The following is a 57,671-nucleotide window of genomic DNA, read 5'->3' on the forward strand; positions in this document are numbered from 1 at the left end:
CTGCACCACTTCCGACGGCTGCGCATCCGCTGGGAGATCCGCGAGGACATCCACCGAGCCTTCCTCAGCCTCGGCTGCGCCCTCATCTGCTGGCGACGCCTCACCTCATTGCGTTAGGAGCTCTTAGAGATCGAGGGCGGAAGGAGGAAACGTGGAGGTGACCATCGCATTGCGTTTGCCGCGCGATGCCGCGAGCGTCTCCGTCACCAGGCAGATCCTGGCGGCGGAACTCGACGTGCTCGGTGTCGAGCGGCAGATAAGGGACGACATCCAGCTCATGCTGACCGAGGCGTGCTCCAACGTCATCAGGCACGCCACCGAGACCGACGAGTACACCGTGAGCGCCGAACTGGTCAGGGACCGGTGCGTGATCACGGTGGTGGACACCGGGAGCGGGTTCGACCCCGACAAGGTCGGCAACGGCAACGGCGCGGTGATGACCGAGCACGGGAGGGGGCTTCAGATCATGCGCGCCCTCGCGGACGACATCCGGTTCTTCACCCGGCCGCGGCACGGCGCCATCGTCTGCCTGGAGAAGGCCCTGCGCTTCGACCATGGCGCCGCCGGTCAGATGCTCGGCACACGCTGATCACCCGGGTCCCCCGGTAAACCGTTGGCGAAGCCCCCGCAGGAGTTGCTTATCCTTGCCGGGGGCGGTCGTCCGACGAAGGCGGCCGGGAAAGCGACCATGGGAACCTCTTCGACGACATCACCCCTCAACGGCCTGCGTGAACGCCTGCCCGCGCTGATGCTGCGCGACGAGATCAGGCTGCGCCGCCGCATCGACGGCGCCCGCCGGGTGCGCGACGACGCGGCGCTGCGGTCCATCGCCGACAAGGTCACCGCCGAGATCGAGGCGGCCGAGGCCAGGGTGGCGGCCCGCCGGGCGCTGACGCCGCGCATCACCTACCCGCCGGCCCTCCCGGTGAGCACCCGCAAGGACGAGATCCTGGAGGCCATCAGGGACCACCAGGTCGTCATCGTCGCGGGGGAGACGGGGTCCGGCAAGACCACGCAGATCCCGAAGATCTGCCTGGAGCTCGGCCGCGGCGTGCGCGGCCAGATCGGCCACACCCAGCCCCGCCGGATCGCCGCCCGCACGGTCGCCGAGCGGGTCGCCGAGGAGCTGGAGACCCCGCTCGGCGAGGCGGTCGGGTACAAGGTCCGCTTCACCGACCACTCCGGGGACGAGACCCTGGTGAAGCTGATGACCGACGGCATCCTGCTGGCCGAGATGCAGCGCGACCGCTCGCTGTCGCGGTACGACACCCTCATCATCGACGAGGCACACGAACGCAGCCTCAACATCGACTTCATCCTCGGGTACCTCAAGCAGCTCCTGCCGAAGCGGCCCGACCTGAAGGTGATCATCACCTCCGCGACCATCGACCCCGAGCGGTTCTCCCGCCACTTCGGCGGCGCCCCCATCGTCGAGGTCTCCGGCCGCACCTACCCCGTCGAGGTGCGGTACCGGCCGATCAGCGAGGAGCAGGAGGACCAGGCGCAGGCCATCGTGGACGCGGTGGACGAGCTGTGCGCCGAGGGGCCCGGCGACATCCTCGTGTTCCTCAGCGGCGAGCGCGAGATCCGCGACACCGCCGAGGCGCTCAAGGGCCGCGAGGACGAGGTGCTGCCGCTGTTCGCCCGGCTGTCGGCGGGGGAGCAGCACCGCGTGTTCCAGGCCCACCGGGGCCGCCGCATCGTGCTCGCCACCAACGTCGCCGAGACGTCGCTGACCGTGCCCGGCATCAAGTACGTCGTGGACGCCGGGTTCGCCCGCATCTCCCGGTACAGCCACCGGCTCAAGGTGCAGCGGCTGCCCATCGAGGCGATCTCCCGGGCGTCGGCCGACCAGCGCAAGGGACGCTGCGGGCGTACCTCCGACGGCATATGCATCCGGTTGTACTCCGAGGAGGACTTCCTCGCGCGGCCGGAGTTCACCGACCCGGAGATCCTGCGCACCAACCTCGCCTCCGTCATCCTGCGCATGACGTCCCTCGGGCTCGGGGACATCTCCGCGTTCCCGTTCGTCGAGCCGCCGGACCAGCGGCAGGTCAAGGACGGCGTGAACCTGCTGCGCGAGCTCGGCGCGTTCGACGCCGACCGCGCGATGACCCCGATGGGCGGCAAGCTGGCGCAGCTCCCCATCGACCCGCGGCTGGCCCGCATGATCCTGGAGGCCGACGCCAACGGCTGCGCCACCGAGGTGATGGTGATCGCGGCGGCGCTGTCCATCCAGGACCCCCGCGAACGGCCCGTGGACAAGCAGGCGCAGGCCGACCAGAAACACGCGCGGTTCGCCGACAAGGAGTCGGACTTCCTCACGTACCTCAACCTGTGGGAGTACCTGCGCGAGCAGCAGCGGGAACTGTCCTCCAGCCAGTTCCGCCGCATGTGCAAGGCCGACTTCCTCAACTACCTGCGGGTCCGCGAGTGGCAGGACCTGTACGGGCAGCTCCGCCAGGTCGTGCAGGGCATGGGCGTCACGCTCAACACCGTGCGGCCCGACCCGCAGCGCATCCACGTGTCGCTGCTGGCCGGCCTGCTGTCCCACATCGGCCTCATGGACGTCGACCGTGCCGACCGCAAGGACGCGGGGCCCCGGCGGCGTCCGGCCCGCGAGTACCTCGGCGCCCGGAGCGCCAAGTTCGCGATCTTCCCCGGCTCGGCGTTGTTCCGCAAACCGCCCCGCTGGGTCATGGCGGGCGAGCTGGTGGAGACGTCCCGGCTGTGGGCCCGCGTCGTCGCCAAGATCGAGCCCGAGTGGGTGGAGCCGCTCGCCGCCCACCTGGTGGTGCGCAGCTACAGCGAGCCGCACTGGGAGAAGAACCAGGGCGCGGTGATGGCGCTGGAGCGCGTCACCCTGTACGGCGTGCCGATCGTCGTGGACCGCAAGGTCAACTACGGCCGCATCGACCCCGAGCTGTCCCGCGACCTGTTCATCAGGCACGCGCTGGTGCAGGGGGAGTGGGACAGCCACCACAAGTTCCTCAAGGAGAACCGGCGGCTGCTGTCGGAGGTCGAGGAACTGGAGAACCGCGCGCGGCGGCGCGACATCCTGGTGGACGACGAGACGCTGTTCGACTTCTACGACCAGCGCCTCCCCGAGACCGTCGTGTCGGCCCGCCACTTCGACGCGTGGTGGAAACGCGAGCGTGGCCGGCAGCCCGAACTGCTGACGTTCTCCACCGACATGCTCATCAACGAGGGCACCGCCGGCGGCGACCTGCAGCAGGCGTACCCGGACACCTGGCGGCAGGGCGGCCAGCGCATGCGCCTCACCTACCAGTTCGAGCCCGGCGCCGACGCCGACGGCGTGACCGTGCACATCCCCCTGCAGGTGCTCAACCAGGTCGAGGGCACCGGCTTCGACTGGCAGATCCCCGGCCTGCGGCAGGAACTCGTCACCGAACTGATCCGCTCCCTGCCCAAGCAGATCCGCCGCAACTTCGTCCCCGCCCCCGACTTCGCCCGCCGCGTACTCGACCGCGTCACCCCCGGCGCCGAACCGCTGGCCGAGGCCGTCGGCCGCGAACTGTTCAACCTCACCGGCGTCCGCGTCCCCCCCGACTCCTGGGACCCCGCGAAACTCCCCGACCACCTGCGCGTCACCTACCGCGTCATCGACGAACGCCGCCGCACCGTCGCGGAGGACAAGGACCTCCCGTCCCTGAAACAACGCCTCGCCCCCAAGATGCGCGCGACCCTCGCCAGGGTCGGTGAACACCTCGAACGCTCCGGCCTGCGCACCTGGACCATCGGCGACCTCCCCAAGGTCTTCGAACAAGGCAGAGTCAAGGCGTACCCCGCCCTCACCGACGAGGGCACCTCCGTGGGTGTGCGCGTCTACGAGACCGAAGCCGAGCAGAAGGCCGCCATGTGGGCCGGCACCCGCCGCCTGCTGCTGCTGAACGTCGCCTCCCCCGCCAAGTCCATCCTCCGCACCCTCACCACCCAGCAGAAACTGGCCCTCAGTCACAGCCCCCACCGAGACGCCGCCGACCTCTTCGAGGACTGCGTCGCCTGCGCCACCGACAAACTGATCACCGACATGGGCGGCCCCGCCTGGACCCCGGACGCCTTCAAGCGCCTCCACGACCACGTCCGCGCCGAGCTGTACGACACCACCGCCACGGTCGTCTCCCGCGTCGAGACCGCCCTCACCATCTGGCACCAGACCCGCACCACCCTGGCGGCCATGAAGGACCCGGTGGACACCCTCGACGAGATAGACGAACACCTGAGCGCCCTGGTCCACCCCGGCTTCGTCACCGCCACCGGCTACGCGCGCCTGCCCCACCTCCAGCGCTACCTGAGAGCCGTGGAACGCCGCCTGGAGAAACTCCCCGACGACCCCTACCGCGACCGCGAGCGAATGCTCCAGATGGACACGCTGTGGCAGGAATACGAGGAGACAGTGGACCGCCTGCCTCCCGAACGCCGCACAGAACCCGCCGTGACCGACCTGCGCTGGATGCTGGAGGAACTAAGAGTCAGCTACTTCGCACAAACCCTCGGCACCCCATACCCCGTCTCAGACAAACGCTTCCGCAAAGCCCTCGACCGCCTCACCACCCCATCCTGACCCCCGCCTCACCACCTCGTCCTGCCCCCCGTGTCACCACCCCGTCCTGACCTCCGCCTCACCACCTCGGCCTGCCCCCCCGTGTCACCACCCCATCCTGACCTCCGCCTCACCACCTCGTCCTGCCCCCCGTGTCACCACCCCATCCTGACCCCCGTGTCACCACCTCGGCCTGCCCCCCGTGTCACCACCCCGTCCTGACCCCGCGTCACCGCCCGTCCACGGGCTCCGCCCACCGTCGTCCCCCACACGTGTCGTCTCGATCGGCGCCGCGTCGGCGGGACGTGGTACGGCGAATCCGGCGCCTTGTCACGGACGCCAACCGGCGATACGGGAGCTCGCTCGCCGTCCCCTTGGTCCTCGCCTCCAGGCGCCGGGGCGCCTTCCGGCTCGGGCTGTGTGCTTCCAGGGGGCTCCGCCCCCTTCGACCCCCGCAAACCCCACTTCGGCTGCTGTGGTCGTCGCCCACCCAACCCCACGCAACTTCCTAACCGCGCACCAGGCCGTGTTCTATCAGGCGTTGAGCCACTGGTTGATCGCAGCGATGACGACGACGGCTTCGTAGCCTCCGGCGAGCTTGTCGTATCCGGTGGCCAGGCTGCGATTGCCTTTGAGCAGGTTGATGCCGCACTCCACAGCGTGGCGTAACGGGTAGAGCGCGGGGTCGAAAGAGGGCGGGCGGCCTCCCCTCGATCCCTTGGCCTTGCGGCGGGCGTCCTGGTCGGCCTTGCTCGGGATGCACGCCTTGATCCCACGCCGGCGCAATGGATCAACCCGGCCACGTAGTTCGGCGTTGAACGCGACAAATAGACGGCAGCACGAAAATAGCACCGAATCTTCTGGTGTGACGGGCGTTGGTTATGGTGATCAACCCGTTTGCCAGGAGCTTTTATACGTTACGCCCCGAAATCTGACTCGCGATCACGCTGTGGCCAGGACCTTTCGGCCAGGGGCCGAAATGGGCTCAGTGGCCCGGATAGGTAATAAACATTGACGCAATAGATAACAATCTTCATACTCGTGGGCACAATGCGCCGCCGAGCGGCGCCGTTTTCGCAACCACAGGAAAGGACGCGACGTAGTGAGTAAATTCGATGAGCCGTCGATCAGCCGCCGCTGGCTTCTTCGCCTCGGCGGACTGCTCGGGCTGGGCACCGCCGGCGCCGTCGCCGTGGGCGCGGCAAGTATGGCACCGGGTGCCGCTGCCAGCGGGGATGCCCCCGATCCAACCGGGGCATTCGGCCGCGCACCCTCCGCAGAGGCCGCGCTGCGCCAGCAACGACGGGCAGGGGCGCCTGTGCTGAGCCGTTCAGACATCTCACCCGGCGTGGCGTCCAAACCTGAGCCGATTTCGGCTTCCGGGGCGCGCCTCGCTCCCAGCACCACCGTGATCGATCACACGCCCCTTGCCCGCAGAGACCCTCGCGGCACCTGGGCCACCGGGGAGTGATGGCGAATGCAACTGCATTTCCGCAACAGCTACGGTCCCCGCATCTGGATCGCGATCATGTATTACGACCCGATCGGCTGTGCCAGCTACGGACAGTGGGGTACACGCGGCTGGTGGGCCGTTGACTACGGTAACTCGGTATACGTGCTCAACACGAACAACCGATACGCGTACTACTACGCTGAGGCCGACAACGGTGCTGTCTGGTCCGGTCCATACGGCCCTATCTATGTGCCCTATAGCGCCTTCAACCTCTGCTTGAATATCGGTCAAACCGGCGCACGAATAGTAGGCCTCCGAGAGGTTTACATAGCCAGCGACAGTCACACTGTCAATTTGATCCCCTGAACCGACTGCTACGCACGCCGGAGGAGCACCCGCCCCCGGAAGGGGAGCCGCCAAGGTCAGGCCGATCACACGCCTGACCACGGGGTGATGCCGGCCAAGTCCGGCACGGCCTGCACGGTTGGGCTGTCACACCGTCGTCTTGCAGTTGCAGCCGCCAGTCACCGCCGCGCCAGACCACCGTCACCCTGGACATCTCCAAAGCCCCGGTGCCGGCGAACCTCGTCCCAAGTTGGATCACGGCCATGTGCGGGGTGCAGGCACCATTTGGTAGTTGGCAATCTGACCACATCCACCGGCGGGCGTGCCGAGCCGCGCAAGGGGCGTCCGCCGAAGTGGAGCAGACGGCAGTTGCTCGATGGGATCCGCCGGCGGATCCGGACCGGGGCCCGTGGCGGGACGTACCGGGCTGCTGCGGTCACTGGTTCACGGTGAAACACGGCCTGGACGGCCCGGCGGTCTACGGCCTTCCACCTGCCGTCCTGCTCTCGGCCGTCCTGCTCTCGGCCGTCCCGCCCCCGGCCGTCCCGCCCCCGGCCGTCCCGCCCCCGGCCGTCCCGCCCCCGGCCGTCCCGCCCCCGGCCGTCCAGCGCGCTGCCGGGCCGAGTAGGGTTTCGGACCGTGTGCGCGGAGGGAGGTCCCGTGATCCGGGCGGTGGTGTTCGACGTCGGTGAGACCCTGATCGACGAGACGCGTATCTGGTCACGCTGGGCGGAACGGCTCGGGGTGACGCCGTTCACGATGCTCGGTGTGCTCGGCGGCATGGCCGCGCTCGACCGTTCGCACCGCGAGGCGTTCGAGGTCGTCCGCCCCGGCATCGACATCGGCGCCGAGATCGAGGCGTGGCGGCACGACGACCCGGACGGCCTGCGGGAGAACTTCGACGCCGACGACCTCTACCCGGACGTCCGCCCCGGCCTCGCGTCCCTCCGCGACGCCGGCTACCAGGTCATCATCGCCGGCAACCAGCCCATCCAGGCCTACGACGCCCTCACCGCCATGAACCTCCCGGCGGACGCGGTGTACACCTCCGCCGGCTGGACCATCAGCAAACCCCACCCCGACTTCTTCACCAAGGTCGCCGCCGCCGCAGGCCGCCCCCCCGCCGAGATCCTCTACGTAGGCGACCGCCTCGACAACGACATCCTCCCCGCCCACCAGGCCGGCATGAGAACAGCCCTCATCCGCCGCGGCCCCTGGGGCCATCTCCACGCCGCCCGCCCCACCGCCTCCACCGCCGACCTGATCGTCGACACCATCCCCGAGATCACCACAGCCCTGGCAGAGAAGAGCCTCTGAGCACCCGCCCCTCGAAACGGCGCCTCCGGCACGGTCTTGTCGAGGGCGACCCTCGCCGCACACGCCGATGTCCCGGCGCGTAGCCGAAGCGACATGGGGCACCAGGACTCGCTCACGGCCGTACCTCGAACCACACGGTGTGTCCTTCGACGTCCCGGCCCCACCCCCACGATGACGAAAGCTCCCGGACCATCCACAGCCCTCGGCCGCCTGTTCCGGGATCGCCGAGATGCCGCTTGTGGACCCCTCGTCGGTCACCTGGACCGGACGGTTGCACCGTCGTCGTAAACCCGCACCGTCACCACGCCATCCGGTCTGCGTCCGGACTCCGAGTGCCGGACCGCGTTCGTGAAGATTTCGCTGACCAGCAGTTCGACGTCCCCCAGGTGCCGCCGTCCGGTTCGGTACAGCACCGATCGCACATACGCCCGCGCGATCTTGACCGATTCGGCCCGGCCCGGGAGATCGATTCTGCCGAGAAGGTCGCCCATGGCCTTCACCGTGAGACCTCCAGCAAGTGATCTCTCGAAAAACAATGAATTGGTTTGTCGGGATGCGGTGTGTTTTGCAAGCCTATGTTCATCGTCCATCTCCGGATCCACGCACACCTGGCGTCCTATGTGTCAGGACCACTCGCCATTGGCGACAAGCCGGTTTGATCGGTGTCACGTTCCTGTCGGGAACCGCTTGGCCGGCTGGTCGGGCTTCTAAGATTGCCCAGTTAAATGCTTAAGTTCCGGAGAAACCAGCAGACAGTCGTGTGACAATCTCTCTCTGGTGGCGTACCGGAGCGTCAATCGCCGTCAGTAGCGCGTCACCACGGCGGTCGACGAGTAAGGAGGCGTCATAATGAGCGATCTCGACCCGTGCCTCACGCCGGCTCAGCGGGCCGGGAGGGAGCTGGCCCGTGTCCGAGGCCAGGCAGGACTGACGCAGGCTCGTCTCGCCGCACGGCTGGGGATCTCTCCGTCACTGGTCGCCCATGTGGAACGTGGGGCACGCACTCTCAAGCCTGATCTCGCGCAGAAATGTGATGAGCTTTTCGCGACAGATGGTCGGTTCACCCGGCTCTGCCGGGATATAACGACGTCATTCGGTTCGCCCCTCTGGTTCGCCAGATGGCTTGACGAGATCGAGCCGCGTGCCACGATCTTCAGGAGCTGGGACCCTCTGCTGGTTCCTGGATTTCTGCAAACCGAGCAGTACGCGAGAGCCGTATTTCGCGGCCATAGGAAGCTTCCCCACGATGAGATAGAAAAGCGTGTTCAAGCCCGCATGCTCCGCAACACGCTGATAGATCGGGACAATCCTCCAGAAATCTGGATTCTGATGGACGAGGGAGTCCTCCATCGCAACATCGGAGGGCGGGAAACCATGGCCGAGCAACTCGATCACCTGTCGAGCGTGGCGGAGCGGCACAACATCACGCTCCAGGTCGTCCCGTCCGACACGACGTGTACGGACGGCCTCCTCGGGGCTTTCACCATCGCGCACATGGATGACGCCCCTGCCACCGTCTACGTAGACTCGGCCGGGAACGGCGAAGTCTCCACCGAGCATGGACTCGTCTCGCTGATCTGGGGCCGGTACGACCGGCTGCGATCCGAGGCGTATCGTCCGGGCGATTCCCTCGTGAAGATCAAGGAAGCTGGTGAGCGATGGACCGGCACGATCTGATGGCTGCCGACCTCTCCGGAGCCTCGTGGCGCAAGTCTTCACGTTCCGGCAACAACGGCGCGCAGTGCGTCGAGTTCGCGGCCGATCTGCCGGGGCTTGTCGCCGTCCGTGACAGCAAGAACGTCGACGGGCCCGTGGTCTGCGCCACCCCGGGGGCCTGGCGCCTCTTCCTGGGGGCGATCAAGAGCACCGAGCTGGGCTGATCGTGTCTCCCCTCCGCGGATCTCCGCGGCCCGGCCGGAGTGGCCGGCTGTACCGACGTGCGTGATTTCGATAGGTCGCGGCGACTCATGGTGGCGGTTCGGGGTAGAGCGGGTTAACGGCGGGAGAACGACACGTGGCCGGGAGGCTGCGTGGGGGTGCCCGCAGGTGGCACACTGAGCGCCTTAGCCCGCGGGAGGCCTGATGAGCGCGACCGTTGACGTGGTGGTTCTCACGATGAACGACCGGCCTGAGGCGTTTTGTGAGGCGATGGGGGCGTTGCTGGCGCAGCGGGGGGTGCGGCTGCGGGTGGTGGTCGTGGGGAACGGGGTGGAGCCTGAGCATGTGCCTGAGGGGGTGCGGGGGGTGGCGTTGCCGGAGAACGTGGGCATTCCTCAGGGGCGCAACGTGGGGGCCGAGGTTCTCGGGGGGGACGACGCGGGGGAGTTCCTGTTCTTTCTCGACAACGACGCCGTGCTTCCGGGACCGGACACTCTTGCGCGGCTTGTCGAGGAGGCGCGTGAGCATGGCGACGCGGCGTACGTGCAGCCGCGTATCGCCGATCCTGACACGGGGGTCACGTTGCGGCGGTGGGTGCCGCGTATCCGGGCGGGGGATCCCGGGCGGGCGGGGAGTGTCACGGTGATGGCCGAAGGGGTCGTGTTGATACGGCGGGCGGACTATCAGGCGGCCGGGGGGTGGCCGGGGCATTTCTTCCTGTTCCACGAAGGCATCGATCTGAGTTGGCGGTTGTGGGACCGGGGCCGCACCGGGTGGTACGCGGCGGGGGTCGTCGTGCATCACCCCGCGACGTCGCCCAGCCGGCACGATCTGTACTACCGGCTGGTGGCGCGCAACCGTGTGTGGCTCGCGTACCGCCGGCTGCCCGCGGCGCTGATCCCGTTCTACCTGGCGACCTGGACGCTGCTCAGCGTGGTCCGCATGCGGCGCAGCGGGAACCTCGCCGTCTGGTTCGCCGGGTTGTGGGAGGGCATCAAAGGGGGCCACGGGCGGCGGCGGCCCATGTCCTGGGGCACTGTGATGCGGCTGACGCTGGCGGGGCGGCCACCGATCGTGTGAGAGGCGCAGGCCGTCGCCCGAGGAGGGGGTGCCGGGGCGCCGCGACATCCCGGACTTTCCCGGGCTGTGGTGGATTGCTCCCGCATCAGAGCGCTGAAAAGGTCCGTAGATCGGGTTCGGCGGGTTGCGCGGCTTTCCACCTCTGGCAGCGATGCCGCATACGACCGTTTCGCGCTTTGTGGGCGGAAGTCCTTTCCGGGGGAGCCGTAGCCCCATCCGGGTGTCTGGACTTCCGCCCAGGGCGTTTCACCTGATCGCCCTCATGCGCCGGACCCGATCGGAATCAGCTGCGCAGACTCCACCGCTGGTTGGCCTGGCCGTTGCAGGACCACAGGATGAGTTTCGTGCCGTTGGCCGTGCCGGCGGCGTTGGCGTCGAGGCAGAGTCCTGACTGCACGCCGGTGATGGTGCCGTTGGTGTTGACGTTCCACTGCTGGTTGGCCTGTCCGTTGCAGTCCCAGATGATCGCCTGGGTGCCGTTGGCGGTGCCCTGCCCGTAGGCGTCCAGGCACTTGTTGCCGTACACCTGGAGTTGCTTGCCCGCGGTGTAGGTCCAGCGCTGGTTGGTGCCGCTGCCGCAGTCCCAGATCTGCGCCTGGGTGCCGTTGGTGGTGCTGGAGTTCGGCACGTCGACGCATCGGCCGGACTGGGCGCCGACGATCTGGACGTTCTGCTGGGGGTTGCCGCCGCCCGCCGGCGCGTAGCCGGCGGCGGCGATGTTGGCCTGTACGGCGTCCTCGGTGGCGGCGGTCGGGTAGCCGGAGGTCAGCACGCCCTCGTAGAAGGTGCCGCGGCCGGAGACACTGTTGTCGCCGCCGATGCCGAGCAGGATGGCGCCTTCCTTCTTCATCGGGTGGTAGCCGTTGGGACGCCGTCCGTCGAAGTAGGTCGTCAGGCCGCCCGACTGCGCGTTGCCGCCCCGGATCGCCCAGTGGTTCGGCTCGCCCTTGACGATGGCGGTGACGAAGCGGTGGTTGATGGGCGCGAGGTTGTTGTAGCCCGCGTTCACCCCGGAGAACAGTCCCCACTCCAGGTCGGCCATGATCCAGGGGCCGGCTCCGGACCCGTAGCCCCACTGTTTGTTGGCGCCGAAGTAGACGGTCTCCATGATGGCGGGGGCGTCGGCCTGGCCGTCTGTCTGCGCGTTGCCGTAGTCGAAGCAGCACCACTGGTTGTAGTGCGTGCCGTCGACGACGGCGTAGATGCCTTCGGGCTGGTCGCCGGTCGCGACGCCGTTGGTGTTGTTGTTGCGGTAGCCGGTGCCGGGAGCGATGTAGACGCCGTACGCTTTCTGGCCGCCGATGGTGATCGGGGCCGCTTTCGCGTCGGCGAGGTTGTCCCATCCGCCGGGAGCGGGGCCGGGCCAGTAGCCGGGAGGTGCCTGGGTGAGGCGGTTGTTGCGGCCGGACTGGTCGTAGAGGATGGTGATCACACAGTTCGTGCCGGCGCAGAAGGAGTCCTGGGCGGCGGCGTCGACCACTCCGCCGGCGCTCAGCACGCCGATGTCCCGGGTGGTGTTGTCCGAAGAGCGCCTGACCTGGTAAAGCGGGCCGTTGTAAGCGCCGTACAACGCACGTGTCGTGCTGTGCGCCGCCACACACGGCGTACCGCCCGCGGCGTAGATGTCACACGGCTGCGACGCCGCGGCCCGGGCTGTGCCACCGCCGACCAGGCAGGCGGCGGCGAGCAACGCGCTCGCCCCGGCCGCGAACGCCCTTCGCAGGCTCCGGAAAAGCATCATGCTTTCTTCTCTCGATCAGGAATCATGATCGGACGGCACCGATACGGCAAGCCTGGCCAGGCAGATGTTAGCGCTAACATTACATTAGCGTCCGACACCGATTCGCGGTTGACAGTAGGGTGAAGTCAAATCAATGAAGGCCCTGCCGTCAAGAACGTGGATCACGTATCTCAGGCGCCCGGGTGCCGTCGGTGCGTCGCCTGGGGCTTTACCGTGACGCGTTCCACCGTCGCGATGAGATGTGGTGAAACATTCATCGTCCGCGTCGTCCGCGCGGGGTAAGCCGTCGCCCCTCACCGGACGGCCCGGAGGGGCGGCGTGTTGCCGTTTCACGCACCCGCCTTCTCTGAAGGACGCGCGGGTACGTGCTGCCGGGAGCCGGTGACGTCGAGTGAGGTGTGGGACGTGGTGTCTGGTTCCTGATCTCACGGCCGTGGCCAGGGCCTCCACGAACGATCCACTCTTCTGGTGAGCGCTAACATTCCCTTCAGCAAGAAGCTTTCTTTCCGTCGGGTGACCCAGGTGGTGGGCGGAGCAAATACGAAGCGCTCAGGCGCCGTCAAGTGACCGTGCGCCGCCCGTGCCGGCGTTGCACAATGACGATCGCGGTTCATCTGGGGTGATAGGGAAGAGCCGGGACACGTGGCTATCGAAACTTTCATGGCATTCTTGACATATTTCGGCATGGTTTCCACACTGTGTCCGGGGTGGTTCTCCTCGTGCCAGGTGGTGGCAGGCGGCGGGAACCGCCGTCCGCGACGCCCCAGTGGTGTGCGTTCCACGATCAGGGACGCGGCGTCGGTCGCGGGACGACCCCGCGTGTCCGCTTTTCCGTGATTCGGTCTGGAGCACTCAGTCATGGGCACGAACGCCACATCGCAGCCGGGACCCCGGCGCCGATCCCTCACACTCCTGCGGGCCCTCGCCGCCGGTGCGCTGGGCCTCGCCGGCACGGTCGCCGTGCTGACGTCACCCGTCGACGCCGCCGCCAGCACGCTCGGCGAGGCGGCCGCGTTGAGCGGCCGGTACTTCGGCACCGCCATCAGCTCGGGCAAGCTGAGCGACGCGCAGTACACCTCGATCGCGGGCCGTGAGTTCGACATGGTGACGCCAGAGAACGAGATGAAGCTCGACGCCACCGAGCCCGCCCGGGGGCAGTTCAACTTCACCGCCGGTGACCGGGTCTACAACTGGGCGGTGCAGAACGGCAAGCGGGTGCGCGGGCACACGCTGCTCTGGCACTCCGGGCAGCCGGGGTGGTTGCAGTCGCTGTCGGGCAGCGCACTGCGGCAGGCGATGATGGACCACATCAACGGCGTGATGGGCTACTACAAGGGCAAGATCTACGCCTGGGACGTGGTCAACGAGGCGTTCAACGACAGCACCGGTGGCCGTCGCGACTCCAACTTCCAGCGCACCGGCGACGACTGGATCGAGGAGGCCTTCCGCACCGCGCGGGCCGCCGACCCCGACGCCAAGCTCTGTTACAACGACTACAACATCGAGAACTGGACGTGGGCCAAGACGCAGGGCGTCTACAACATGGTCCGCGACTTCAAGGCGCGCGGCGTGCCGATCGACTGCGTGGGTCTTCAGTCGCACTTCAACAGCGGCAGCCCCTACAACAGCAACTTCCGCACCACGATCTCCAGCTTCGCCGCCCTCGGCGTGGACGTGCAGATCACCGAGCTGGACATCCAGGGCGCCCCCGCCTCCACGTACGCCAACGTGGTCAACGACTGCCTGGCGGTGCCCCGCTGCACCGGCATCACCGTGTGGGGCGTGCGCGATATCGACTCCTGGCGTCCCGGGGACACCCCGTTGCTGTTCGACGGCAGCGGCAACAAGAAACCGGCGTACACCAGCGTCCTCGACGCCCTCAACAACGTGGGACCCACCCCCACCCCCACGCCGACCCCCACCCCCACCGGCGGCACCGGTTCCGGCGTGATCAAGGGCGCCGGCTCCGGACGCTGCGTCACCGTACCGGACAACAGCACCACCGACGGCACCCAGGTCGTCCTCTGGGACTGTCACGGCAACGCCGGCCAGCAGTGGACCCCCACCGCCACCGGCGAGTTCCGCGTGCACGGCACCAAGTGCCTGGACGCCGCCGGCACCGGCAACGGCGCCAGGGTCCGCATCTACGCCTGCCACGGCGGCGGCAACCAGAAGTGGCGCATCAACACCAACGGCACCATCACCGGCGTCCGCTCCGGCCTCTGCCTCGACGCCAGAGGCGCCGGCACGACCAACGGCACCCTGCTCCAGCTCTACTCGTGCCACGGCTACGCCAACCAGCGGTGGACCTGGACGCCGACCCCGATTTCAGCGTGAACCAACGACTGCCTGGCGATAAATGCCTAATATGTCACTAAAGGTGCAATACGCCTGATGAGGTATAGCGCGTGAGATGGGTGAGCTTTTCGTCACTGCATAGTTAGATTTGGCGGCAGATTCCGGCGATCATCCGTATGTCTGGCACTTCCTCCGCTCGACGTCCGTTACATCGGCAATGTGCACCGATACGGTGCCCCGGTCGACGGTCACGGTGATATCCATGACCGACAGGACGAGGGGAATGGGGGCGGCATGTGGGGCCGTGGCAGACCGAACCTAGGGATGATGGCGACTCGCTTGTCGACGGGGGACCACGAAGGTCTGCCATGGCAGGCGCAGGTGGAGAATGCCCGCGAGGTGGTCGCCGACCTGTGTCCCGGCGAGCTCGAACTGTTTGACTACGCGGCCGCCGAGTACCACGTCGACCCACGGCGGGTCCTCGGCCGGACGCGACTGCGCGCTCCCGTAGGGGCGGGCGTCGATATCGCGTCCCTTACCCCTTATGTGCTGTTAGTGATGCAGTTTCTGTGTGCGGCCGCGGCCGCCCGCGTCGTCGATCGGGCCACCGATGCGCTGCTCGACAAAATCAGCCATGCCACCCGGGTCAAACTCGCGGCCCTGCTTCGACGGCCTTCCCCCGGGCTCGGTTCGGGAGAGGATGACGTCCGGAGCACGCCGATGCGGTGGGACGCGGCCGACGAAAAGGAAATCGAAGCCTTGCTGGCATCTCTCAGCATCGCTATCGACCTGAGTCCCGATGAGGCCCATCGGCTGTCTAAAGCCCTGCTTGTCTGGCTCCGGCTACGGGCCGGAAAGGATACTCAAGCGTGACCGCCGGGCCCTTACCCGGCGGGCCGGAGTACACCTTTGCCAGCCGCTCGCACAGAGATTCACCGAGCCTGCTCTCCCCTGCTCGTGCCCGCTACCTGCTTCTCGTCATCGTCATGCTGCTGGGCGGTGCGTACGTGGGCCAGTACGTCGGCAATCAGGCCTGGGGGGAATCATGGATGGCGACGATGAGCGAATGCCTGAGCGGAGACATCAGAGGGGAGGCCGGGACGGGGGCCCGTCCGGACAGCGCGACCATTCAGCAGCAGAGTAGCGAGATCCAGCGCAATTATCAGCGGCAGTTACGGTGCACGGCCTTTGTCGAGCGGCGGAGAGCGCTGTCAAGCCTGGCCGGCGCCCTGTCGGTGCTGGCCCTGGGGGTGGTGCTGATGCTGCTGCTGCCCTACAGGTTGACGCGTCGAGCCGGGCCGTTCCAGCCGTTGCCCGCTTCCTGGGCCGCCCGTGTGGAATCGGCGGCCCAGGACATGGGCCTGCGGCGGGTGCCGGAAGTGTCCTTCGGGTCATTGCGGATGCACGAACCGTTCACAGCGGGACGCCCAGGGCGGCCGCGCGTGATATTGCCTCCGGGAATCCTCGCTCTGCCCCGGGAACAAGCTGACGCGATAATCCGTCATGAACTGGCCCATGTGCGTGCCGGTGACGTCACTCTGGTATGGCTGACGCGAGGAGTGTGGTGGGCACTCTCTCCTGTCCTGCTCATTCCACCGGCGATAATCTTCGGCCCATTCCTCAAGCTCTTCGTCGTAGCGCTGTTCACCGAAGCCGGCAGTGTGCCGGCGAAGCTCGAATTCATCGCCGGGTTCGTCATGGCGATGCTGCGCAATCCGCTCACAGTGGATTACGGGAGCCGGACGGTACTGCTGCTCGCCCTGGCGGCGACGGTCTCACTGGCCGTGCTGCGATCGCGCGAGCACGAGGCCGACATCGCAGCCGACCGTCGCTCCTCCGCTGACGCCCTCGCGAAACTGCTTCGTGTACAGCCTGCACCTCGCCGTTCCTGGTGGCGGCGTCTGACGGCGATTCACCCCACGCCCGCGCGCAGGCTGGCCGCGTTGAGTGATCAGAGCCTCGCACTGCACAGTCCCGCCATCGAAGCGTTCATGATCGCTTTGCTCGCGACCGTGGTGCTGCGCGACCTGGCCTCCTACCTTCCCTACGGCTTCGCTGACTCGTTCGGGGGACCTGTCCGGGTGGCCGGCTTGGTCGCCGGAGTCGTCCTCGCCCTTGGGTGGGGAGTGGCGCAGTGGCGCTCTGTCGCGGCCGCTCAGATCGGTGGCCGTGTGACTCGCACGCGATGGGTCACGCCGGCGATCTGCGGGGGCGTGCTGGCGGGACAGATAGTGTCCATCCGGAACACCGCCACCACCACTCTGCCGGTGTTCTGGACGTCGAACCTCCTGATGTTCGCCATCGTGCCGCTGGCGGTGGCCGGTGCGGGCGCATGCAGTATCGCCTTCGCGAGAAAGTGGAATCAGGTCCGCAGGACGGACCGCCTCACCCGAGGTGATTATCTGACTGCCGCAGCGGTCAATGTCATCCTTTTCACGAATGGGTTCTGGGCAGGCCTCGACCTCGCGACACACGTCAGTATCGGGTCGGGTCAGATCGGCGCTGCTCCCCACTGGGTCAACTGGATCAAGGCGTATCTGATCAGCGGTACATTGTCGAACAGGGAGACTTACGCTGCCGCGAGTTTCGCGCTGATCGCCTTGCTGGCCTGGTGGTGGACCCGGCGGACAGGCGCGATCGCGACGCACTCCTCACAGGTCGGTCATGACACGTCGGGTTTTCGCTCGAACGCGTCTTATGCGCTTTCGGTCCTCTTCATCAGTGGTGCGGCTGCTGCTGGGGCCTCGATCGTGCGCTGGTTTTTGACCTCTCCGGTGGAGCGAGGTTTCCCCGTCCATACCCTGCAGTTCGATCGCCTGGTATCTGTTTGCGCGGGTCTGGCCTGTCTTCTGGTCTTGGCGGCCTTGGAGGGCAAGGCCGGTCTGGTGTCCGGTGTCGCCGCGTCGGTAGTCGCCACGTCCCTGACGGCAACGATCGGTTGGTTGCACTTCGTCGGAGAATATTCTTCTCCGTTCGACGCCCTGCGATCTCAAGTGGAACCGGCACTCGGAATGATCGTTGTGGTCGTCCTGACCATAGGCATCCCCATGACGCTCCTGCGTTCCCGTGCGCCGTCCCATCGGCCGGTCGTGAGGCGCGCCGCCGTCGCGGCGGCGATGGTGACAAGCGCCCTCCTGGGGATCATGGTCGTGAATACCGGCGATCTGTTCCTTGTCTACCTATGATCCGGGGGCGGGTTTCTGGGCCAGGGGATGGGCCGGGTGGGGGTCGGGGGGGAGGTTGTCGTCGGGGAGGATGATCATGGTGGTGGGGAGGAGGACCACTGCTGTGGTGCCGCCGTAGGGGGAGCGGCGGAGGGTCACCTTGGCGTGGTGGCGGGCGGCCAGGCGGCTCACCACGAAGAGGCCGAGGCGGTCGCTGTCGGCCAGGTTGAACTCGGGGGGGTCGGCCAGGCGGTGGTTGATCTCCTCTTGGGCTTCCTCGGACAGGCCCAGGCCGCGGTCCTCCACCTCTATGGCGAAGCCTCGGCCCACCAGCTCGCCGCGGATCTGGACGCGGGTGCCGGGTGGGGAGAAGACGGTGGCGTTCTCGATGAGTTCGGCGAGGAGGTGGATGACGTCGGCCACGGCGGTGCCGGTGATGGCGGCGTCGGACATCGGGAGGACGGTGACTCTGGCGTGTTCCTCCACCTCGGCGACGGCGCCGCGGACGACGTCGTGGACGGGGACGGGGCGGCGCCAGGCGCGGCCGGCGGGGGCGCCGGAGAGGATGATCAGACCTTCGGCCTGGCGGCGCATGCGGGTCGTCAGGTGGTCGAGCCAGAAGATGTCGGCCAGCGTGTCGGGGGCGGTGGTCTTGCGCTGCATGGTGTCGAGCTGGGTGAGCTGGCGGTGCAGCAGGGACTGGTTGCGGCGGGCCAGGTTGCGGAAGACGTGGCTGACGCCGGTGCGGAGGTCGGCCTGGCCCACGGCGGCTTCGATGGCGGTGCGGCGGACGGTGGTGAGGGCCTGGGCGACGTCCTGGGCTTCCAGGGTGGTGCCGGTGATGACCACGGGGGGAGCTTCTGAGTCGACGTCCACGGCTTCGCTGTCGCGGAGTTTGCCCACCACGCGGGGGAGTTGCACGTCGGCGAGCTCCAGGGCGGCGCTGCGCAGGTCGGCCAGTTCCTGGGCGAGGCCGCGGCCCAGGCGGGCGGACAGGACGACGGCGATGAGGATGGCGATCAGGCCGAGGCCGCCGGCGGCGACGATCTGGGCGATCATGCCGGACGCGGTGGCGTCGGAGCGGGCGTTGAGCAGCGCCTGGCTGGCGCCGGTGAGGCGTTCCAGCCGGGGTCCCAATGCGTCGGCGAGGGACTGCCAGCCGTCCGCCGCCTCCGGCAGGCGCTCGCTGGCCAGCACCTGGCTCTCCAGCGTGGTGAGGCGCCGGTAGTCGGCCGAGTCGAGCAGCTCCTCGTAGGGGCGCCGCAGTTCGTCGTCGAGGGCGCCCACGCCGCGGTCGAGCAGCAGGCGGCGGCCGGCCACCATCTCGGCGAGCGCACGCCGTTCGTGGCCGGGCAGCGAGCCGCGCAGGACGGCGGCGGTGAGCAGCGCGTCCTGCTGGGACAGCAGCTCGCGGGACCGCACGACGGTCTGCAGCCCCGCGGCCTGCCGGTACAGCGCGATCTCCGGCACGGTGACGAGCCGGTCGTACATCGCGTACAGGGTGTCGGTGATCCGGGTGTACTCCTGGATCACCCGTAGCCGGTCCAGTATCCGCCCGTCCACGTCGCGCCGGATCCCGCCGAGGCCCTGCGCCTGCCGTTCCAGCTCGGTCACGTCCGCCAGCGTGTCGGGCCCGATGGCCGACAGGCCCTCAAGGGACGTGGCCCGCTGGTGGAACAGCGACACGGCCGCGTCGGTGCGTTCGCGGGCGTCCGCCAGCCGCCCGCCGTCCGGCACGCCGCTGCTCACGAAGAGGGCCGACAACCGGCGTTCCTGCTGGACGGCGCTCGCGAGGTTCGCGGCGGGCGTGGCGACCTGGTGGAACTGGGTGACCGCCCGGCGCAGCTCGAAGTAGTCCCCGACGATGTGCCCGGTGATGAACACCCACAGGACGGACAGCGCCGCGATGGGCAGGCACAGCAGGGAGTACAGCTTGAACCGGATCGTCCGCAGCCGCGCGGGAGGCACCGGCCGCCCCAGGGGGACGATCCGGCGTAACGCGGCGCCGAGGTCAGGGACGGGACGGGTGGCGCCCACGGCGCACCTCCGGGTGGGGGGTCATGGGATGTCCTGCGGGGGGTCGGTGGCGGGATGGACCCGCCCGGTGCCGGTGACGGTCGCGACGCACCGGCCGGGGCCGTCCGCGACCAGCGCGTCGTAGGGGTTGCGGCCGGCCGGGTCGACGGCGAAGACGGCGAAGTCGCACCGCGCCCCCGGCCCGAGCGTGCCGATGCGGCCGGGCCCGGTGCCGAGCCCGAGGGCGTGCGCGCCCCCGGCGGTCGCGGCCTCCACCAGCCGCCTGGACAGGTCGGGGGAGCGGTAGCCCTGCTTGAGGGCGAGGTCGCGCAGCAGCCGTACGTCTTCGAGCAGGTCCAGGGACGGCGCGGAGGCCAGGGAGTCGGTGCCGACCGAGATGGGGCCGCCCTCCTCCAGCAGCGCGGCGATGGGCGGGCCCTCCAGGCCGAGTGCCTGGTTGGAGCGCGGGCACAGCGCCACGCTGACGCCGCGTTCGCGCAGCAGCGCGCGCTCGTCGTGGTCGAGGTGCACGCCGTGCGCGACGTGGCACTCGGGCCCGAGCAGGCCGAGCGAGTCGAGGAACACCACGGGCCCCTTGCCGGTGCCGCCGTCGCGCAGGGTCTGGAAGTCGAACCCGAGGTCGCGCACCAGCCTGGCGATCGGCCCGGTGCCCGACACGGTGTACTCACGCTCGTGCACCGACTCCAGCAGGTGGATGTGCTGCCGCAGCCGGAACACGCGGGCCAGCACGGCGAGGTCGGCCAGCACCCCGGTGTCCAGGGTGTACGGGGAGTGCGGCGAGAGGCCGGGCACGCCGAAGTCGCGGATCCGGCCGGTCAGGCGGTCCCGCCCGGCGGCCGCCCAGGTGGCGTCGGTCTCGCCGAGCACCTCCAGGTACGCGACGCCGCCGAGGCCGCACTCGCCGAGCACGGGCAGCGCCTCCACGTCGGTCACCACGTCCGCCACGGCGGTGGTGCCGTGCCGCAGCGCGAGGCACGCCCCCTCGCGGGCGCTGGCCGCCCAGTCGGTGTCGGCGCTCGCGAAGTACACCGCGTCGAAGGCGCTGGACCACTCCTCGAACGTGCCGTGGGACTGCCGCCCCACCTCGGCCATCCGGGTGAACTGCAGGTGGGTGTGCGCGTTGACCAGCCCCGCCGTCATGACCCCCGGCCAGCGCATCTCCTCCGCGTCGGGATGGGTGGCCATGATCTCCCTGCGCGGCCCGGCCGCGAGCACCCTGCCGTGGCGCACGGCCACCGCCCCGTCGCGGATGGGCGGGCGGGAGATGGGGACGATCAGTGGTGCCGAGTGGATCACGGCACCCATACGTGCTCCGTCAGGCCGAGCACACGGGCGGCGACCATCCCCGCGGCGAGCGCGGCGAAACCGCCGAGCACCAGAAGGTCGGTCCGGTCGAACGCCAGCTCCCGCATCCAGGTGCGGTGCCTGCCGCCGAACCCGCGCAGGTCCATCGCGTTGGTGGTGTCCTCGGCGTCGATCAGCGCGTTGACGGTCACCGGGATGACCACCGGCCTGAGGGAGATCAGCCGTCTCAGCGGGTTGCGGCTGTGGCTGTGCTCATACCCCCTGACGCGCTGCGCGTCGATGGTCTCACGGAAGGCCGCCCAGGTGGACGGCAGGAACCGGAACGTGAGGTCCACACCGTAGGCGAGCCGCTGCGACAACCCGAGCCGCGCGAACGCCACACCGAGGTCGGAGGGCGCGATGTTGAACGCCACAGGGAACCCGACCATGGCGAGGGACACGTACCGCACGAGAAGCGTGGCGGCGTACGACAACGTCGCCCAGGTGATAACCGTACCGGTCAGGGGCACGGTGAACAGCTCGTCGCCCGTCGTGCGGGTGTCCGCGCCGGTCAGGACGCTGTTGGCGACCACGATCAGCGTGGAGAAGGTCAGCATGAAGGCCCAGTTGGCCCGTACCCCGCGCCACGGGATGCCCGCGGCGCGGTAGTACAGCAGCGCGACGACCGCGCACGCCAGCACGGCGCGCAGGTCGTCGATCCCGGCCACGGCCACGAGGTAGAGCGCGGGCACCACCAGCAGCACGCGGGGGTCGCGGCGGCTCAGGAAGGAGCCCGCGCCGAGGTAGCGGGGCGTGACATCCACCCGGTTACCGCCCGGTCCGCTTGGACAGCGGCTCCCAGATCGCGTCCAGCGCCGGGGTCAGCACGACGACGGCGATGGCGTTGGCGAGCAGCACGGGCACGTAGTTCAGGGTGACGAACGTCTCGAAGCTGATGCCCTGCAGCCAGATGTCGGTGACGACGAACAGCAGGCCGAGCGCCGTGGCGACCAGCGACCCGACCGCGGTCACCACCAGGCGCAGCGCCTCGCCGGCGATCGGCGGGACGTAGGCGAAGATCAGCCCGGCGAACGCGCCCACCAGGCCGTTGGCGACGCTCCAGTTCCAGTACGTCAGGCCGGACCCCTGGATCAGGTCGATGATGACGTTGCCGACGAACCCGACGAAGAAGCCCGCGATGACGCCGAACCGCTTGCCGAAGAACGGCACGAGAGCGAACGCCGGCCGGACCGTGACGTTCTGCGTGCCGGGGATGATGAAGCTGAACAGGCCGAGCACGGCGTACAGCGCCGCGCCCACCGCCCCGAACACGACCGTGCGGGACGATATGGCGAACAACGGCTCACGCGGCGCCGTCGCGCCCGCGCTTTCTGGTTTCATGAAGTGGTTCCTTCCTGGGGGGTGGGGTGGAACGTGTGAGGGACGGCAGGCCGCGCGCCAGATCGAACGGGTGGGGCAGGTCCTCCGCCCCGGGCAGATGCTCGCGGACCGCCCGCACCAGGCTCGTCGCCCGCAGCCCGGCGCCCGACCAGACGTCGGCGGCGCGGGCCAGCGCGGCCGGCGCGGCGTCCGCGACCACACGGCCGCCGTCCACCACGACGACACGGTCGGCGTACGTCAGCGCCAGGTCGACGTCGTGGGTGATGAAGTAGACGCTCTCCACGCCGCCCGTGGCGAGCGCGTGTCCCATGAACTCGGTGGTGGTGCGCAGATCCTGCCCGGCGGTCGGCTCGTCGAGCACGAGCGTGCGGGGGCGCATGGCCAGCGCCAGCGCCACGGTCAGGCGGCGCTGCTGGCCGAACGACAACGTGCGCGGCGGCCGGTCCAGGATGTCCTTCTCGCGGTCCAGCAGCATGGCCTTCAGCACCGTGGCCGACTCCTCGGCGATCCGCGCGTCGTCCCAGCCGAGGTTGCGCGGCCCGAACGCGAGCTCCTGGCGCACGGTGGGACTGAACAGCGCCTGCCCGGGGTTCTGGAAGACGTACCCGAACGTCGTCGCCAGGCTGAGCACGGTCCGCTCGGCGACGGGGGCGCCGTCCACCAGCACCTCGCCGGCCCGCGCGGTGATGAGCTGGACGGCGGCGCGCAGCAGCGTGGACTTGCCGGCGCCGTTGGGCCCGAGCACCGCCACCCGCTCGGTCGCGCCGAGCGCCAGGTCCACGCCGGACAGCACGGTACGCGCGCCGTACCCGAGGCTCGCCCCGCGGTATTCGAGGCGCGGCACGTCGCCCGGGGCCTCGGCGCGCGGCGGTGGCGCCGGGGCGGGCGGCAGGTCGGCGGCGCGGTCCACGAGGGTACGGAACGGCAGCTTGACGTGCCCGATCGGCGCCACCCGCAGGAAGCCGTCCACCGGCCCCTGGTAGCGGGCCGCGCCGTCGTCGAGGTACAGCACCTCGGTGGGGGAGTACTCCAGGATCTCCTCGACGCGGTGCTCCACCACGACCGCGGCGCCGCCCTCGCGCACGAACCGCCGCACCTCGCCCATCAGCCGCGCCCCGGCCGCCGGGTCGAGGTTGGCCAGCGGCTCGTCCACGACGACGACCTTGGGCCGCATGGCGAGCACCCCGGCGAACGCCACCATCTGCAGCTCGCCGCCGCTCAGCTCCGCGGTCGCCCGGTCCAGCAGGTGGGTGATCCCGGCCCGATCGGCGACCTCGCCGATCCTGCGCCTGATCTCGGCGCGCGGCAGCCCGAGGTTCTCCGGCCCGAACGCGATCTCGGCCGTCACGGTGGTGCCGACGATCTGGGTGCGCGGGTCCTGCAGCAGGGTGCCGACCACCGCGGACCGCTCACGGATGCTCTGGCCGGCCGCCGGCCGCCCGCCGATCAGCACCTCGCCGGTGACCTCGGCCCGGTAGGAGTGGGGGATCAGCCCGTTGACCAGCCGCAGCAGGGTGCTCTTGCCGCAGCCCGACGGCCCGCTCACCAGGGTGAGATCACCCGGCCGCACGGTGAGGCTCACCGGCCCGAGCGCGGCGCGTCCGGTGGAGAGGTAGCGGACCCCGGCGTCACGGACCTCGATGAGCGTGGTCACGACACCGCCCCCCTCCTCCGGCGTGCGGATCGATGTCCGTAGGAGATTAAAGGGGAGATCATCACCTCGTGCAATGAGCAGGCAGGATACGGAATTCGCCGACCCGGATGACCGATTACCGGTTTTCGGCGCGCTCAATCCCAGGTCTATGAGAATGGAACGGTAAAACGATGACAGCCGGGTTTCGGACACATGTCGGGGGCCACCGCCACACGTGCCGCGGTAACCGGAATTTCCCCCTCAAGCGGTGAGTGAGAGCAAGTGCCCGCCCGCTTTCCTGGCCTCGTCGATGCTACGCCGGAACACCCGCTCGATCTCCCCGGCCTGCTCGCCGAGCCGCCCGATCGGCGCGGCGGCCGGCTGCTCCACGGCGCTCTGCGCCACCAGCCGCTGGTACTCGCCGGTGCGCTCCCGAAGCACCCCGAGCTGCCGGTAGGCCCGGTAGACGGCGTCGGCCCGCCGCACCTCGCGGGCGTACGCCTCCAGCACCTCCACCCGCGCGGCGAGCGCGCGGCGGGCCAGGTCGAGCGCACGGTCGTACGGCTCGAACACCTCGGCGATGTCGCCGGGCAGGTCCTTCGGCACGATCCGCTCGTGCTCGGCGCCGGCGCGGGCGAGCTCGGCCAGGCGCACTCCGAGGTGCCACAGCTCGGCGGGCAGGGTGACGGCGTTGTCGATGTCGTCGAGCAGGCGGTCCCGGTTGATCCGCGAGCCGAGCACCTCGCCCACCGCGGCCTGCGCCCGGGCCAGGAGTTCGCGGCCCCCGGCGTCCAGGTCGGACGGCAGCACGAACCGGTCGGCGTGCCGGGCCGCCACCCGCAGCCGGCGCCGCGCCGCGCGGGCCCCGGGGTCGGCGGCCAGCGCCTGCACGCCTCCGACGCAGACCAGCGCCGCGCCCATGGCGAACATGCCCCACGGCCCGGTGAAGATCAGCCCGAGCAGCAGGAACAGGCTGACGATCATCAGGATGGCCGGGCTCGGGCCGGGCGGCGGCGGCCGCACCCCGGAGCGCGCCAGCCGCAGCGCTTCGGGACCGTCGCGCAGCACGCGGGCGACGTCGGGCGGGAGGGCGGGAGCCAGAACCGGTACGGGCGGCGGCACCGCACGTTCCACGTGACCTCCTTCGCCAGAGGCGGCCGGGGCCGATCACGCCACAGCGGGGGCGTCGTGCGGGCCGAGGCGGTCGCCACGTGGTGGACATGTCCTTTTCAACACTGTGCCTCTGACAACATTCCCTGTGTGGACATATAACGCATATACGCTGGAGAGTGATGAACGAACTAACGCGGTGGATAGATCTGGACGGCGCCGTCAACGTGCGGGACCTCGGTGGTCTCCCCACGGTGGACGGCGGCACGACGAGGTTCGGCCGGGTGCTGCGCGGCGACAACCTCCAGGACCTCACGGCGCCCGACATCGAACGGCTCCTCGGGGAGCTCAAGCTCCGCGACGTGATCGACCTGCGCTCCCACGCCGAGGTGAACCTCGAAGGCCCCGGCCCCCTCACCCGGGTGCCCGACGTGACCATCCATCACCTGACGTTGTTCGCCGAGGGCGGCCGGTACACCGACGTGGAGGCCGACACCTCCCGCGCCCCCATGAGCGGCACCGCCGAGGCCGAGGCCCGCGAGGCGGCGGCCCGCATCGACGCCGAACGGGTGCTGCCGTGGCAGGGCCGCCACGAGGACAAGGTGGCCGAGGCCAGGGTCGTCGGCTTCTACAGCGCCTACCTGCGCGACCGGCCCGACTCGGTGCTCGCGGCGCTGCGGGTGCTGGCGTACGGCGACGGCGCGGCGCTCGTGCACTGCGCGGCCGGCAAGGACCGCACCGGCGTGGTGTCCGCTTTGGCGCTGTCGGTGGCGGGCGTCACCCGCGAGGCCATCGTGGCCGACTACGTCGCGACCGGCGACCGGCTGGAGCCCCTGCTCGGCCGCCTGCGGAGCAGCGCCACCTACCGCGACGACCTCGACTCGCGTCCCGCCGACAGCCACCGGCCGCGGCCGGAGTACATGGAGTTCTTCCTGGACTCCCTCGACGCCCACTACGGCGGCCCGCTCGGCTGGCTCGACCGCAGCGGCTGGACCCCCGGCGACGCGGCCGCGCTGCGCTCCCGCCTGCTCGACTGACCCCCTCGGCCCGCCCGGCGGCGGGGGGCAGGACCGCCGGACCGTCCAGCCACTCCCGCGCCGGCCGGCCGGTCAGGAGTCGCTCTCGTCCCGCTCGGCCAGGAAACGCTCGAATCTCGCGCCCGCCGGCCGGTCAGGAGTCGCTTTCGTCCCGCTCGGCCAGGAAGCGCTCGAACTGGGCCGCCAGCTCGTCGCCGGTGGGCATCGGGGTGGGTTCGGCGGCCATGAGGTTCTCGTGCTCGGCGCCCGCGGTGAACGCGTCGTACTGCTGCTCCAGGCCCTGGATCGCGGTGGAGAGCTCCTCGGAGGCGACGATCTGCTCCTCGATCTCCGCCGTGGTCTTCTCGGCCGCCTCCCGGAGGTTCTCCATCGGGAACACCAGCCCGGTGCTGCGGGTGACGGCCTCCAGTGCGGTCACCGCGGCCCGCGGGTACTCCGCCTGCGCGAGGTAGTGGGGGACGTGCACGGCGTACCCGAGGGCGTCGTGGCCCCGGGCGCCGAGGCGGAACTCGATCAGCGCGGCCGCGCTGCCCGGCACCTGGATCTTGCCGAACGGGCTGCCGGGGCCGGTGATCAGCTCGGGCTTGGTGCCGTGCGTGGTCACGCCGAGCGGCCGGGTGTGCGGGGCCGCCATGGGGATGCCGTGCATGGTGACCAGCTTGCCGATGTTCAGCCGGGTGGCCAGCGTGCCCACGGCCTCGGTGAACAGCTCCCACTCGCGGTCGGGCTCGGGGCCGGTCATCACCAGGAAAGGCGTGCCTGTGGTGTCGTGGGTCAGCCGCACCACCAGCTCGGGGGACTCGCAGTCGATCCACCGGTCGGTGTCGAAGGTCATGATCGGGCGTCGCGACCGGTAGTCGAGAAGGCGGTCGACGTCGAACGTCGCCACGACCCGGTGCTCCAGTTCGGCGAGCAGGTGGCCCACGGCGAGCCTGCCGGCTCCTCCCGCGTCCACGAAGCCCTCAAAGTGGTAGAGCAGCACCGGATCGCTCAGCTCGGGCACATCGCCGCTGAGCCGGTAAAGATCCGTCGGGTCGAACACTTGGTCCCAGCCTTTCTGTCGTCCTTGAAGAGAGAACCTATGGGATGCGCCGTCGATTCCGCCGGGCGAGTCCTCAGGTGCCCGTGACGGGGGGCGGCACGCCCGGCGGGCCGGCCACCGGGGGCCGTCTCGGCCCGGTGGCGTGGCGGCGGGCCGTGGGCCGGGTCCCGGCCGGAAACCGTGAATGGCCCGTGGTGGAAAACACCGGGCGGGAAGCGAGCGGGGGGTGTCCGTCCGCCTGGCGTACTGTGGGAAATGCCAGGTCGTGGGGGTGGGGAGCGATCCGGGGGTGAAACGGGCGGCAACTCGTTGTAGTTGCTGTGCATTTTTATTGCCATGATATGGAGATGGCTGAAATAGCGCCGTCCGGGCTTGTTCTCCCGCGTCTGTCGTGCCCGTTCCCCAGCCTCATCAACCCGCACGTGAGCCAGGTGGACCGGGAGACCTTCTCGTGGCTGGTCGCCAGCCGCATGATCAGCGACCCGGCCGAGCTGGACCGCTACCGGGAGGCGGCGTACGGCTGGCTGGGTGCCCGCACCTACCCCTACGCCGAGCCGGAGGCGCTGCGCCTGGTCACCGACTGGTGCGTGTGGCTGTTCGCCTTCGACGACGCCTTCTGCGAGTCCGACCGGCGGGCCGCGGAGATCGCGCGGGCGCTGCCGCAACTGCTCGGCGTGCTGGACGACCTCTGCGTCGGCGAGGAGGCGCGCGACCCGTTCGCCCGCGCCCTGCTGGACGTCACGCTGCGCGTCGCGGAGGCCGGCAATCCCGACCAGCTCGACCGCTGGCGGTGGGTCACCAAGGACTACCTGTTCGCCCAGGTGTGGGAGGCGGCCAACCGCGAGGACGACATCGTGCCCACCTACGGCGACTACATCTTCATGCGCCGCAGGACCGGCGCCATGCTCACCGTCTTCGCGCTGATCGACCTGGCCACCGGCGCCCCGCTCACGCCCGCCGAGTGGCGCCACCCCGACACCCGGGCGATCACCCAGCGGGCCAACGACGTGGTCGTCTGGGACAACGACCTGCTGTCCTACGCCAAGGAGCGTAACGGGGTGAACGGCCGCAACAACCTGGTCAGCGTGTTGTCGTGCCACCGGCACCGTTCCATCCAGGACGCGATGAACCACGTCGGCCGGATGCGCGACGAGGCGATCTGCGCCATGCAGGAGCTGCGCGTGCGGCTGGAACGGCTGGCGTCCCCCGCGGTGGACGCCTACGTGCGAGGTCTCGAGCACTGGATCAGCGGCAGCATCGCCTACTCGCTCACCAGCAGCCGCTACACCCGGGCGTGGCAGTCCCGCGCGCACCACCGCCATCGTCACCACCACCACACCTGACTCCGCCGGCCCTGCCCGCCGCCCCGGTGGCGGCGGGTCAGCCGACGGTCACCTCGGGCGCGTCGATCTCGCCCATGGCGTAGCTGACGGCCTCCTCGAAGTTCATCGTGCCGCCGTGCTGGTACGCCGCGACGAACGCCTCCTCGCCGAGGAGGCGCTTGCACTCCTTCACGCACGCCTCGTGCTCGGTGCCGAAGAACGGCGAGCCGAACAGCGGCAGCCCGAACAGCTTCCAGTTCGCCTGCGCCGCGCCGAGGATGCGCGCCGCCCGCACCCCGTCGCCCTGGTCGGCGGCGAGGCCCGAGAGGGTCTCCATGGCCAGCACCGCGCCGAGCACGTCGTGGAAGTGCCGCTTGATGCGCAGCGCCTCCTGGGCGTTCAGCACGGCCTGCTCGGTGCGGCCGGTCATGCGCTCGATGGTCGCGGTCGCCCAGATGGCGTACGAGCGCAGCCACAGCTCCCCGCGCTCGGTGCAGAGCTGGCGGCAGTCGCGCAGCAGCGACTCGGCCTCGGCCAGCTCGTTCTGCTGGGTCAGCACCACGGCGAGCTCGGCGATGGCGGGCAGCAGCCCGGGGTTGAGCTCGCGCCCGCTGCGGTGGAACTCGATCGCGACGCCGAGCAGCGCGGTGGCCTTGTGCAGATCGCCCTGCAGGAACGCCACCGTGCCCTGCATCTTGGTGGCGAGGATCACCGCGATCGAGTCGCCGACCCGCACGGCGTCGGAGGCGCACTGCTCGGCGGCCTCCAGCGCCGCCTTGGTGTCCCCCTGGGCGTTGCGGACGTAGGCGAGCACCCACAGGGCCTTGCACCGTTCCTTGCTCGGCTCCGTGCAGGCGTGCAGCGCGCGCTCCAGGTACAGCCGGCCCTCACGGGCGAACCCGCAGGCCACCCACATGAACCACAGTGAGGACAGCAGCTCCAGGCCGGTGCGCGCCTCCTGCGCGTCGCGCAGGCAGTAGTCGAGCGCGGCCCGGATGTTGTCGTGCTCCTGGCGCATGCGGCTGAACCAGTACACCTGGCGCGGGCCGGACCAGGCGTGCTCCCCGCGCTGGGCGACCTGCAGGTAGTAGTCGCGGTGGCGGCGCCGCACCCAGTCGCCCTCGCCGAGCTTGTCCAGCCACTCCTTGCCGTAGTGGCGCAGCGTGTCGAGCAGCCGGTACCGCACGCCGACGCGCTCGTTGCCGCTGAGCAGGATCGACTTCTCGACCAGGCCCGCCACGAGGTCCACGATGCGCTCGGCGGGGAGGTCCTCGCTGGCGCAGACGTACCGGACGGCCTCCAGCTCGAAGTCGCCCGAGAAGATCGACAGCCGGGCCCAGAGCAGCCGCTCGGCGGGCTCGCACAGCTCGTGGCTCCACCCGATGGCGGCGCGCAGCGTCTGGTGGCGCGGCAGCGCGGTGCGGCTGGCGCCGGCCAGCAGGCTGAAGCGGTCGGTCAGCAGGGCGAGGATCTGCTCCACCGACAGGGCGCGCAGCCGCACCGAGGCCAGCTCGATGGCCAGCGGGATGCCGTCCAGCCGCCGGCACAGCTCGGAGACGGCCGTGATGTTGTCCTCGTCCACCACGAACTCCGGCACGACGGAGGTGGCCCGCTCGGCGAACAACTGCACCGACTCGTTGACGAAGGGGCTCTCGGCGGCGTCCTCGCCGGGCACCCGCAGCGGGGCGATGGGGATGGACTGCTCGCCGGGCACGCCGAGGGACTGCCTGCTGGTGGCGAGCACCCGCACCCGCGGGGCGTCGCGCAGCACCCGGTCGATCAGCTCGGCGCACGCGTCGATCAGGTGCTCGCAGGAGTCGACGACCAGTAGCAACTGGCGGGGGGACAACCATTCGGAGAGCGTCTCGGCCTCCGGGCGGGCCGACTGGTCGGGGATGCCGAGGGCGCTGTTCACCGCGTGCCGCACCATGGTGGGGTCCTGCAGGCGGGACAGATCGACGTACCAGACGCCGTCGGGGAACTGGTGGCTCACCTGGTGGGCGGCGCGGAGCGCGGTGCGGGTCTTGCCGACGCCGCCGATGCCGGTGATCGTGACGAGGCGGGCGTCCTGGAGACGCTGCCTGACGGTGGCGAGCAGCCGGTCACGTCCGACGAAGCTCGTCAGCTCCGCGGGTAAGTTGCCCTCTCTGCGCCATCCTGCGGGGGTTGCCATGGCCGCCTCACGGGTCTCGTCCCGGCCTGCTTTGCTGCCCGCATCGTACCTGTGTCCCGTCCCCACTGTCCCGGTCGTCGGCCGCCTCAGATGTCCCGCATAACAGGTGCCGACCAGCTACTTCGTACGGATTTGCGTGGGTTTTTCCGGGGGGACGATCAGCCGTGTCCCGGCCCGCGTAGCATGGTCCCCGTGACTGTGCGCGAGCCGGATGACCTCCGTCCGGTGGACCTCTTCGACGAGGGACTGCCGGTGCTGCCCGACCAGACGAGCGACGACACCGACTCCGGGTGGGGCGAGTGGCGCTCCTCCGACGACGTCTCGCGTTTCCTGGAGGAGCGCCCGCCGCACTGGGACTGACCGGGCACGACACGGCCCGGGAGGCGGGCCGCCTCCCGGGCCGTGGAACCGCCGGGGTGACTCCGGTCAGGCGCTCGGGGACGCGCCGTTCATCGACAACACCGGGGCCGCGGGCTCGGCGCGCTCGGATTCGGCGTCGGAGCCGTCGGGGACCACGATGGCGGGGAAGGTGCCGGTGTCCACGATGCCGTGCTCCCGGTAGGCCGCCTCCAGGATCGCGTGCGCCCGGGGCTCCAGCTTCCACAACGCGCGGTACTCGCGGGCGGTGGCCAGCGACAGGCCGGTCTCCCTGGCGATGTCGGCGGCGCGGGGCACGAACCTGCGCTCGATCTGCTTGTCCCAGTACGCCCGGGCGGCCCGCAGCAGCGCGGCCCGCTGCGCGGTGTCCACCACAGGGGCGGACTGGTGCATCATCTCGGGCTCCTCGTCGTCGTCCGGGTACGACCGGCCGGGCGTGTCCCCCACCGGGGGCAGCGCGTGCGGGCCGCCGGCCCGCTGTTGCTGCTGCTCCTCCTCCTGCTCGGGCTCCCACGGCACCGGCGGGCGCAGGTCGATCAGCGCGCTGGTGTTGTACAGGGCGCCGATCTGGGACAGCAGGGCCTCCTGCCGCGCCGGGTCGACCGCGAGGCCGGTGTGCTCCACGGCCTGGTCCATCACCCGGTCCAGCTTGGCGAGCGCGACCCGCATGCGGCGGTCGGAGGCGCCGGCCTCACGCAGCGCGCGGGCCCGCTTGGCGGCCAGCGCGACCCGGGTGAGCCTGCGGTGCGCGTCCACCTCGGTGACCGTGCGGTCGCTGACCTCGGCCAGGCCGAGACGCACCATCGCGCGCTCCGGGGTGAACCGCCACTTGATGCGGGACCGGCCGGTGATGCGGTGCCGCTCGATGGCCATGCCCCGCTCCCACAGCCACGCGGCGACCAGCGGGGCCGCCAGCCGGAAGATCGCCTCGGCCATGCTGCGGGCGTCCAGGCTGGACAGCACGGCCGACAGGCCGGTGAGCACCCACACGGCGATGCCGTCGATGCCCGCGGAGTAGTTCTCGCGCATGTTGCGCCGCGCGCGCACCGCGCTGGTGATGACCGCGACCTCGATGAAGGCGAACAGCAGCAGGCGCAGCGGCCCGTCGAAACCGAGAACGTCACCGGAGAATCGCCACATGCCCTGTGCCGACACCCCCGTGGCGATGCAGGCGGCGACGATGGTGAGGATGTCCTCGGCGGGGCGGTTCGCCGCGAACCGGCGGAAGGTGGTGGCGCCGGCCCGGTACGCGGCCCGGAGCGCGATGTACGCGAGGACCAGCAGGATCAGGGCGAAGACGCAGATGACGGCCGTTCCGACCGGATTGTTCGACGCGAAAGTGGTTATCTGATCAATGGGGGGCATCAGTCACTGTCCGTCATGCTCGATATCCGACAGGATTTTACCGAGAGGATCATCGCAGAACATCGGTCCCGATGTTCCGCGAACCCACATCGACCACACAGAAAGTATCGGATCACCGCTGTCCCGTAGGCACCGGTGGTTCAGGAGACGATGTCCTTGCGGCGGAAACGGCGGAACGCCAGGGCGATGAGGATCACGGCGTACGTCACCGACAGTGCGGTGCCCCTGATCATGCCGCTCCAGTCGAGCTCGGGCACCAGGGCGTCCAGCCAGGCGGTGTTCCAGAACGTCGGCAGGAACTCGCGCAGGCCGCCGAGGGCCTCCACGGCCTGCAGGATGGTGCTCACGATGACCAGCCCGACCGCGCCGCCGACCGCGCCGAGAGGCGAGTCGGTGCTCACCGAGAGCAGGAACGCCAGCGCCGCCACGACGAGCTGGCTGACCAGCGCGTAGCCGATGACGATGCCGAAGCGCGGCAGCACCGCGGCGGCCGGGATCACGTCCCCCGTGCCGGGCAACTGGACGTCGTTCCACCCGAAGGCGACCGTGCCCGCGAGCAGCGCCATCAACGGCAGCGCGATCACCGCGACCGCCGAGTAGCCGAGCGCGACGATCAGCTTGTGGCGCAGCAGACGGCCGCGGGGCACCGGGGCGGCCAGCAGGTAGCGCAGCGACGACCAGTTGGCCTCGCTCGCCACCGTGTCGCCGCAGAACAACGCGACCGCGACCACCAGCAGCAGGGACGCCGACACCGACAACACGAACGCGGCGAAGTTCAGGCCGCCCTGGGTGGCGAGGTCGGACAGCCGGAAGCCGCCCGGCCGGGCCGGCGCGGGGCCGAGCGCGAACGCCACCACGAGGATCCACGGCAGCGCCAGCAGCAGGCCGAACATCACCATGGTGCGGCGCCGCTTGAACTGCCGCACCACCTCCACCCGCAGGGGCAGCGTGCGCCCGGGGGCGTACCCGGGGCTCACCGCGCCGTCCGTCCTGGTGCCGGCCATCGCCTCTCCTGTGCGCGTCATGATCTCTCCTGGATCAGGTCGAGGAAGACCTCTTCCAGGCGGGCCTTGTGGCCGTTGGACGAGGTGGCGCCGACCAGCAGGTCGGACACCCGGCCCGCGGCGACCAGGCGGCCGCGGTGCATCACCACGACGTGGTCGCAGACCTGCTCCACCTCGGCCAGCAGGTGGCTGGAGACGATCACGGTACGGCCGTCGCGTGCGTACCGGGTCAGCACCCGCCGCATCTCGGCGATCTGCGGCGGGTCCAGGCCGTTGGTGGGCTCGTCGAGCACGAGCAGGTCCGGCAGGCCCAGCATGGCCTGGGCGATGGCGAGCCGCTGCCGCATGCCCTGGGAGTAGGTGCGCACCGGGCGCTCCAGCGCGTCCCCGAGGGCGGCGATCTCCAGCGCCTCCGCCATGTGGGCGTCGCCCTCGGGGCGTCCGGTGGCCCGCCAGTACAGGCGCAGGTTCTCGCGGCCGGACAGGTGGGGCAGGAAGCCGGGCCCCTCGACGAAGCAGCCGAGGCGGGACAGGACGGGGGCGCCCGGGGCGACCGGGTGGCCGAACACCCTGATCTCGCCCGCGTCCGGGTGGATGAGGCCCATCAGCATGCGCATCGTGGTGGTCTTCCCGGCGCCGTTCGGCCCGAGCAGGCCGAGCACCTGGCCGCGCTCCACGCGGAACGACAGGCCGTCCACGGCGAGCTCGCCGTCCCGGTACCTCTTGGTCAGCCCGGTGATCTCCAGCGGCACCTCCGCGTCGCCCGGCCGCCCCTGGGACGCGCGGCGGCGGCCGACGAGCAGGACGAGCGCGGCGATCACGGCGGCCGCCAGGGGAAGAACCCAGACGGTCCAGCTCACGCCGCCCCCGGTGAGACGCAGGGACGGGTCGGTGGGGACCGTGACGACCGGGTCGGCCAGCGAGACGCGGTGCACCGCCGGGTCGGTGTCGGCGGTGAAGCCCATGTCGGTGGTGCTCACGGCCACCCGCAGCCGGTGGCCGGCGGCGAGGCGGTGGTCGATCGCCGGCAGGGTGACCGTGACGGGAGTGCCCTCCTCGGTGGCCGTCACGCGGAACGGCGCGACGAGCCCTTGGGGGAGCAGCGGCCGGGGACCGCCCACGTCGTAGACCTTGGCGAACAGGGACACCTCGCCCGTGCCGCGCACCCGCAGCCGCACCACGGGGGACCCGGTCACCTGCAGCGACCCGGCCAGCGGCGCGGAGTCGAACACCGCGACCTGCCCCGGCATGTCCAGGGACGCCGCCACCCCCGTGGCGCCGCTGAGCAGCGCGCCGAGCCCCGGCACCGACGACAGCGCGGCGGGCGAGCCTCCCGGGGGCGTCGCCACCTCCTGCTCACCCCCGTCGAGCCGCACCGGCACCGGCTTGGTGCCCGACAGCCCCGGGTAGCGGTCGCCGGCCGCGTGCTCCAGGACCGGCCGCCGGGTACCCGGATCACGCCCCCCGTCCCGCGTCACGGTGAACGCGTCCCCGCTCACCCCGGTGTCCTTCTTCAGCCACCGCTCGAACCAGCCCACCGTACGGTCCGTCACCCACTCCGGCTCCCCGTCCCCGCCGTCGTGCCCGCCGTCGAACCACGCCACCTCCACCGGCGCCCCCGTCGCGGCGATCGCCCGCGCGTTGGCGTCCGCGTGCGCGATCGGGAAAAGCGAGTCACGTTTCCCCTGGATGAGCAGCGTAGGCACCCGAATCCTGCCCCGCACCGACACAGGACTGGACGCCCGCAACACCCGCACCGCCTCCGGCGTCGCCCGCCCGCTCTTCGCCACCTGCAGATAAAGATCACAGATCCCCGGCAGGAACCGCCCGCACTGCGCATCCCGCCCCGCCCTATCCCCGGCCCCCGGCGAGACGGTCGGGGTGGGCACCGCACCGGGAGACCCCGCAGAGATGGAGCCGTCCGCGGGAGCGTTCCCATCGGACGGTGCGCCGGAGGGTCCGGGTGAGGGGGCGGCGGCGAGGCCGGGGCCGCCTGGGGCGAGGGGGGAGTCGCTCGCGCGGCTGAAGAACAGTGCGGCCCACATGCGCTTGAACACGCCGTTCTCCGGGCCGCGGCCGGAGGCGTCGGGGAACAGGGCGTCCGCGAGGTCGTACCACGTGATCTGCGGCACGATCGCGTCGATCCGCGCGTCATAGGCCGCCGCCATCAGCGAGATCGCGCCGCCGTAGGAGCCGCCCGCGGCGCCGACGCGGGGGTCGCCAGGGGCGTCGAGCAGCACCTCGGGCCGTTCGGCCAGCCAGTCGACGAGCTGGCGGACGTCCTTGACCTCGTAGTCGGGCGAGTTGAGGGCGATCTCACCGGTGGAGGCGCCGAAGCCCCGCGCCGACCACGTGAGCACCGCGTACCCCCGATCGGCCAGCGACTCGGCCTCGGTGCGCACGCTGCGCTTGCTGCCGCCGAACCCGTGCGCCAGCAGCACGGCCGGCGCCTTCCCCCCGCCCGCGGGCGGGAAGAACGTCGTGTCGATCGTGACCCGCTGATCGTCCCGCGGCCCGTCCACCACCGCGATCCGCTGATCGACCCCGCGCGGCGCCCCTCCCGAAGGCCACAGGACCCAGACCCCGGCCCCGGCCGCCAGCACCACCACGACGAGCAGCGCCGCCGTCCGCCTCCCAGCGAGCTTCATGCCGCGAGCCTACTGACGCCACCTGAGAGATCGCTGAGCCGCCACCCCGGCGTGGCGCTCAGCGTCGGGCGGATCGCTACGGCAGGACGCCGGCGTACCGCGGTCTCCAGGTGGGGACGGTGGGCGAGTCCTGGGACCCGTGGCGTGCGCCGCCTGAGGGAGGACGTGCGTGCTGTGCGAGGAGGGGCGTTGTGGTGCGGGAACGGTCCGTTATCAGGGAAGTCCCTGATTGCGGAGGATGTGCTGGGGCGGGCATCATTGCTACGCGTGAATGAAGGCACGCGTTTCAAGACCACGGCCGGTCCGGTCAAGGGCAGGGTCACTCGGGCGGTCGAGTGGGCCACGCCCTACTGGACGCGGGGCAGCGCGGGCCGGGAGACCCCGCCCGACCTGGTGCGGGTGCTGTACACGGGGTGGATCGTCGCGTTCGCGCTGAAGGTGCTCGGGGCCTCGTGGGACGTGTCCTGGCACTTCAAGTGGCTGCGGGACGATCTGGCGCCTCCTCACCTGCTGAACAGCGCGGGCACCGCCATCGTGGTGGCGCTCACCATCGTGCACTGGTACACGGGGTACGGGGTGGACCGGGTGGCGCAGCGGCTCATCCAGTGGGGCACCGTCGTGTTCCTCGTCGCGGTGCCGCTGGACCTGATCAACCACCGGGTGAACGGGCTCGACATCACCTCGTGGAGCCCGTCCCACATGCTGCTGTACATCGGGACCGCTTTCATGATCGCCGGTGTGGCCCGCGGGTGGTACGTCAGCGCCCCGGAGGGGCGTAGCCGTCCGGTCATCCTCGGCGCGTTCTTCGTCTACTTCCTGGAGAACCTGCTGTTCCCGAGCGAGCACCAGGAGTACGGCATCCTGGAGCTCGCCTCCTGGGACCGCGGCACCCCCTACGCCGAACCCAGTCTCATCAACTTCGCCGCCGAGCAGATGGGCCGCGCCGTCGACCGCGGCATGATCGAGAAGTTCTCCCTTCCCGTCGCCGACTGGGTGTACCCCGTGTGGTACGGCGTCGCCGCCGTCCTCGTGCTCGTGGCCGCACGCAAACTGGTCGGCCTGCGCTGGACCGCCACCGCCGTCGCGGCCGTCTACGTCACCTACCGCGCCGTCATCTGGCCCCTGCTGGTCCTCGGCGGCTTCCCGCCGTCGGCCGTGCCCTTCTTCCTGGTGATCGCCGCGATCTGCGTGGACGTGGCCTTCCTGATCCCCTGGACGTTCCCGCGCGCCGTCCTCGGCGCCGTCCTCACCACCGTCGGCGTGTACGGCGGCCTGACCCTCCAGGACCGCGTGCTGGAGGCCCCCCCGTTCCTCATGGCCTCCGCCCCCATCGCCGCCGCCGCCGTGGCCGTCACCTGGCTGGCCTTCGAGTGGTGGCACTCCAGAACCCCCCGCCGCGGCGCCGTGGCCCCCGACCCCACCCCGGCCCCCGCCACCGATCCCGTGACGTCGTAACCCCGGCAGCTCAGGGGCCGCGTGGCGGGGTGGGCCGCGGTCAGGCCACCGGGGGGCTGGGGTGGGCCGCGTCAGGCCACCGGGGCTCTGGTGAGGGCCACCGCCACGCCGTAGGCGAGGCCCATCATGGTGAGTTCCAGCGTGGCCCAGGCGGCGAAGGCCCCGGGGCGGCGGGCCTGGAGCGCGGGGATCAGGCGCCACCGGATGGTGGCGCCTGCCACGGCGATGGCGGCGGCCAGGACGGTCTTGACGAGCACCAGGCGGCCGTAGTGGGTGGTGAGCAGGGAGCCCGGCAGGGACGTGGTGGGGGAGAGCGCCAGTTCCACCAGGGCGTTGAACAGGCCGGACAGGGTGACCACGATCAGGGCGGCGGTGGCCAGGCGGGAGAACCTCGGCAGGGCGCGGGGGAGCAGGTCGCGGTCGGCCGGCAGCAGGACGGCGAGGGCCAGGAGGCCGCCGGTCCACGCGGAGGCGCCGATGACGTGCAGTTCCATCGAGACCATGCTGAGGTCGTGCCAGTACCAGTTGCTCGCGTGGCCGCTGACCGGCAGCGGGAGCAGCCCGAACCCGGCCACCAGGACGCGCAGCTCGGCGGGCACCTTCTCGCCGAAGCGCACGGCGAGCAGCGCGAAGAACGTGAACACCAGGGCGCACGCCGCACTGATCACCAGGCCCTGACCCGACCCGATCAGCTCCACGTACGCACCGGGGTCCGGCATCCGCCCCGGCATGACCTCGGCCGCGCTGAGCACCATGGCGACGAGCGCGGCCATGGCCCACCCGAACGCCGCGACGACGGCCCACTCCCTGGCCCGGCCCAGCACCCCCTCGGTGCGTTCCGGCTCGTCGAACCCCACCAGTTTGGGCAGCAAGCTGAGCCCCACCGCCGCCAGCGCGCACAGCACGAGCACCAGCCGCGCCACCGGCAGCCCGTACTCCACCAGCACCCCGGGCACCGGAATGCCCGGCACCTGCGCCGGCGCCGTCCACCACGTGGCCCCGAGCACGGCCACTGCCGCCGCCCCGAGCAACGCCCCCAGCGGCCCGAGCCGCGACCGCCCGGCCGCGTGCCCCGTCTCCACCGGGACATCCACCCCGGGCTCCTGCCTCACCGCACTCACGCGCTCTGCCCCCCGCCCATCCGGGGCCGCCGGACGACGACGACGATGCCCAGCCCCGACACCACCAACGCCACCACCAGCAACCCCCACACCCACGACCCGCCCCCACTCTGCGGCACCGCGGACGCGGCCACGCCACCCACCGGATCCCCGGGCGCGCCGCCTGCGGGGTTCCCCGGGGCGGCGCCCGCCGGATCACCCGGCGCGCCACCCCCGGGGCCGGGGCTCGTGCCCGCGGGATCACCGGGCCCGCCGCCCGCGGGACCGCCGGAGGCGGTGCTCGCGGGATCAGCGGGGGCGGTGCTCGCCGTGCCGTCCGGGGCGGGGCTCGGGGGCGGGGACGTGACGGTGAAGCGGATGGTGCCGGTGACCGGGTGGCCGTCGTTGGAGACGATCTGGTAGCCGAGGGCGTACGCGCCCGGCGGGCCGGAGGGGAGGGTGCCGATCACCTTGGTGCCGCGGACCTCCAGGGCGGGGAGCTGGACGGCCGTGCCGCCGGGGCGGGTCAGGGCGAGTTTCGCGAACTCGGGGCGGACCGGCTGGTCGAAGGTCAGGGTCGCACGTTCGGGTACGGCCGGCACCCGGGCGCCGTCCTTGGGGTCGCTGCCCGTGAGCACGTTGTGCGCCTGGGCGGGCGCGACCACCGTGGCGAGCGCCGCGCAGGCGACGAGAAGGACCGTGAGAAGTCGCCTCACCGGATGTACGACCTTTCCTCCGACTTCATGTGACGCTGCCATGCTGCCATCGATACCGCACGCCGGGATCCGCGGAGCCCCCACCTGTGGACAACCGCGCGCGAGAACCCCGGCCTGTGGACGAACCCACGACGGGGTGAACAGGGCGTGAACAACGGTGGCGGGCGGGCCCGCGGACGCCGCCCGTGACCGGGCCCTGCCGTACTGTGGGCGGTGTGGAGCCTGGATCACTGTTCGCCGGCGCCGCCGCGCACTACAACCGGTACCGTCACGGCTACTCCGAGGACGTCATCGGGTACATCGCGCGCGAGCTCGCACTCGGCAAGCGCTCCCGCGTCCTCGACCTCGGCTGCGGCCCCGGCACCCTGACCATCCCCCTGGCCCGGTTCGCGGGCACGATCGTCGCGGTCGACCCCAGCGACGACATGCTGGAGGAGGGCTCACGCGGCGCCCCGCCGAACGTCCGCTGGCTGAAGGGCGACTCCGGCCGGCTGCGTGAGCTGCCGCTCGGCCGCGTCGACCACACCGTGATGGGCCGTTCCTTCCACTGGATGGACCGCGTCCAGGTGCTCGCCGACCTCGACGCCATGCTCCCGCCGGACGGCGCGGTGGTCCTGGTGGGCCCGCCCTCCGACTGCGCCGAGCCCCCGTGGGAGCCGGCCGTGCAGGCCGTACGGCAGCGGTTCGGCGTGGAATGGCGGCCCGGCTCGGAGGCCACCCGCCGCTCCCAGCGCCCCCACCCGGAGATCCTGGCCGCGTCGCCGTTCCGCGTGTTGTCGCGCGCCACCTTCCGCGCCGTCGCCCGCCGCGACCCCGAGGCCGTCATCGGCCTCCAGCTCTCCTTCTCCTACTCCACCCCGGTCCGGCTCGGCCCCCGCCTCCCCGGCTTCGTGGAGGCCCTCGCCGAGGTCCTGGAGGACAACGCCCCGCCGGACGGCTGGCCCGAGGAGGTCGCGACCGAGGTCGTCATCGCCCGCCGCCCCTGACCACCGTCCCGCTCGATCCGATCACGGGGGTTCCTTGCGGGAGGTGGGGCCATTACGATCCCAGCATTTCTCATAGAGGGAGACATGCTGGTGAGTGCCATCCCCCCGGTCACGCCACGCGAGTTACCCGAGGCGCTCGCCGAGCCGGTCAGACGGGTCGGGGCGCGCTGGGTCGCCCTGATATCCCTGGTCAACCTCGCCCTGTGGATGGGGTACATCGGCCCGCTGCAGGTCCTCCTGCCCCGGCAGATCGAGGCCGCGGCGCCGGCGAGCAAGGAAGCCGTGCTGGCGTGGGTGACGGGGGTGGGGGCGGCGGTGGCCATGGTGGCCAACCCGCTGGCGGGGGCGTTCTCGGACCGCACGACCGGCAGGTTCGGGCGCAGGCACCCGTGGACGCTGGCAGGCGCGGTGGCGGGGGCGATCGGGCTGGCGTTCCTGGCGTTCCAGGGGTCGGTGTGGGGGGTGGCGATCGGGTGGTGCATCACACAGGCGGGGCTCAACGCGCTCCAGGCGTCGCTCATGGCCGGCGTGCCCGACCACGTGCCGGTGAGCCAGCGCGGTGCGGTCTCCGGGTGGATCGGGGTGCCGCAGGTGTTCGGTGTGGTGGCGGCGGTGCTGCTGGTCACCGTGCTCTTCACCACCGTGCGGTCCGGGTACCTCGCGATCGCCGTGCTCATCCCGCTGATCGCGTTGCCGTTCGTGCTGACCACCTCCGACCCGCGGCTGCCGCGTGAGCACCGGCCGCCGTTCGAGCCGCGGGAGTTCCTGCGCGGCTTCTGGATCAGCCCGCGCGCCCACCCCGACTTCGCCTGGGCCTGGCTCACCCGTTTCCTGATGATGCTCGGCAACGCCCTCGCCCTGCTGTACCTGCTGTACTTCCTCATCGACGCCGTGGGCTACGAGCGCCGCTACCCGGGCAGCCGCGCCGAGGACGGCCTGCTGGTGCTGATCCTGATCTACACCGCGGCCGTGGTGGCGACCACGGTGGTCGCCGGCGTCGTCTCCGACCGGCTCGGCCGCCGCAAGGCCCTGGTCTGCGTGTCCGGCATCGTCAGCGCGATGCCGATGGCCCTCATGGCGTTCTGGCCGGAGTGGTCGGTGATCATGGTGGGCGCCGGCCTGCTGGGCGTCGGCTACGGCATCTATCTGTCGGTGGACAACGCCCTGGTCACCGAGGTGCTCCCCGCCGCCGCGGGCCGCGCCAAGGACCTCGGCGTGATCAACATCGCGAGCTCGGGGCCCCAGGTGATCAGCCCCATGATCGCCGGGCCGATCGTGGCCGGGCTCGGCGGCTACCCGGTGCTGTACCTCACCGCCGCCGTGTTGTCGGTCATCGGCGGCCTGCTGGTCTGGCGCATCCGCCTGGTTCCCTGAGCGGACGCCGTCAGCCGTCCAGGGAGTACGTCTCCAGCCTGCCGCACATGCCGAGCCGCGGCTCGGGGCCGGCCCGCCGCACCCGGGCCGCCCGCAGGTGCCCGGTGTCGCCCTCGCTGAGGGCGCTCAGGTGCTCGCCGGTCGCCTGGGCCGCCGCCAGCGCCCCCTGCCGCCAGCGTTTGGCGAATTCGTCCAGCCGCCCCGACACCAGCCGCGCCGCCTGCCGGTGGAAGGCGGCGAGCGCGTCCGGCCCGCCCTCGCGCAGCGTGAGGAACCCCTCGATCGCCACGTCGCGGCGCCGCCGCACGTGGGCCTCGTTGCCGGGCTCGGCCAGCTCGGCGTACATCTCGGGGTCGGACAGCACGGCGGGCGGGAAGGTGAACACCGCGTCCCCGGCCTCGGGCAGCCCGCTGTTCTGCATGACGACGACGATGCGCAGCCGCCCGTCGTCGTTGACCAGCCGGTGCACGGTCCCGGGGTCGAACCACACCACCGACCCGGCCCGCAGCGGCGTCTCGGCGTGGCCCTCGTCGAAGGTGAGGGTCTGCACCGCCCCGAGGCCGTCCACCACGACGTACGCCTCGGAGCACAGCAGGTGCATGTGCGGCGACCCGCCGCAGACCCCGTCGGCCGAGCCCCATTCGTACACCCGCAGGCCGGAGACGCCGACGCCGCCGGGGAACGTCATGGCACGTCCCCTCGGCCGAGAGGGTGTGCGGCGACGTACGACTCCAGCCGGTCCCGGTCCCACGCCCCGATGGCCACCACCACCCGGTAGCGGCGCCGCAGCGTCTCGCCGGGCGGCAGCACGATCTCGGTGTGGAACGCCAGCGAGGGGTTGACCGCGGCGAACGGCTCGGTGCGCACGAACCACACGGTGCCGGGTTCGGCGAGGAACAGCAGGGTGGACGACCGGTCCACCTCGTCGTGCGTGCCGCTGTAGGCGAGCCACGTGGTGGTGCGGCCCATCGTCCGCGGCCCGTCGAGGCCGTTGCCCGCGATGACCCGCCCCCCGGTGAACGACCGCGGCCCCCGCCAGAACAGGCCGCTGTACCCGGCCATCGGCCGCCCGTGGGTGGTGGGGCTGCCGAACCGCAGCGGCTCGCCGCGCGTGTTCGTCATCGCGGTCGTGAAGTCAAGCGCCCAGGCGCCGTCCCCGGTCTCGTGCACCGAGAACTCCCGCAGCTCGTCCACCAGGCGCAGCCCTCCCTGGGTGACCCAGGTGAGCCGCTCGCGGCCGGGCCCGTCGAACTCCTCGTGCCGCATGGTGCCGACGTTCGGCAGGTCCACGTACCCGCCGCGTTCGCGCACGTAGCTCGGCCCGCCCCAGAAGTTCTGCCCCGACAGGTGCGAGACGGTCATCTGCAGGCCCTTGTGCCAGCGGTGGTCGTGCGGCCGGTAACAGGTGACGACGTCCCCGTCCAGCGTGCGCATCGGGTGGAAGTACGGTTTGCGTCCCTCGCCGACCGGCATGTCCGGCCGGTGCACGTACCGCAGGAGTTCGACGCCGCCGGCCTCGGCGACCAGTTCGGTCCCGGTGTCCTTGAGGGGCACGGCGACGGAGGCCAGGCAGCTACGGTTCACAGGGCGGTGCCTCCGTCGAGCCGATGGTAGAAGGGGTGGTCCATGGTCAGGTCGGACCTGCGCACCGGCCGCCCGGTGAACGCGGCGGCGTACAGCCCGGTCACGAACTCCAGTGTCGTACGGCTGTCCTTGCCGCTCAACGCGGGCCGCTCCCCGCGTTCGAAGGAGTCGAGCAGCGCGCTGAGCTGAGCCGCGTGCGAGCTCGGCACGTCGTCGGGGGGCTGCCACAGGTCGGGACGCGAGCAGGTCCAGTCGTCGTTGTGGTACCCGTACAGGTGCCGCAGCTCGACGGTGGCGCGGGCGAAGTCGAAGCGCAGGTAGCTCTCCTCGCGCGGGGACAACACGCTGTTGAGCACCGAGCCCATCGCGCCGTTGGCGAACCGCACCGAGGCCACCGAGACGTCCTCGGTCTCGATCGAGCGGTCCACCCGCCGGGCCATCGCCCTGATCTCCTCCCAGTCGCCGAACATCGACAACATGAGGTCCATCTGGTGGATGCCGTGCCCCATGGTGGGGCCGCCGCCCTCGGTGTCCCAGCGTCCCCGCCACGGCGCCGAGTAATAGGAATGGTCGCGGTACCACGCGGTGACGCACAGCGCCACCATGGGGCGGCCGAGCTCGCCGGTCTCCAGCAGCCGGCGCAGGTGGCGGGCGCCCGAGCCGAAGCGGTGCTGGAAGACCACGGCGGCGAAGGTGCCGCTCTCCGCCGCCGTGATCCGGTCGTGCTCCGCCAGCGACAGGCACGGCGGCTTCTCGCACCACACCCACGCCCCGGCTTTCAGGCAGTCGACCACCTGGCGGGCGTGCGCGTGGGGCGGGGTACAGATGTGGACGAGGTCGGGACGCTCGCGGGCGAGCATCTCCCCGAGGTCGGTGTAAGCCTGCGGGATGCCGTGCTCGCCGCAGAACGCTTTCACCCGCACCGAGTCGACGTCCACGGCGGCCACCACCTGGGCGCGGTGCCGTTCGGCGGCGAGCGCGGGCATGTGGCACGCGGCGGCGATGCTGCCGGTGCCGGCGATGGCGACGCGGATCATCTCGTACGGCCTTCGCGGGCGGCCCGGGTCGCCTTGCTCACGATGGCTCCCGTCGCAGGCACGATGCCGGTGACGGTGGCGGCGTGTGCTCCTCTGGCACGGGAACCCCCGAAAGTTTCAGAAGATTCACGAGAGTTTTCGCGCCCCGAAACCTAGAACGGATCGGGTTATACGTCAAGACCCGCGCCCTTGCGGGCGCGGGCCCAGAAAGTTTCGGTTTACCGGTGTCACCTGCGACGCGGGGCGTCCGTGCTGTCTCTGATCAGGAGGTCGGTGGCGAGCTCCACCCGCCGGGTCTCCGGCGTCTCGCCGCGCGAGATGTCGAGCGCCATGCGGGTGGCGAGCGCCGCCATCTCCTCCAGCGGCTGGCGCACCGTGGTCAGCGGCGGCCACGCCGAGCGCGCGAGGGGGAGGTCGTCGAACCCGACCACGCTCAGATCGTCCGGCACCCGCAGCCCGGCCCGCCGGGCCGCCTCGAAGACGCCGAACGCCTGCATGTCGCTGCCCGCGAAGATGGCGGTGGGCGGCTCGGGCAGCTCCAGGAACTCCTTGCCGTACAAATGGCCGGAGTTCACCAGGAAGTCGCCGTACCGGATCAGCTCCGGGTCGACCGGCACCCCGGCCGTCTCCAGCGCCGCGCGGTAGCCGTCGATGCGGGCCCGGCTGCACAACATCTCGGGCGGGCCGCCGATCATGCCGATCCTGCGGTGCCCGAGCTCCAGGAGATGACGGGTGGCGGCCAGCCCGCCGTGCCAGTTGGTGGCGCCGACGGAGGCGACGTCCGGGGCGGGCTCGCCCTCGGGGTCCACGATGACGAAAGGTATGGAGCGGGCCAGCAGTTGCCCGTGCTGCCGCCGGGTCAGCCGGGAGGCGACGAGCACCACGCCGTCCGTGCGCCGGGCGGCGATGCGGTCGAGCCAGTCGCGCCCGGGACCGGAGTGGGTGTGGAGCACCGAGACGACCACGGCGGCCTCGGCCTCGCGGGCCGCGGTCTCCGCGCCACGGATGATCTCCATGGCCCAGGGGCTCTCGATCTCGGCGAACACCAGGTCGATCAGGCCCACCGGCCCGTCACCCTGGCCGGTGCGCCGCCGGTAGCCGTGCTCGTGAAGCAGGCGCTCCACCCGCCGGCGGGTATCGGGGGCGACCTCGGGCCGCCCGTTGACGACTTTGGAGACGGTCGGGACCGAGACCCCGGCCTGCTCGGCGATCAGGGCGATGGTGACCCGCCTCTTCACTGACATGCCAGCGAGTTTATCCGAAAGCTTTCGGTTGCGGCTGTCCAGGGCGCGAAGTGGAAGTTCGCAAGTACCGCCGCATGCCGCCTCAGGTTCCTGTAACGGTTCCGGCCAGGCTATTGACGCGTTACACGCGGTTTACGTACTCTCCGGGTCACGAAACATTCGGGGTTGCCAAAGAAAGTTTCAAGAACTCGCGGGAGTGGCCTGGTGTTCTTCTGCGGGCCCCTCATCCGTTGATCAAGAAGGGAACCACTGCGATGTCGTTGAGCCGTCGAGGTGTGGTGTTACTGGCCGCCAGCGCTCTACTCATGGCCGGCTGCGGCGGTGGGGGAGGCAGCACGGGCGCCGCGCCCGAGTCCTCGGCCAACGCCAAGGTCACCATCGAGTGGTGGAACATCTCCACCTCCGAGCCGCTCAAGTCGTTCTGGGCCAACAAGGTCAAGGAGTACCAGGCGGCACACCCCAACGTCACCATCAAAAACGTACCCATCGAGAATGAGGCCTTCAAGGCCAAGCTCTCAACGGTTACGCAATCGGGCAAGACTCCCGACATCTACACGACCTGGGGTGGCGGTGTCCTGAAGCAGCAGGTGGACGCCGGGCTGGTCAAGGACCTCTCCTCCGAGGCCGCCACCTGGCTCGCCGACTTCACCCCCGCCGCGCTGTCGGCGTACCAGTTCGACAGCAAGACCTACGCGGTGCCGAGCGACATCGGCATGGTGGGCTTCTGGTACAACAAGAAGCTTTTCAGCCAGGCCGGCATCACCGAGCCGCCCGCCACCTGGACCGCCTTCCTCGACGCGGTGAAGAAGCTGAAGGCGGCGGGCGTCACCCCGATCGCCCTCGCCGGCAAGGAGAAGTGGCCCGGCCACTACTACTGGGCCTACCTCGCCATGCGCATCGCCGGTCTCGACGCCCTCAAGCAGGCCGCCGTGGACGACGACTTCAACAAGCCCGACTTCGTGGCGGCCGGCGCCAAGCTCAAGGAACTCGCCGACCTCCAGCCGTTCCAGAAGGGCTACCTCGGCGCGGGCTACGGCACCAATGACGGCCAGGCCGCGATCATGGGCAACGGCAAGGCCGCCATGGAGCTGATGGGCCAGTGGGCCCCGACCGTGCAGAAGGACACCGGCAAGGGCCTCGGCGACGACCTCGGGTTCTTCCCGTTCCCGGCCGTCGAGGGCGGCAAGGGCAACATCGCCGACGCGTTCGGCGGCGGTGGCGGCTACGCGGTGGGTGTCAACGCGCCTCCGGCGGCCGTCGACTTCCTGAAGTTCCTGTCCTCCGCCGACATCCACAAGCAGACCGTGGAGACCGGTGCGGTGCTGCCCGTCCTGAAGGGCGAGGAGAGCGTCGTCAAGGACCCGAACCTGTCCATCGTCGCCAAGCAGCTCGCCGCGGCCACCGGCTTCCAGCTCTACCTGGACCAGGCCTACCCGCCGGCCGTCGGCCAGGAGGTCAACGACAGCGTCGCCGCCCTGATCGCCGGCCAGAAGACGCCGGAGCAGGTCGCGGACGCCATCACGCAGGTGGCCAAGTCCGAGTAGGCGCGCCGGATCGTGGCACCCGGCGCGTGACCGCCCGCCCGTGCGAGGGGCGAGGCGGCACGCGCCGGGGGCGCGACCCGCACTCAGTAGAGACGCACGGGGCCGGTGCGAGCGGCCCCGCGCGTGAAGGAGCGAGATGACACGTCCGGCGCTGACGGATGATCGACGGGGAACCGCGGAGAGGGGACCGGTGGGCGCGCCACGCCCGCGGGCCACGCCGACGGCACGCCGTCGCAGGGCCAAGGGCCTGGTCACCATCACGTTGTTCCTGCTACCGGCGCTGGTGCTGTTCGCCCTGCTGGTACTGGCACCCATCCTGATCGCGAGCTACACCAGTTTCTTCAAGTGGAACGGCCTCGGCGGCCTGCCCACCAACTTCGTGGGACTGGACAACTACACCCGCCTGCTGGAGGACCCGGTCTTCCTCGGCGACCTGTGGCGCGGCGGGTTCCTCATCGTCTTTTCCGTGGTGATCCAGCTTCCGCTGTCCCTCGGCCTCGCCATGCTGCTCAACCAGAAGATGCGTGGGCGGGCGTTCTACCGGCTGCTGTTCTTCGCGCCGTACGTCCTTTCCGAGGTCATCACTGGCGTGCTGTTCACCATGATCCTCTCCCCGGACCAGGGCCTGGCCAACCAGATCCTGCGGGCCGTGGGCCTCGGGGCCTTCGAGTCGACCTGGCTCGCCGAGCCCTCCACCGTGATGTTCTCGGTGTTCATCGTCATGACGTGGAAGTACTTCGGCTTCCACATGATCCTCTACTTGGCGGGGCGCCAGAGCATCCCGAAGGAGTTGAACGAGGCCGCCGCGATCGACGGCGCCGGCCCGTGGGCGCAGTTCCGCCACGTGACGCTGCCGCTGCTCGGCCCGACGATCCGCATCAGCATCTTCCTGTCCATCATCGGCACCATCCAGTTGTTCGACCTGGTCTGGGTGCTCACCGCCGGAGGGCCGATCCACTCCTCCGAGACGATGGCGATCACCATGTTCCAGTTCGGCTTCAAGCGCACCAACATCGGCTACGCCAGCGCCATCAGCGTGGCGATGTTCCTCATCAGCCTGGTCTTCGCGCTCGGCTACCAGCGGTGGGTCATGCGCCGTGACATAGAAGGAGCCATCACCACCATGCGAGACCAGCGATGACCGCCACCGTCGACGGCCGCCGCCACGCCCGCCGGCCCGGGCCGCGCAGGCGCAACGTCCTGAAGTCGGTGTCCCTGCACACGATCGCCATCGTGCTCGGCGCGGTCGTCGTCGTCCCGCTCCTGTTCGGGGTCATCGGAGGGTTCAAGGACACCGCCCAGCTCTCCAGCAACCCGTTCGGCATCCCCAGCCCGTGGGTGCCGGAGAACTACACCGAGATCATCTTCTCCGGGTCCTTCTGGCGCATGGTGTGGAACAGCATGTTCGTGGCGCTGGCCACGACCGCCATCACGGTGGGCCTGTCCGCCATGGCGGCGTTCGTGTTCGCCCGGTTCGCCTTCCGCGGCCGGGAGCTGTGGTTCGTGCTGTTCACCATCGGCCTGATGTTCCCGTTCGCGGTGGCGATCCTCCCGCTGTTCGTGTTGCTGCGGTACATGGGGCTCCTGGACAACCCGCTCGGCGTGATCCTGCCGCAGGCCGCGTTCGGCCTGCCGGTGACGATCATCATCCTGCGGGGGTTCTTCCGCACGATCCCGCGCGAGGTGGAGGAGGCCGCCACGATCGACGGGTGCAGCAGTTTCGGGTTCTTCTGGCGAATCCTGCTGCCGATGGCCAGGCCCGCCCTGGCCACGGTGTCGGTGCTCGCGATCGTCGCGAGCTGGAACAACTTCTTCCTGCCGCTGGTCATCTTCAACGACCCGAACTGGTGGACCGTCCCGCTGGGCGTCCAGCAGTTCTACGGCCAGTACTCCTCGGACACAGCTCGCGTGCTCGCTTATGTAGTGCTCGCGATGGTACCCGCCCTCGCGTTCTACGCCGTGGCCGAACGCCAGCTCATCGGCGGTCTGACGGCGGGAGCGACCAAGGGATGACCCGTGCGGGCCCGGCCCGGCGTCCCTCGGCTCCCCGCCACGACCGCACGTGAGACGCGACGGCCTCTGACGCTTTCCACAAGGAGCATTGATGAACCTGCGTGTGTCCGGATCCCGCCTCGTCGCGGCCGACGGTACCCCGGTACGGCTGCGCGGTGTGGGCCTCGGGGGCTGGATGAACATGGAGAACTTCATCACCGGCTACCCGGCCAACGAGTCCTCGATGCGCGACGCCGTGCGCGACGTGCTCGGGGACGAGCGGGCCGAGGCGTTCTTCGACCGGCTGATCACCTCGTTCTTCGGCCCCGGTGACGCCGCCCTGCTCGCGGAGATGGGCATGAACTGCGTGCGCATCCCCGTGAACTACCGGCACTTCGAGTCCGACGAACGCCCGATGGAGATCATCGACTCCGGTTTCCGGCACCTCGACCGGGTCATCGGGCTGCTCGGCGAACACGGCATCTACAGCGTGATCGACCTGCACGCGCTGCCCGGGTCGCAGAACCAGCACTGGCACTCCGACAACCCCACCCACGTCGCGTCCTTCTGGCGCCACCGGCACTTCCAGGACCGTGTGGTCCACCTGTGGGAGGTCATGGCCGACCGGTACAAGGACAACCCGTGGGTGGCCGGGTACAACCCGGTCAACGAGCCGGGCGACGTCAGCGGCCGCGTGATCGGGCCGTTCTACGACCGCCTGGTCAAGGCGCTGCGCGCCGTGGACCCCGGGCACGTGCTCTTCCTGGACGGCAACACCTACTCCACCGACTTCTCCATCTTCCGCGAGGTGTACGAGAACACGGTGTTCGTGTGCCACGACTACGCGCTCGCCGGCTTCGCGCACGGCGGGCCGTACCCGGGGTACACCCGCGGCGAGTGGGTGGACCGCGGTCACCTGGAGCGGGCGTTCGAGAAGCGCACGGCCTTCCAGCGGGAGACCGGCACGCCGCTGTGGGTGGGGGAGTTCGGCCCGGTGTACACCGGCGACCCCGCCGTCGACGAGATGCGGTACCAGATCCTGTCCGACCAGCTTGAGATCTTCGACGGCCACGAGGCCGGCTGGTCGCTGTGGACGTACAAGGACGTGGGGCTGCAGGGGCTCGTGCACGCCGACCCCGCCGGGCCGTACATGAGCCGCTTCGGCGACTTCATCGCCAAGAAGAAGCGTCTCGGCGCCGACCGGTGGGGCTCGACCATGGAGGAGTCGGGCGACATCCTGACCCCGCTGCACCAGCTCGTGGAGACCGAGTTCCCCGGCTGGACGCCCTACCCGTGGGGCGCCAGGTACCAGACCGACGACCTGATCAGGCACATCCTGATCGCCCAGGCCCTTCTGCCGGAGTACGCGTCGCTGTTCGGCGGGCTGGAGGACGGCGAGGTCACCGCGCTCGCCGACTCGTTCGCGCTGGACGGCTGCGTGCGCCGCGAGCGGCTCATCGAGCTGCTCACCGCCAACTTGACCTGAGCCCGCGAGGGCACACCAGGCCACCGGCCGAGGGGACGGCCGGTGGCCTGGTGCCGTTTTCCACTCACCTGACCTGAGGAGACCGGCGTGATCCTCCCCCGCTCCCGGGTGGCGGCCATCCTGTTGTGCCTGGCCCTGCCCCTGACCTTCGCGACGGCCGTCTTCGCGGCGGCCACCGAGATCGCGAAGTACGACTTCGAGGACGGCACCGCGCAGGGCTGGTACGCCCGCGGCGACGGCGTCACGGTCGCCGCGACCACCGACGCGGCCCGCACCGGGGAACGTTCCCTGCTCGTCGCCGGCAGGACCGCCAACTGGAACGGCGCCTCCATCGCCCCGCCGCTGGAGACGGGCGTGCAGTACTCGATCACCGCGTACGCCCGCCTCGTCGCCGCGCAGCCGTCCGCCACCGTCGCCCTCACCGTGCAGCGCACGTCCGGCGGCACCACCACCTACGAACGGGTCGGCGCCGCCACGGTCACCGACGAGGGCTGGGTGGAGATCTCCGGCACCTACTCCTTCGCCGCCGAGTCCACCCTGGAGCTGTACGCCGAGAGCTCGGACCCGACCGGGCAGTACTACCTGGACGACATCACCGTCACGTCCGACACCGACCCCGGCACGTCCGGCGCGGCCAGCGACTTCGAGAGCGGCACCCCGCAGGGCTGGGTGTCGCGCGCCGCCGCCCAGTTGTCGGTGACCGCCGACCAGGCGCACGGCGGCACCCACAGCCTGCTGTCCACCGCGCGGCAGGACTTCTGGGACGGGCCGTCGCTGCGGATTCTCGGCAAGATGAACAAGGGCTCCAAGTACGAGTTGTCGGTGTGGGTGCGGCTCGGGCCGGACGTCACCGCGGGCGACCTCGGCATGTCCATCGAGCGCCGCACCGGGGACACGACGAGCTACGACCGGGTGGCCGCGCCGCGCGCGGTGCCGCAGGGCGAGTGGGTGCAGCTCAAGGGCACCTACACCCTGGCGTACGACGTCGACTTCCTCAGCGTCTACGTCGAGTCGGCGAGCGGCACGTTCCCGTTCTACATCGACGACTTCGCGCTCACGTACATCGTGCCCAAGCCCATCCAGACCGACATCCCGTCGGTGAAGGACACCGTGCCGTTCACCCTGGGCGCCGCCGTGGCGCGGGACACCACCCTCGGCGTGCACGGCGAGCTGCTCACCAAGCACTTCGGGAGCCTCACCCCCGGCAACGCGCTCAAGTGGGACGCCACCGAGCCCACCGAGGGGCAGTTCACCTTCGCCGACCCCGACTACCTGGTGGGCTATGCCCAGGAGCACGGGCTGGAGTTCCGCGGCCACACCCTGGCCTGGCACAGCCAGACGCCGGACTGGGTGTTCAAGGACGGCGACCGCGACCTCACCAGCTCCCCTGAGGACAAGGCGCTGCTGTTGTCGCGGCTGGAGAACCACATCAGGACCGTCGTCGGGCGGTACAAGGGCAAGATCAAGGTCTGGGACGTCGTCAACGAGGTCGTGGACGAGAACCAGCCGGACGGCATGCGCCGCAGCAAGTGGTTCACCGTGACCGGGTACGACTTCATCCGCACCGCGTTCCGCGTCGCCCACGAGGTGGACCCGGCGGCCCAGCTCGTCATCAACGACTACAACACCGAGTTCCCGCGCAAGCGCGTGGCCCTGTTCAACCTGGTGAAGAAGCTCAAGGCCGAGGGCGTGCCGGTGCACGCCGTGGGCCACCAGCTCCACATGAACATCGAGCAGCCCCCGACGGCCGAGGTCGAGAAGACCATCGAGTACTTCAAGCCGCTCGGGCTGGACCAGCAGGTCACCGAGCTGGACATCAGCGTCTACACCGACTTCGTGTCGTCCTACACGACGGTCCCGGCCGAGGTGCTGGCGCTCCAGGGGTACCGCTACAAGGAGCTGTTCGACGTGTTCCGGCGGCAGGCGCCGGCCCTGTCCTCGGTCACCCTCTGGGGCCTCGCGGACGACGGCACCTGGTTGTCGACGTTCCCCATCACGCGGCTCAACCCGCCGCTGCTGTTCGACGACGAACTGCAGGCCAAGCCGGCGTACTGGGGCGTCGTCGACCCGGCGCGCCTGCCCCCGCTGGTGCGTGAGCAGGACGCGCCGCGCGGCGCCGTGAAGCTGGACGGCTCCCGCGAGACCGAGTGGGACATCCTGCCGGACACCCCGATCGCGCGGATCGGCGACGTGTCCGCCGCGTTCCAGGCCCGCTGGTCGCCGTCCGGCCTCAGCGTGCTGGCCGAGGTCACCGACGCCACGTGCGACCGGAACGACGCGGTCACCCTCAAGGTCGGCACCACCGGCCGCACCGCCAAGCGGGACGGCAGCGCCTCCTGGTACCGCACCAAGGCCCTGCCCGGCGGCTACCGGGTGGAGGCCGCCGTCCCCGCGACGGTCGCCGCCGGCGGCACCGTGCCGTTCGAGCTGACCGCCCTCGACGCCAAGACCGGCAAGAGCACCACCTGGACCGGCGAGCTGACCCTCACCCCCCAGGTCCAGCGCACCCAGGCCGCCAAGGGCACCCCCGTGCTCGACGGCGTCGCCGAGCCCGTCTGGTCCAGATCCCCGGAGATCCGCACCGCCACCTGGGTCCAAGGCACCACCGGCGCCACCGCCAAGGTCCGCACCCTGTGGGACGACGACCACCTGTACGTCCTGGCGAAGGTCACCGACCCGGCGCTGAGCGAGGAGTCCCCCGACGCCTACCAGCAGGACTCGGTGGAGATCTTCGTCGACCCCGGCAACAACAAGACCAAGGGCTACGACGACGACGACGGCCAGTACCGCGTCTCCTTCACCGGCAAGCAGACCATCGGCGGCACCTTCGACGCCTTCGCCGTCAAGGACAACCTGAAGAGCGCCGTCAAACTCGTCCCCGGCGGCTACGTGGTCGAAGCCTCCATAGCCCTCCCCACCATCACCCCCGCCAAGGGCAGACACCTGGGCTTCGACCTCCAGGTCAACGACGCCACCGGCCCTGCCCGCACCGCCGCCGCCACCTGGAACGACCCCACCGGCCGGTCCTACTTCGACACGTCCCGCTGGGGCGTCCTGGAACTCAAGTAACCCTCGGATCCTCGCCACCCGTCATCGGTCTGTGCCTCCTGCCGCTCAGGGGGCACAGACCGATGCGTCATGATCAGGAGGGGGTCACCTGGGGGTGTTCATCCACTCCCTCAGCTTGGCTATCTCGAATCGCGCTGAGTATGTCAGCTCGCTGCGGCCTGTGATGTGGTAGGTGGGTTGCAGGCTTTCCCGGTCGATGATCATAGTGACTTTCAGGTCTCTCTGGCCGATAGGCGGGGCGGAGAAGTCGCGACCCTCCTCGGTGAACACCTCGCGGATCTCACCGGTCCTGCGGTCGACCCGCAGGTAGCCGGTGGTCGTCAATCTGCCCTTCCTGTCCGGGGCGAAGGATGTGGTCAGCAGCATGTTGCGAAGCTGGTCCGCCTTTTCCTGGTTGGCATGATGCACCCTGCTCCGGTAGTCCTTGGAGATCTTTGGCCTCAGCTCGGGGTTGGGCTTGGCCTTGAAGCGCGGGTAGAGCACCTTCCCCCACTCTGGTCCTCGGCCTCCCGGCGGTTTCGCGTTGGATTTGTATCCACGTCCGAGAGCGCCGGGCAGCAGGTCTGTCCAGGAAGCACCGGGGAACAGCAGCGCCCACGGGATGGGCGGGGGGGAGCCGTTCGGGCCGATCGTCGGCGGAGTCGTGGCAGCCTGCATCACCATCAAGGTCATGGCTTCGTCGTAGGTGAGACCCTCCACCCAGCCGAGGCCGTCGTCCCAGACCGTATAGGTCTTGGGTGCCTCGCCCTCCATGACGACGTCTCCGTTGGCCCAGTCCATGTTGTGTTCTTGGTCTTCGCAGTTGTCCATGGTGCACTGGACGAAGTGGTCGCCGGTCTTGGTGCATTCGGCGGGGTCGGCCTCGCAGGTGTCCAAGCCGGTCGGGTCGATCAGGTTGACCGGGTCGTTGCCGGTGAAGGTGTAGAGGTTCGCGCGGGTCGGATCGGTGACGTCCAGGTCGGGCTCGCCCAGATACAGCGGGTCGGGCGAGGCCCACTGGACCGCGAGCGGGTCATACGAGCGTGCGCCGTAGAAGAGCAGGTCCGAGACGGGGTCGCGGTCCTTGCCGTTGAACTCCTGGGGGTACTTGCCGTCGGGCAGGGGTTGACCGGCGGCGGTGTGGCTGGACAGCACCTCGCCGAGGGCGCCGTAGCGGGTGACGCGGCGGGTGGCGGCGTCCTCGGCGGCCAGGGCGAGCACGTGGTGGCCCTGCGGGCTGGTGGTGTAGTGCTCCAGCACGCCCGTGGCGGCGTTTCCGTCGACACGGCCGATCGTGTCGCCGGCCAGTGTCAGGGTCTGCCGGTACTCGGGCTGCTGACCAGGAGCGTAGACGATCTCCTGGGCGCCGAAGTAGCGGCGCACCCCGACGACCGCGCCTTGCGCGTTCTTGTGGACGGCCGCGACGCGGGCGCCACCGTCGTAGAAGTAGGTCTCGGATTCGCCGGTGGTCTCGTTGGTGACCTTCCGCAAAGAGGAGGGGCCGTCCCAGGTCTGGGTGTACTCGACGGCGGTGGTGCCGGTGCCGGGGTCGGTGACGGTGCGCTTTGTGGTGTTGCCGGCCTCGTCGTACGTGTAGCCGGCCAGGTCGCCGGTACCGGTGCCGTCGCCGATCTCCAGGCCGTCCAGACGCAGCGGATCGCGTCCGGCGTTGCCCTCCTCCAGAGGGTCGTCGGCGGTCTGGTAGCGGTAGGTGACACCGCGGGAGGTCAGCCGTTTGCCCGCCGCCGGCTGGCCCGGGTCGCCGAGGTCGATGATGTTGACCAGGTCGAGCCGGCCGCTGGCGCGCACGCCGAGCAGCGCGTAGTAGTCGGACGCGGTCGCGCTCTCCAGTTCGCCACGGTAGTTGTAGGTGTAGGTGGTGGCGATCGACTGGCTGGTCTCGCCGAGGTAGTCGTCGGTTTGACGGATCTGGCCGTTGTCGTAGTAGGACAGGGTCTGCTTGTAGCGCTGCAGCTCACCACCGTTGCCGTCGAAGCCGACGGTCTGCAGGCCGGTCAGCCGTCCGTAGCGGTCGCGGGTGTACCGGGTGAGTGTCTCGGCGAACCCGGGCAGCTCGCCGGTGTTGACCCGCCGGGCGGTGGTCAGCCCGGCCGCGTTGCGGTCGTGGGCGATCGTCATGACGCCGCGCGGCCCGAGGTCGACGCCGATCGCCGACGGGGCCCCGTCCCGGTCGGACCCGGCGGCGTGCACCGCTGGCCCGGTGAAACCGGCCTGCCCGGCGCCGGTGCGGGCGGTGTACTGGAGGGACGCGGCCAGCAGGCCGGTCTCGTCGTAGGTGACGGTCGACGTCAGCGTGTCGGCGACGCCGGCCAGACCGGCCAGCGGCCCACCCTGTCCGGTCAGCGCCTCCGACAACTGCTGGCTGGTCGCGGTGGGCAGGCCGAAGGCGTTGAACCGGTTGACGCCGGTGGCCGCCGGCGAGCTGACGGAGGTGAGCCGGCCGATGGTGTGGTTGGCCTCTCCCGCCTCCTCGTTCAGTGATTCGTGCGGGGTGTCGTAGGTGTAGACGGTCGGATGATCAGGGCCGGTGAGCAGCTCCTCACGCGTGGCCGTGTCCAGACCCCGGGGGGCCGGCACGGTCTTGACGGTGCGGCCGAGGTCGTCGTATTCGATGCGGTGGGTGAAATTGGCCGCGGTGTACCCGGCCGGGACCGGTTCGGTGAGTGCGGTCTGCCTGCCGTTGCGGTCGTAGCCGAACGTCCAGACCCGGCCCGTGCCGGGGCCGGGACGGGTGACCGTGCGCCGCAGCCCGCTGTAATCGTGGGACAGGGCGGTGGTCACGCCGTCGGCGTCGGTGACCGTCGCGACGTTGCCCATCGGGTCGTAGGTGTACCGGGTCTCGGCCGGCGGCCGGCCGGTGTTCCACTTCTCGGCCACCGTGACGACCTGGCCTGCCGCGTCGGTGGTGACCACTTTCTGTGCCGCGGGCGAGCCGTCACCGGCCGGGTCGACGACGTTCTGGGCGGCGTCGAAGACGGCCGTGTGCTGCGTGGCCGTCACCGACAGCCCGTCGTAACTGTAGGACTGGCGGGCCAGCACCCGGGTGTCGGTGGCGCTCACCTGCTCACCCTCCAGCACGGTGCGGCCGAGCCCGTCGTAGCCGATCACGGCGGTGATGGTGCCCTGCCCGTCCCCGGCCGGGCCGGTCGTCCTGACCGGCAGCCCTTGATGGTTGTAGCCGATCGTGGTGACACGCGTCACCTCATCGTCCTGCACCACCGCGGAGCGCAGGCCACGGCCCAGCCCGTCCAGTTCGACCGTCTCGTGAGAGTACTGCCGGTCGCCGTCGGCGCTGTCGCCCACCAGGCTCTCGGTGACCATCGACACCCGCAGGCGCGGGTCGGCCTCAGGATCGGATTCGTAGGCAAGGTCGTTGTAGGTGGCGCGGAAGGTCTCCACCCCGCTGCCCGGGTCGCCGATGCGATAGGCGATGTTCTTGACCGGCCGGCCGAGGCCGTCCACGTCCACGTGCGAGCGCTCCACCAGCCCGGCACCGCGAGCGGTGGCGAAGTCACAGCCGGTGGCCGGGTCCGGCGCGGTACCGGCGTCGCCGCCGTCCGGGCAGGTGTAGTTGGGGCCGAAGCTGTCCAGTGGCTCCCCGGTGGCGGGGTCCGGCACGGTCTCGACGGTGTGGCCGAGCGGATTGACCACCTTCGTCACGTGCAGCCCCGAGGCGTCGTAGTCGTAGGCGGTGAAGCCGGGGCCGGTGGCGTCGTCGACGTCGTACTTGTGCACCTGCTCGGGCGCCCACACCTTGTGCAGCAGCCCGTGCTTGGCGCCACCGTTGTAGTAGTGGTAGCGGGTGGTCCG

At 70.3% G+C, this 57,671-nt stretch carries 41 protein-coding genes and 2 pseudogenes (1 of these 43 running past the window's edge); 22 read left to right on the plus strand and 21 right to left on the minus strand.

Translation table 11 applies throughout. The features are described 5' to 3' along the window. The 3 genes and pseudogenes from ABGB17_RS27040 to hrpA form a co-directional block, all read left to right on the plus strand. Window positions 1-117, plus strand: a pseudogene (locus ABGB17_RS27040) (IS5/IS1182 family transposase); the annotation flags it as partial. A gap of 40 nt (window positions 118-157) precedes the next feature. Continuing rightward, complete coding sequence (locus ABGB17_RS27045) at window positions 158-589, plus strand: ATP-binding protein (RefSeq protein WP_347634408.1); 432 nt, start codon at window positions 158-160, stop codon at window positions 587-589. 99 nt (window positions 590-688) lie between these two features. Further along, complete coding sequence (hrpA, locus tag ABGB17_RS27050; protein WP_347634410.1) at window positions 689-4,585, plus strand: ATP-dependent RNA helicase HrpA; 3,897 nt, start codon at window positions 689-691, stop codon at window positions 4,583-4,585. A 576-nt stretch (window positions 4,586-5,161) separates the two neighbouring features. On the opposite strand, the pseudogene ABGB17_RS27055 reads toward hrpA, so the two are convergent. Then, window positions 5,162-5,350 (minus strand): annotated as a pseudogene (locus tag ABGB17_RS27055) (IS5/IS1182 family transposase); the annotation flags it as partial. Between the two features lie 691 nt (window positions 5,351-6,041). Between ABGB17_RS27055 and ABGB17_RS27060 the strand changes: the two are divergent. Beyond that, a complete protein-coding gene (locus ABGB17_RS27060; RefSeq protein WP_347634412.1) occupies window positions 6,042-6,383 on the plus strand; it encodes a DUF1036 domain-containing protein in 342 nt (113 codons plus the stop codon). 639 nt (window positions 6,384-7,022) lie between these two features. Further along, entirely contained in the window at window positions 7,023-7,679 is a 657-nt protein-coding gene (locus tag ABGB17_RS27065; RefSeq protein ID WP_347634414.1) for an HAD family hydrolase, read from the plus strand. Window positions 7,680-7,933: 254 nt separating this feature from the next. Here the strand turns inward: ABGB17_RS27065 and ABGB17_RS27070 are convergent, their stop codons facing one another. Next, on the minus strand, window positions 7,934-8,170 hold the full coding sequence (locus tag ABGB17_RS27070) for an ATP-binding protein (protein ID WP_347634416.1): 237 nt from the start codon (window positions 8,168-8,170) through the stop codon (window positions 7,934-7,936). 358 nt (window positions 8,171-8,528) lie between these two features. Between ABGB17_RS27070 and ABGB17_RS27075 the strand changes: the two genes are divergently transcribed. The 3 genes from ABGB17_RS27075 to ABGB17_RS27085 all read left to right on the plus strand — a co-directional run bounded on the left by ABGB17_RS27075 (window position 8,529) and on the right by ABGB17_RS27085 (window position 10,637). Beyond that, window positions 8,529-9,356, plus strand: coding sequence for a helix-turn-helix transcriptional regulator (locus ABGB17_RS27075; protein WP_347634418.1), 828 nt, complete (start codon window positions 8,529-8,531; stop codon window positions 9,354-9,356). Next, the gene (locus ABGB17_RS27080) at window positions 9,338-9,559 is read left to right on the plus strand and encodes a DUF397 domain-containing protein (RefSeq protein ID WP_347634420.1); all 222 of its coding nucleotides are present in this window, start codon (window positions 9,338-9,340) and stop codon (window positions 9,557-9,559) included. The genes ABGB17_RS27075 and ABGB17_RS27080 overlap by 19 nt, the downstream gene beginning before the upstream one ends. Before the next feature lie 202 nt (window positions 9,560-9,761). Beyond that, window positions 9,762-10,637 (plus strand): glycosyltransferase, encoded by an 876-nt coding sequence (locus tag ABGB17_RS27085; protein WP_347634422.1) that lies wholly within the window; start codon window positions 9,762-9,764, stop codon window positions 10,635-10,637. Window positions 10,638-10,920: 283 nt separating this feature from the next. On the opposite strand, the gene ABGB17_RS27090 is transcribed toward ABGB17_RS27085, so the two are convergent. Continuing rightward, the gene (locus tag ABGB17_RS27090) at window positions 10,921-12,378 is read right to left on the minus strand and encodes an arabinofuranosidase catalytic domain-containing protein (protein WP_347634424.1); all 1,458 of its coding nucleotides are present in this window, start codon (window positions 12,376-12,378) and stop codon (window positions 10,921-10,923) included. A gap of 858 nt (window positions 12,379-13,236) precedes the next feature. Between ABGB17_RS27090 and ABGB17_RS27095 the strand changes: the two genes are divergently transcribed. The 3 genes from ABGB17_RS27095 (at window position 13,237) to ABGB17_RS27105 (ending at window position 17,861) form a co-directional block, all read left to right on the plus strand. Next, on the plus strand, window positions 13,237-14,715 hold the full coding sequence (locus tag ABGB17_RS27095) for an endo-1,4-beta-xylanase (protein ID WP_347634426.1): 1,479 nt from the start codon (window positions 13,237-13,239) through the stop codon (window positions 14,713-14,715). A gap of 288 nt (window positions 14,716-15,003) precedes the next feature. Further along, window positions 15,004-15,549 carry a hypothetical protein gene (locus ABGB17_RS27100; protein WP_347634428.1) on the plus strand — a complete coding sequence of 182 codons (546 nt, stop codon included), beginning with the start codon at window positions 15,004-15,006 and terminating at the stop codon, window positions 15,547-15,549. After that, window positions 15,546-17,861 carry a M56 family metallopeptidase gene (locus ABGB17_RS27105; RefSeq protein ID WP_347634430.1) on the plus strand — a complete coding sequence of 772 codons (2,316 nt, stop codon included), beginning with the start codon at window positions 15,546-15,548 and terminating at the stop codon, window positions 17,859-17,861. Before ABGB17_RS27100 ends, ABGB17_RS27105 begins: the two co-directional genes overlap by 4 nt. Here ABGB17_RS27105 and ABGB17_RS27110 read toward each other — a convergent pair. From ABGB17_RS27110 to ABGB17_RS27135, 6 genes are all read right to left on the minus strand, one after another. Then, on the minus strand, window positions 17,856-19,877 hold the full coding sequence (locus ABGB17_RS27110) for a nitrate- and nitrite sensing domain-containing protein (RefSeq protein WP_347634432.1): 2,022 nt from the start codon (window positions 19,875-19,877) through the stop codon (window positions 17,856-17,858). The genes ABGB17_RS27105 and ABGB17_RS27110 overlap by 6 nt on opposite strands. Before the next feature lie 21 nt (window positions 19,878-19,898). Continuing rightward, complete coding sequence (locus ABGB17_RS27115) at window positions 19,899-21,182, minus strand: amidohydrolase family protein (RefSeq protein WP_347634434.1); 1,284 nt, start codon at window positions 21,180-21,182, stop codon at window positions 19,899-19,901. Next, window positions 21,170-21,985 carry an energy-coupling factor transporter transmembrane component T gene (locus ABGB17_RS27120; protein ID WP_347634436.1) on the minus strand — a complete coding sequence of 272 codons (816 nt, stop codon included), beginning with the start codon at window positions 21,983-21,985 and terminating at the stop codon, window positions 21,170-21,172. The genes ABGB17_RS27115 and ABGB17_RS27120 overlap by 13 nt, the downstream gene beginning before the upstream one ends. 4 nt (window positions 21,986-21,989) lie before the next feature. After that, window positions 21,990-22,562, minus strand: coding sequence for an ECF transporter S component (locus tag ABGB17_RS27125; protein WP_347634438.1), 573 nt, complete (start codon window positions 22,560-22,562; stop codon window positions 21,990-21,992). Next, window positions 22,525-24,216, minus strand: a complete 1,692-nt coding sequence (locus ABGB17_RS27130; protein ID WP_347634439.1) for an ABC transporter ATP-binding protein — start codon at window positions 24,214-24,216, stop codon at window positions 22,525-22,527. The genes ABGB17_RS27125 and ABGB17_RS27130 overlap by 38 nt, the downstream gene beginning before the upstream one ends. A gap of 240 nt (window positions 24,217-24,456) precedes the next feature. Further along, the gene (locus tag ABGB17_RS27135; protein WP_347634441.1) at window positions 24,457-25,329 is read right to left on the minus strand and encodes a hypothetical protein; all 873 of its coding nucleotides are present in this window, start codon (window positions 25,327-25,329) and stop codon (window positions 24,457-24,459) included. A 158-nt stretch (window positions 25,330-25,487) separates the two neighbouring features. Between ABGB17_RS27135 and ABGB17_RS27140 the strand changes: the two genes are divergently transcribed. Further along, a complete protein-coding gene (locus tag ABGB17_RS27140) occupies window positions 25,488-26,342 on the plus strand; it encodes a tyrosine-protein phosphatase (RefSeq protein WP_347634443.1) in 855 nt (284 codons plus the stop codon). Between the two features lie 133 nt (window positions 26,343-26,475). Here the strand turns inward: ABGB17_RS27140 and ABGB17_RS27145 are convergent, their stop codons facing one another. Next, window positions 26,476-27,384: a PAC2 family protein gene (locus ABGB17_RS27145; protein ID WP_347634445.1), complete on the minus strand. Its 909-nt coding sequence runs from the start codon at window positions 27,382-27,384 to the stop codon at window positions 26,476-26,478. 347 nt (window positions 27,385-27,731) lie between these two features. Between ABGB17_RS27145 and ABGB17_RS27150 the strand changes: the two genes are divergently transcribed. Then, the gene (locus tag ABGB17_RS27150) at window positions 27,732-28,727 is read left to right on the plus strand and encodes a 4-epi-cubebol synthase (protein ID WP_347634447.1); all 996 of its coding nucleotides are present in this window, start codon (window positions 27,732-27,734) and stop codon (window positions 28,725-28,727) included. A gap of 37 nt (window positions 28,728-28,764) precedes the next feature. On the opposite strand, the gene ABGB17_RS27155 is transcribed toward ABGB17_RS27150, so the two are convergent. Continuing rightward, on the minus strand, window positions 28,765-30,879 hold the full coding sequence (locus ABGB17_RS27155) for an AAA family ATPase (protein ID WP_347634449.1): 2,115 nt from the start codon (window positions 30,877-30,879) through the stop codon (window positions 28,765-28,767). Window positions 30,880-31,071: 192 nt separating this feature from the next. Here ABGB17_RS27155 and ABGB17_RS27160 point away from each other — a divergent pair, with 192 nt between their 5' ends. Continuing rightward, the gene (locus tag ABGB17_RS27160; RefSeq protein ID WP_347634539.1) at window positions 31,072-31,239 is read left to right on the plus strand and encodes a hypothetical protein; all 168 of its coding nucleotides are present in this window, start codon (window positions 31,072-31,074) and stop codon (window positions 31,237-31,239) included. Window positions 31,240-31,305: 66 nt separating this feature from the next. Here ABGB17_RS27160 and ABGB17_RS27165 read toward each other — a convergent pair whose 3' ends face one another. The 3 genes from ABGB17_RS27165 to ABGB17_RS27175 all read right to left on the minus strand — a co-directional run bounded on the left by ABGB17_RS27165 (window position 31,306) and on the right by ABGB17_RS27175 (window position 36,274). Then, window positions 31,306-32,622 carry a hypothetical protein gene (locus ABGB17_RS27165; RefSeq protein WP_347634451.1) on the minus strand — a complete coding sequence of 439 codons (1,317 nt, stop codon included), beginning with the start codon at window positions 32,620-32,622 and terminating at the stop codon, window positions 31,306-31,308. Between the two features lie 140 nt (window positions 32,623-32,762). Then, entirely contained in the window at window positions 32,763-33,647 is an 885-nt protein-coding gene (locus ABGB17_RS27170) for an ABC transporter permease (protein ID WP_347634453.1), read from the minus strand. Continuing rightward, window positions 33,644-36,274, minus strand: coding sequence for an alpha/beta fold hydrolase (locus ABGB17_RS27175; protein ID WP_347634455.1), 2,631 nt, complete (start codon window positions 36,272-36,274; stop codon window positions 33,644-33,646). Before ABGB17_RS27175 ends, ABGB17_RS27170 begins: the two co-directional genes overlap by 4 nt. A gap of 267 nt (window positions 36,275-36,541) precedes the next feature. Between ABGB17_RS27175 and ABGB17_RS27180 the strand changes: the two genes are divergently transcribed. Then, the gene (locus tag ABGB17_RS27180; RefSeq protein WP_347634457.1) at window positions 36,542-37,729 is read left to right on the plus strand and encodes a hypothetical protein; all 1,188 of its coding nucleotides are present in this window, start codon (window positions 36,542-36,544) and stop codon (window positions 37,727-37,729) included. A 71-nt stretch (window positions 37,730-37,800) separates the two neighbouring features. Here ABGB17_RS27180 and ABGB17_RS27185 read toward each other — a convergent pair whose 3' ends face one another. Both ABGB17_RS27185 and ABGB17_RS27190 read right to left on the minus strand, forming a co-directional pair. Continuing rightward, complete coding sequence (locus tag ABGB17_RS27185) at window positions 37,801-38,823, minus strand: CopD family protein (protein ID WP_347634459.1); 1,023 nt, start codon at window positions 38,821-38,823, stop codon at window positions 37,801-37,803. 23 nt (window positions 38,824-38,846) lie between these two features. After that, window positions 38,847-39,545 carry a copper resistance CopC family protein gene (locus tag ABGB17_RS27190; protein ID WP_347634460.1) on the minus strand — a complete coding sequence of 233 codons (699 nt, stop codon included), beginning with the start codon at window positions 39,543-39,545 and terminating at the stop codon, window positions 38,847-38,849. A 215-nt stretch (window positions 39,546-39,760) separates the two neighbouring features. On the opposite strand from ABGB17_RS27190, the gene ABGB17_RS27195 reads away from it, so the two are divergent. Next, window positions 39,761-40,531, plus strand: a complete 771-nt coding sequence (locus tag ABGB17_RS27195; RefSeq protein ID WP_347634462.1) for a class I SAM-dependent methyltransferase — start codon at window positions 39,761-39,763, stop codon at window positions 40,529-40,531. Window positions 40,532-40,621: 90 nt separating this feature from the next. Beyond that, window positions 40,622-41,905 carry an MFS transporter gene (locus tag ABGB17_RS27200; protein WP_347634464.1) on the plus strand — a complete coding sequence of 428 codons (1,284 nt, stop codon included), beginning with the start codon at window positions 40,622-40,624 and terminating at the stop codon, window positions 41,903-41,905. Window positions 41,906-41,915: 10 nt separating this feature from the next. Here the strand turns inward: ABGB17_RS27200 and ABGB17_RS27205 are convergent, their stop codons facing one another. The 4 genes from ABGB17_RS27205 to ABGB17_RS27220 all read right to left on the minus strand — a co-directional run bounded on the left by ABGB17_RS27205 (window position 41,916) and on the right by ABGB17_RS27220 (window position 45,770). Continuing rightward, window positions 41,916-42,593: a cupin gene (locus tag ABGB17_RS27205; RefSeq protein ID WP_347634466.1), complete on the minus strand. Its 678-nt coding sequence runs from the start codon at window positions 42,591-42,593 to the stop codon at window positions 41,916-41,918. Continuing rightward, on the minus strand, window positions 42,590-43,489 hold the full coding sequence (locus tag ABGB17_RS27210; RefSeq protein WP_347634468.1) for a PmoA family protein: 900 nt from the start codon (window positions 43,487-43,489) through the stop codon (window positions 42,590-42,592). Before ABGB17_RS27210 ends, ABGB17_RS27205 begins: the two co-directional genes overlap by 4 nt. Continuing rightward, the gene (locus tag ABGB17_RS27215) at window positions 43,486-44,526 is read right to left on the minus strand and encodes a Gfo/Idh/MocA family oxidoreductase (protein ID WP_347634470.1); all 1,041 of its coding nucleotides are present in this window, start codon (window positions 44,524-44,526) and stop codon (window positions 43,486-43,488) included. The genes ABGB17_RS27210 and ABGB17_RS27215 overlap by 4 nt, the downstream gene beginning before the upstream one ends. A 227-nt stretch (window positions 44,527-44,753) precedes the next feature. Beyond that, window positions 44,754-45,770 carry a LacI family DNA-binding transcriptional regulator gene (locus ABGB17_RS27220; RefSeq protein ID WP_347634472.1) on the minus strand — a complete coding sequence of 339 codons (1,017 nt, stop codon included), beginning with the start codon at window positions 45,768-45,770 and terminating at the stop codon, window positions 44,754-44,756. Window positions 45,771-46,024: 254 nt separating this feature from the next. Between ABGB17_RS27220 and ABGB17_RS27225 the strand changes: the two genes are divergently transcribed. From ABGB17_RS27225 to ABGB17_RS27245, 5 genes are all read left to right on the plus strand, one after another. Continuing rightward, the gene (locus ABGB17_RS27225) at window positions 46,025-47,314 is read left to right on the plus strand and encodes an extracellular solute-binding protein (protein WP_347634474.1); all 1,290 of its coding nucleotides are present in this window, start codon (window positions 46,025-46,027) and stop codon (window positions 47,312-47,314) included. Window positions 47,315-47,504: 190 nt separating this feature from the next. Beyond that, entirely contained in the window at window positions 47,505-48,455 is a 951-nt protein-coding gene (locus ABGB17_RS27230; protein WP_347634476.1) for a sugar ABC transporter permease, read from the plus strand. Further along, the gene (locus ABGB17_RS27235) at window positions 48,452-49,327 is read left to right on the plus strand and encodes a carbohydrate ABC transporter permease (RefSeq protein ID WP_347634480.1); all 876 of its coding nucleotides are present in this window, start codon (window positions 48,452-48,454) and stop codon (window positions 49,325-49,327) included. Before ABGB17_RS27230 ends, ABGB17_RS27235 begins: the two co-directional genes overlap by 4 nt. 91 nt (window positions 49,328-49,418) lie before the next feature. Beyond that, the gene (locus ABGB17_RS27240) at window positions 49,419-50,792 is read left to right on the plus strand and encodes a cellulase family glycosylhydrolase (protein WP_347634482.1); all 1,374 of its coding nucleotides are present in this window, start codon (window positions 49,419-49,421) and stop codon (window positions 50,790-50,792) included. 87 nt (window positions 50,793-50,879) lie between these two features. Further along, a complete protein-coding gene (locus ABGB17_RS27245) occupies window positions 50,880-53,861 on the plus strand; it encodes an endo-1,4-beta-xylanase (RefSeq protein ID WP_347634484.1) in 2,982 nt (993 codons plus the stop codon). An 84-nt stretch (window positions 53,862-53,945) separates the two neighbouring features. On the opposite strand, the gene ABGB17_RS27250 is transcribed toward ABGB17_RS27245, so the two are convergent. Then, on the minus strand, window positions 53,946-57,671 hold the 3' portion of the coding sequence (locus tag ABGB17_RS27250; protein WP_347634486.1) for an RHS repeat-associated core domain-containing protein. 3,984 nt of this gene lie beyond the right edge of the window; only the last 3,726 of its 7,710 coding nucleotides appear in the window; the start codon falls outside the window, past its right edge; the stop codon is at window positions 53,946-53,948.

Origin of the sequence: Sphaerisporangium sp. B11E5 (genome assembly GCF_039871875.1) — a bacterium.
Lineage (GTDB): Bacteria > Actinomycetota > Actinomycetes > Streptosporangiales > Streptosporangiaceae > Sphaerisporangium.

Excerpts from the sequence above, each read along its gene's own strand:
- hrpA (WP_347634410.1), top strand. The coding sequence starts at position 689 with ATGGGAACCTCTTCGACGACATCACCCCTCAACGGCCTGCGTGAACGC.
- ABGB17_RS27060 (WP_347634412.1), top strand. The coding sequence starts at position 6,042 with ATGCAACTGCATTTCCGCAACAGCTACGGTCCCCGCATCTGGATCGCG.
- ABGB17_RS27070 (WP_347634416.1), bottom strand. The coding sequence starts at position 8,170 with ATGGGCGACCTTCTCGGCAGAATCGATCTCCCGGGCCGGGCCGAATCG.
- ABGB17_RS27075 (WP_347634418.1), top strand. The coding sequence starts at position 8,529 with ATGAGCGATCTCGACCCGTGCCTCACGCCGGCTCAGCGGGCCGGGAGG.
- ABGB17_RS27080 (WP_347634420.1), top strand. The coding sequence starts at position 9,338 with ATGGACCGGCACGATCTGATGGCTGCCGACCTCTCCGGAGCCTCGTGG.
- ABGB17_RS27085 (WP_347634422.1), top strand. The coding sequence starts at position 9,762 with ATGAGCGCGACCGTTGACGTGGTGGTTCTCACGATGAACGACCGGCCT.
- ABGB17_RS27090 (WP_347634424.1), bottom strand. The coding sequence starts at position 12,378 with ATGATGCTTTTCCGGAGCCTGCGAAGGGCGTTCGCGGCCGGGGCGAGC.
- ABGB17_RS27095 (WP_347634426.1), top strand. The coding sequence starts at position 13,237 with ATGGGCACGAACGCCACATCGCAGCCGGGACCCCGGCGCCGATCCCTC.
- ABGB17_RS27100 (WP_347634428.1), top strand. The coding sequence starts at position 15,004 with ATGGCGACTCGCTTGTCGACGGGGGACCACGAAGGTCTGCCATGGCAG.
- ABGB17_RS27115 (WP_347634434.1), bottom strand. The coding sequence starts at position 21,182 with ATGGGTGCCGTGATCCACTCGGCACCACTGATCGTCCCCATCTCCCGC.
- ABGB17_RS27125 (WP_347634438.1), bottom strand. The coding sequence starts at position 22,562 with ATGAAACCAGAAAGCGCGGGCGCGACGGCGCCGCGTGAGCCGTTGTTC.
- ABGB17_RS27140 (WP_347634443.1), top strand. The coding sequence starts at position 25,488 with ATGAACGAACTAACGCGGTGGATAGATCTGGACGGCGCCGTCAACGTG.
- ABGB17_RS27150 (WP_347634447.1), top strand. The coding sequence starts at position 27,732 with ATGGCTGAAATAGCGCCGTCCGGGCTTGTTCTCCCGCGTCTGTCGTGC.
- ABGB17_RS27155 (WP_347634449.1), bottom strand. The coding sequence starts at position 30,879 with ATGGCAACCCCCGCAGGATGGCGCAGAGAGGGCAACTTACCCGCGGAG.
- ABGB17_RS27165 (WP_347634451.1), bottom strand. The coding sequence starts at position 32,622 with ATGCCCCCCATTGATCAGATAACCACTTTCGCGTCGAACAATCCGGTC.
- ABGB17_RS27170 (WP_347634453.1), bottom strand. The coding sequence starts at position 33,647 with ATGACGCGCACAGGAGAGGCGATGGCCGGCACCAGGACGGACGGCGCG.
- ABGB17_RS27175 (WP_347634455.1), bottom strand. The coding sequence starts at position 36,274 with ATGAAGCTCGCTGGGAGGCGGACGGCGGCGCTGCTCGTCGTGGTGGTG.
- ABGB17_RS27205 (WP_347634466.1), bottom strand. The coding sequence starts at position 42,593 with ATGACGTTCCCCGGCGGCGTCGGCGTCTCCGGCCTGCGGGTGTACGAA.
- ABGB17_RS27215 (WP_347634470.1), bottom strand. The coding sequence starts at position 44,526 with ATGATCCGCGTCGCCATCGCCGGCACCGGCAGCATCGCCGCCGCGTGC.
- ABGB17_RS27220 (WP_347634472.1), bottom strand. The coding sequence starts at position 45,770 with ATGTCAGTGAAGAGGCGGGTCACCATCGCCCTGATCGCCGAGCAGGCC.
- ABGB17_RS27225 (WP_347634474.1), top strand. The coding sequence starts at position 46,025 with ATGTCGTTGAGCCGTCGAGGTGTGGTGTTACTGGCCGCCAGCGCTCTA.
- ABGB17_RS27235 (WP_347634480.1), top strand. The coding sequence starts at position 48,452 with ATGACCGCCACCGTCGACGGCCGCCGCCACGCCCGCCGGCCCGGGCCG.
- ABGB17_RS27240 (WP_347634482.1), top strand. The coding sequence starts at position 49,419 with ATGAACCTGCGTGTGTCCGGATCCCGCCTCGTCGCGGCCGACGGTACC.